Origin of the sequence: Polynucleobacter sp. IMCC 30228, assembly GCF_021395205.1 — a bacterium.
GTDB lineage: Bacteria > Pseudomonadota > Gammaproteobacteria > Burkholderiales > Burkholderiaceae > Polynucleobacter.
In genome coordinates, this window is the sequence record NZ_JAJVCS010000002.1 from 1 (window position 1) to 57,671 (window position 57,671).

At 45.1% G+C, this 57,671-nt stretch carries 57 protein-coding genes (1 of these 57 running past the window's edge); 37 read left to right on the plus strand and 20 right to left on the minus strand.

Going from position 1 to position 57,671, the window contains the following annotated elements; genetic code table 11:
* Positions 1-374, plus strand: a 374-nt coding sequence (locus LZT21_RS03855; protein WP_233989265.1) for a hypothetical protein, incomplete at its 5' end; no start/stop codon positions are given.
* A 112-nt stretch (positions 375-486) separates the two neighbouring features.
* Here the strand turns inward: LZT21_RS03855 and LZT21_RS03860 are convergent.
* Entirely contained in the window at positions 487-1,263 is a 777-nt protein-coding gene (locus LZT21_RS03860; RefSeq protein WP_233989266.1) for an amidohydrolase, read from the minus strand.
* 58 nt (positions 1,264-1,321) lie between these two features.
* Here LZT21_RS03860 and LZT21_RS03865 point away from each other — a divergent pair, with 58 nt between their 5' ends.
* Positions 1,322-2,284 carry a tripartite tricarboxylate transporter substrate binding protein gene (locus LZT21_RS03865; RefSeq protein WP_233989267.1) on the plus strand — a complete coding sequence of 321 codons (963 nt, stop codon included), beginning with the start codon at positions 1,322-1,324 and terminating at the stop codon, positions 2,282-2,284.
* On the opposite strand, the gene LZT21_RS03870 is transcribed toward LZT21_RS03865, so the two are convergent.
* Positions 2,281-2,541, minus strand: coding sequence for a GIY-YIG nuclease family protein (locus LZT21_RS03870; RefSeq protein ID WP_233924323.1), 261 nt, complete (start codon positions 2,539-2,541; stop codon positions 2,281-2,283). The genes LZT21_RS03865 and LZT21_RS03870 overlap by 4 nt on opposite strands.
* 74 nt (positions 2,542-2,615) lie before the next feature.
* On the opposite strand from LZT21_RS03870, the gene clpB reads away from it, so the two are divergent.
* The 3 genes from clpB to LZT21_RS03885 all read left to right on the plus strand — a co-directional run bounded on the left by clpB (position 2,616) and on the right by LZT21_RS03885 (position 7,316).
* Positions 2,616-5,225: an ATP-dependent chaperone ClpB gene (gene clpB / locus LZT21_RS03875; RefSeq protein ID WP_233924324.1), complete on the plus strand. Its 2,610-nt coding sequence runs from the start codon at positions 2,616-2,618 to the stop codon at positions 5,223-5,225.
* 248 nt (positions 5,226-5,473) lie between these two features.
* The gene (aceA, locus tag LZT21_RS03880) at positions 5,474-6,772 is read left to right on the plus strand and encodes an isocitrate lyase (RefSeq protein ID WP_233924325.1); all 1,299 of its coding nucleotides are present in this window, start codon (positions 5,474-5,476) and stop codon (positions 6,770-6,772) included.
* Positions 6,773-6,887: 115 nt separating this feature from the next.
* Positions 6,888-7,316: an HIT family protein gene (locus LZT21_RS03885; RefSeq protein ID WP_233989268.1), complete on the plus strand. Its 429-nt coding sequence runs from the start codon at positions 6,888-6,890 to the stop codon at positions 7,314-7,316.
* 26 nt (positions 7,317-7,342) lie between these two features.
* Here LZT21_RS03885 and LZT21_RS03890 read toward each other — a convergent pair whose 3' ends face one another.
* From LZT21_RS03890 to LZT21_RS03935, 10 genes are all read right to left on the minus strand, one after another.
* Positions 7,343-8,077: a 5-oxoprolinase subunit PxpA gene (locus tag LZT21_RS03890; protein WP_233924327.1), complete on the minus strand. Its 735-nt coding sequence runs from the start codon at positions 8,075-8,077 to the stop codon at positions 7,343-7,345.
* Positions 8,074-9,864, minus strand: coding sequence for an urea amidolyase family protein (locus LZT21_RS03895; protein WP_233935785.1), 1,791 nt, complete (start codon positions 9,862-9,864; stop codon positions 8,074-8,076). The genes LZT21_RS03890 and LZT21_RS03895 overlap by 4 nt, the downstream gene beginning before the upstream one ends.
* A gap of 37 nt (positions 9,865-9,901) precedes the next feature.
* Positions 9,902-11,212: a TRAP transporter large permease subunit gene (locus LZT21_RS03900; RefSeq protein ID WP_233924329.1), complete on the minus strand. Its 1,311-nt coding sequence runs from the start codon at positions 11,210-11,212 to the stop codon at positions 9,902-9,904.
* Positions 11,209-11,766, minus strand: coding sequence for a TRAP transporter small permease subunit (locus tag LZT21_RS03905; RefSeq protein ID WP_233989269.1), 558 nt, complete (start codon positions 11,764-11,766; stop codon positions 11,209-11,211). The genes LZT21_RS03900 and LZT21_RS03905 overlap by 4 nt, the downstream gene beginning before the upstream one ends.
* Positions 11,767-11,790: 24 nt before the next feature.
* Positions 11,791-12,771 (minus strand): TRAP transporter substrate-binding protein, encoded by a 981-nt coding sequence (locus LZT21_RS03910; RefSeq protein WP_233989270.1) that lies wholly within the window; start codon positions 12,769-12,771, stop codon positions 11,791-11,793.
* A gap of 113 nt (positions 12,772-12,884) precedes the next feature.
* Positions 12,885-13,316: a DUF1841 family protein gene (locus LZT21_RS03915; RefSeq protein ID WP_233989271.1), complete on the minus strand. Its 432-nt coding sequence runs from the start codon at positions 13,314-13,316 to the stop codon at positions 12,885-12,887.
* Positions 13,303-13,959, minus strand: a complete 657-nt coding sequence (nth, locus tag LZT21_RS03920; RefSeq protein WP_233924333.1) for an endonuclease III — start codon at positions 13,957-13,959, stop codon at positions 13,303-13,305. The genes LZT21_RS03915 and nth overlap by 14 nt, the downstream gene beginning before the upstream one ends.
* Complete coding sequence (gene rsxB, locus LZT21_RS03925) at positions 13,959-14,657, minus strand: electron transport complex subunit RsxB (protein ID WP_233935794.1); 699 nt, start codon at positions 14,655-14,657, stop codon at positions 13,959-13,961. Before rsxB ends, nth begins: the two co-directional genes overlap by 1 nt.
* A gap of 21 nt (positions 14,658-14,678) precedes the next feature.
* The gene (locus LZT21_RS03930; RefSeq protein ID WP_233989272.1) at positions 14,679-15,974 is read right to left on the minus strand and encodes a polyhydroxyalkanoate depolymerase; all 1,296 of its coding nucleotides are present in this window, start codon (positions 15,972-15,974) and stop codon (positions 14,679-14,681) included.
* 28 nt (positions 15,975-16,002) lie between these two features.
* Positions 16,003-17,205, minus strand: coding sequence for an amino acid aminotransferase (locus LZT21_RS03935; RefSeq protein WP_233989273.1), 1,203 nt, complete (start codon positions 17,203-17,205; stop codon positions 16,003-16,005).
* A gap of 233 nt (positions 17,206-17,438) precedes the next feature.
* On the opposite strand from LZT21_RS03935, the gene uvrB reads away from it, so the two are divergent.
* The 8 genes from uvrB to fdx all read left to right on the plus strand — a co-directional run bounded on the left by uvrB (position 17,439) and on the right by fdx (position 25,060).
* The gene (uvrB, locus tag LZT21_RS03940) at positions 17,439-19,511 is read left to right on the plus strand and encodes an excinuclease ABC subunit UvrB (protein WP_233924384.1); all 2,073 of its coding nucleotides are present in this window, start codon (positions 17,439-17,441) and stop codon (positions 19,509-19,511) included.
* Between the two features lie 165 nt (positions 19,512-19,676).
* On the plus strand, positions 19,677-20,246 hold the full coding sequence (iscR, locus tag LZT21_RS03945; protein ID WP_233924337.1) for a Fe-S cluster assembly transcriptional regulator IscR: 570 nt from the start codon (positions 19,677-19,679) through the stop codon (positions 20,244-20,246).
* A gap of 61 nt (positions 20,247-20,307) precedes the next feature.
* Positions 20,308-21,567 (plus strand): IscS subfamily cysteine desulfurase, encoded by a 1,260-nt coding sequence (locus tag LZT21_RS03950; protein WP_233924338.1) that lies wholly within the window; start codon positions 20,308-20,310, stop codon positions 21,565-21,567.
* A gap of 13 nt (positions 21,568-21,580) precedes the next feature.
* On the plus strand, positions 21,581-21,964 hold the full coding sequence (iscU, locus tag LZT21_RS03955) for a Fe-S cluster assembly scaffold IscU (protein ID WP_233924339.1): 384 nt from the start codon (positions 21,581-21,583) through the stop codon (positions 21,962-21,964).
* 15 nt (positions 21,965-21,979) lie between these two features.
* Complete coding sequence (iscA, locus tag LZT21_RS03960; RefSeq protein WP_233924340.1) at positions 21,980-22,303, plus strand: iron-sulfur cluster assembly protein IscA; 324 nt, start codon at positions 21,980-21,982, stop codon at positions 22,301-22,303.
* Positions 22,281-22,808: a Fe-S protein assembly co-chaperone HscB gene (gene hscB / locus LZT21_RS03965; protein ID WP_233924341.1), complete on the plus strand. Its 528-nt coding sequence runs from the start codon at positions 22,281-22,283 to the stop codon at positions 22,806-22,808. Before iscA ends, hscB begins: the two co-directional genes overlap by 23 nt.
* Before the next feature lie 38 nt (positions 22,809-22,846).
* A complete protein-coding gene (hscA, locus tag LZT21_RS03970; RefSeq protein WP_233989279.1) occupies positions 22,847-24,712 on the plus strand; it encodes a Fe-S protein assembly chaperone HscA in 1,866 nt (621 codons plus the stop codon).
* 9 nt (positions 24,713-24,721) lie between these two features.
* Positions 24,722-25,060, plus strand: a complete 339-nt coding sequence (gene fdx / locus LZT21_RS03975; protein ID WP_233924343.1) for an ISC system 2Fe-2S type ferredoxin — start codon at positions 24,722-24,724, stop codon at positions 25,058-25,060.
* On the opposite strand, the gene LZT21_RS03980 is transcribed toward fdx, so the two are convergent.
* Positions 25,057-26,094, minus strand: a complete 1,038-nt coding sequence (locus LZT21_RS03980; protein ID WP_233989280.1) for a LacI family DNA-binding transcriptional regulator — start codon at positions 26,092-26,094, stop codon at positions 25,057-25,059. The two genes, fdx and LZT21_RS03980, sit on opposite strands and share 4 nt — an antisense overlap.
* A 205-nt stretch (positions 26,095-26,299) precedes the next feature.
* Between LZT21_RS03980 and LZT21_RS03985 the strand changes: the two genes are divergently transcribed.
* The 13 genes from LZT21_RS03985 to LZT21_RS04045 all read left to right on the plus strand — a co-directional run bounded on the left by LZT21_RS03985 (position 26,300) and on the right by LZT21_RS04045 (position 37,643).
* Positions 26,300-27,016 (plus strand): ABC transporter permease, encoded by a 717-nt coding sequence (locus LZT21_RS03985; RefSeq protein ID WP_233924345.1) that lies wholly within the window; start codon positions 26,300-26,302, stop codon positions 27,014-27,016.
* Positions 27,013-27,798: an ABC transporter permease gene (locus tag LZT21_RS03990; RefSeq protein WP_233924346.1), complete on the plus strand. Its 786-nt coding sequence runs from the start codon at positions 27,013-27,015 to the stop codon at positions 27,796-27,798. Before LZT21_RS03985 ends, LZT21_RS03990 begins: the two co-directional genes overlap by 4 nt.
* Before the next feature lie 3 nt (positions 27,799-27,801).
* Positions 27,802-28,599 (plus strand): ABC transporter ATP-binding protein, encoded by a 798-nt coding sequence (locus LZT21_RS03995; RefSeq protein WP_233924347.1) that lies wholly within the window; start codon positions 27,802-27,804, stop codon positions 28,597-28,599.
* Positions 28,600-28,626: 27 nt separating this feature from the next.
* Complete coding sequence (locus LZT21_RS04000) at positions 28,627-29,697, plus strand: ABC transporter substrate-binding protein (RefSeq protein ID WP_233924348.1); 1,071 nt, start codon at positions 28,627-28,629, stop codon at positions 29,695-29,697.
* Between the two features lie 120 nt (positions 29,698-29,817).
* The gene (hisD, locus tag LZT21_RS04005; RefSeq protein ID WP_233989282.1) at positions 29,818-31,131 is read left to right on the plus strand and encodes a histidinol dehydrogenase; all 1,314 of its coding nucleotides are present in this window, start codon (positions 29,818-29,820) and stop codon (positions 31,129-31,131) included.
* On the plus strand, positions 31,128-31,895 hold the full coding sequence (locus LZT21_RS04010) for an SDR family NAD(P)-dependent oxidoreductase (protein WP_233924350.1): 768 nt from the start codon (positions 31,128-31,130) through the stop codon (positions 31,893-31,895). Before hisD ends, LZT21_RS04010 begins: the two co-directional genes overlap by 4 nt.
* 8 nt (positions 31,896-31,903) lie before the next feature.
* Positions 31,904-32,911, plus strand: coding sequence for a galactitol-1-phosphate 5-dehydrogenase (locus LZT21_RS04015; protein ID WP_233989284.1), 1,008 nt, complete (start codon positions 31,904-31,906; stop codon positions 32,909-32,911).
* 22 nt (positions 32,912-32,933) lie between these two features.
* The gene (locus LZT21_RS04020; RefSeq protein ID WP_233935808.1) at positions 32,934-33,665 is read left to right on the plus strand and encodes a succinate dehydrogenase/fumarate reductase iron-sulfur subunit; all 732 of its coding nucleotides are present in this window, start codon (positions 32,934-32,936) and stop codon (positions 33,663-33,665) included.
* Positions 33,650-34,036, plus strand: a complete 387-nt coding sequence (locus LZT21_RS04025) for a succinate dehydrogenase (protein WP_233924353.1) — start codon at positions 33,650-33,652, stop codon at positions 34,034-34,036. Before LZT21_RS04020 ends, LZT21_RS04025 begins: the two co-directional genes overlap by 16 nt.
* Complete coding sequence (gene sdhC / locus LZT21_RS04030; RefSeq protein ID WP_233924354.1) at positions 34,036-34,398, plus strand: succinate dehydrogenase, cytochrome b556 subunit; 363 nt, start codon at positions 34,036-34,038, stop codon at positions 34,396-34,398. Before LZT21_RS04025 ends, sdhC begins: the two co-directional genes overlap by 1 nt.
* Positions 34,399-34,404: 6 nt before the next feature.
* On the plus strand, positions 34,405-35,280 hold the full coding sequence (locus LZT21_RS04035; protein ID WP_233989286.1) for a fumarate hydratase: 876 nt from the start codon (positions 34,405-34,407) through the stop codon (positions 35,278-35,280).
* A 21-nt stretch (positions 35,281-35,301) separates the two neighbouring features.
* Positions 35,302-35,913: a fumarate hydratase C-terminal domain-containing protein gene (locus tag LZT21_RS04040; protein ID WP_233935810.1), complete on the plus strand. Its 612-nt coding sequence runs from the start codon at positions 35,302-35,304 to the stop codon at positions 35,911-35,913.
* Positions 35,913-37,643 (plus strand): L-aspartate oxidase, encoded by a 1,731-nt coding sequence (locus LZT21_RS04045; protein WP_233989301.1) that lies wholly within the window; start codon positions 35,913-35,915, stop codon positions 37,641-37,643. Before LZT21_RS04040 ends, LZT21_RS04045 begins: the two co-directional genes overlap by 1 nt.
* Before the next feature lie 70 nt (positions 37,644-37,713).
* On the opposite strand, the gene LZT21_RS04050 is transcribed toward LZT21_RS04045, so the two are convergent.
* On the minus strand, positions 37,714-38,715 hold the full coding sequence (locus tag LZT21_RS04050) for a tripartite tricarboxylate transporter substrate binding protein (RefSeq protein ID WP_233989303.1): 1,002 nt from the start codon (positions 38,713-38,715) through the stop codon (positions 37,714-37,716).
* Between the two features lie 127 nt (positions 38,716-38,842).
* On the opposite strand from LZT21_RS04050, the gene LZT21_RS04055 reads away from it, so the two are divergent.
* Genes LZT21_RS04055 through LZT21_RS04075 form a run of 5 tightly spaced genes read left to right on the plus strand, consistent with a single transcriptional unit; the run spans position 38,843 to position 43,043 of the window.
* Positions 38,843-39,781, plus strand: a complete 939-nt coding sequence (locus LZT21_RS04055) for a hydroxyacid dehydrogenase (protein ID WP_233935812.1) — start codon at positions 38,843-38,845, stop codon at positions 39,779-39,781.
* Positions 39,778-40,788 carry an Ldh family oxidoreductase gene (locus LZT21_RS04060; protein WP_233989305.1) on the plus strand — a complete coding sequence of 337 codons (1,011 nt, stop codon included), beginning with the start codon at positions 39,778-39,780 and terminating at the stop codon, positions 40,786-40,788. The genes LZT21_RS04055 and LZT21_RS04060 overlap by 4 nt, the downstream gene beginning before the upstream one ends.
* A gap of 29 nt (positions 40,789-40,817) precedes the next feature.
* Positions 40,818-41,099 (plus strand): UxaA family hydrolase, encoded by a 282-nt coding sequence (locus LZT21_RS04065; RefSeq protein WP_304610428.1) that lies wholly within the window; start codon positions 40,818-40,820, stop codon positions 41,097-41,099.
* A gap of 43 nt (positions 41,100-41,142) precedes the next feature.
* Positions 41,143-42,312 carry a UxaA family hydrolase gene (locus tag LZT21_RS04070; RefSeq protein WP_233924385.1) on the plus strand — a complete coding sequence of 390 codons (1,170 nt, stop codon included), beginning with the start codon at positions 41,143-41,145 and terminating at the stop codon, positions 42,310-42,312.
* Positions 42,313-42,323: 11 nt separating this feature from the next.
* Positions 42,324-43,043 carry a GntR family transcriptional regulator gene (locus LZT21_RS04075; RefSeq protein ID WP_233935819.1) on the plus strand — a complete coding sequence of 240 codons (720 nt, stop codon included), beginning with the start codon at positions 42,324-42,326 and terminating at the stop codon, positions 43,041-43,043.
* Between the two features lie 3 nt (positions 43,044-43,046).
* On the opposite strand, the gene LZT21_RS04080 is transcribed toward LZT21_RS04075, so the two are convergent.
* Together LZT21_RS04080 and LZT21_RS04085 are read right to left on the minus strand one after the other, a co-directional pair.
* Positions 43,047-44,804, minus strand: a complete 1,758-nt coding sequence (locus tag LZT21_RS04080) for a hypothetical protein (protein ID WP_233989308.1) — start codon at positions 44,802-44,804, stop codon at positions 43,047-43,049.
* Positions 44,805-44,817: 13 nt separating this feature from the next.
* Entirely contained in the window at positions 44,818-45,798 is a 981-nt protein-coding gene (locus tag LZT21_RS04085) for an AAA family ATPase (protein WP_233989316.1), read from the minus strand.
* A gap of 157 nt (positions 45,799-45,955) precedes the next feature.
* Here LZT21_RS04085 and xsc point away from each other — a divergent pair, with 157 nt between their 5' ends.
* Both xsc and LZT21_RS04095 read left to right on the plus strand, forming a co-directional pair.
* Positions 45,956-47,764, plus strand: a complete 1,809-nt coding sequence (gene xsc, locus LZT21_RS04090) for a sulfoacetaldehyde acetyltransferase (protein ID WP_233989318.1) — start codon at positions 45,956-45,958, stop codon at positions 47,762-47,764.
* A gap of 149 nt (positions 47,765-47,913) precedes the next feature.
* Positions 47,914-48,195 (plus strand): HU family DNA-binding protein, encoded by a 282-nt coding sequence (locus LZT21_RS04095; protein ID WP_233924366.1) that lies wholly within the window; start codon positions 47,914-47,916, stop codon positions 48,193-48,195.
* A gap of 79 nt (positions 48,196-48,274) precedes the next feature.
* Here LZT21_RS04095 and LZT21_RS04100 read toward each other — a convergent pair whose 3' ends face one another.
* The 4 genes from LZT21_RS04100 to LZT21_RS04115 form a co-directional block, all read right to left on the minus strand.
* On the minus strand, positions 48,275-49,210 hold the full coding sequence (locus LZT21_RS04100; protein WP_233924367.1) for a DmsC/YnfH family molybdoenzyme membrane anchor subunit: 936 nt from the start codon (positions 49,208-49,210) through the stop codon (positions 48,275-48,277).
* A complete protein-coding gene (locus LZT21_RS04105; protein WP_233989320.1) occupies positions 49,210-49,866 on the minus strand; it encodes a 4Fe-4S dicluster domain-containing protein in 657 nt (218 codons plus the stop codon). The genes LZT21_RS04100 and LZT21_RS04105 overlap by 1 nt, the downstream gene beginning before the upstream one ends.
* The gene (locus tag LZT21_RS04110) at positions 49,863-52,763 is read right to left on the minus strand and encodes a molybdopterin oxidoreductase family protein (RefSeq protein WP_255696393.1); all 2,901 of its coding nucleotides are present in this window, start codon (positions 52,761-52,763) and stop codon (positions 49,863-49,865) included. The genes LZT21_RS04105 and LZT21_RS04110 overlap by 4 nt, the downstream gene beginning before the upstream one ends.
* A 102-nt stretch (positions 52,764-52,865) precedes the next feature.
* Complete coding sequence (locus LZT21_RS04115; protein ID WP_233935832.1) at positions 52,866-53,555, minus strand: TetR/AcrR family transcriptional regulator; 690 nt, start codon at positions 53,553-53,555, stop codon at positions 52,866-52,868.
* 243 nt (positions 53,556-53,798) lie between these two features.
* Here LZT21_RS04115 and LZT21_RS04120 point away from each other — a divergent pair, with 243 nt between their 5' ends.
* The 4 genes in view from LZT21_RS04120 to LZT21_RS04135 are tightly spaced (at most 57 nt apart) and all read left to right on the plus strand, a layout consistent with a single transcriptional unit that may run on beyond the window.
* Complete coding sequence (locus LZT21_RS04120) at positions 53,799-55,469, plus strand: formate--tetrahydrofolate ligase (RefSeq protein ID WP_233923747.1); 1,671 nt, start codon at positions 53,799-53,801, stop codon at positions 55,467-55,469.
* Positions 55,470-55,526: 57 nt separating this feature from the next.
* Complete coding sequence (locus LZT21_RS04125) at positions 55,527-56,747, plus strand: aromatic ring-hydroxylating dioxygenase subunit alpha (RefSeq protein WP_233923748.1); 1,221 nt, start codon at positions 55,527-55,529, stop codon at positions 56,745-56,747.
* Positions 56,748-56,780: 33 nt separating this feature from the next.
* Positions 56,781-57,239, plus strand: a complete 459-nt coding sequence (locus LZT21_RS04130; protein WP_233923749.1) for a methanesulfonate monooxygenase — start codon at positions 56,781-56,783, stop codon at positions 57,237-57,239.
* 18 nt (positions 57,240-57,257) lie between these two features.
* Positions 57,258-57,671, plus strand: the 5' portion of a protein-coding gene (locus LZT21_RS04135; protein ID WP_233935835.1) for a 2Fe-2S iron-sulfur cluster binding domain-containing protein. The gene runs 636 nt beyond the window's last position; the window shows 414 of its 1,050 coding nt (coding positions 1-414); it begins with the start codon at positions 57,258-57,260; the stop codon falls past the right edge of the window.

Genomic DNA, 57,671 nt, shown 5'->3' on the forward strand with positions numbered 1-57,671 from the left:
TTGCTGCTGCTAATCAGAATGACCCGACCCGCAAGATCAGTGCAGCAGGATCTATTTCAGCACGTCAGGCAACCTATCGTATTGTGTCGGCCAGTAGTGGTGGCGGTGGCTATGTCATCGATGATCGGGGTCAAGTTGGCAAATGCGATGGAGTAGTGCTTATTTCAGGTATTGCTACTGATCTAGCCAAGAAAGCTTTCGATCCGTATCAAGCTTCGATTGTTTCAGTCAAGGTTTATGACAACTTAAAGATTGTCTCAGCCACATTTTCTAATTTAGCTGAAGCTGCAAATGCGAGAAACGAATTAGCAACTAAGCTTACAGGTGCTACAGTAAGCTTGCCAGTTATTTTTGACGTGCCTCAATTACATTAGATAATATTATCAACATTCCACCTGTAGGATTTATAGTAGGCTTGCCTAGGCTATATTTTTCCGTGGTAGCTCTCTCCGCCACAAAATAATAAAAAAGCTAATTAGTGGGATATTAAAAATTCCAATACAGTGCTTTTGGATTGTCGCTCAAAATTTGCTGCAATAAGCCACCATCAGATGTTAATTGGCGAAGCATTGCCAATTGTTTTTCATAATGCTCTTGTTCTTCAAATTGGGTATGTGGCCAGTCGCTACCCCATAACAAATGAGTTGCCCCAATTGTATTAAGCCAATAATCAAATAATGCTTGATGATCGATGGCTGGTGATCTATAGGTTGCACTTAACTTAACCCACAGTCGCCCGGTGTGGTTTTTTATTCCACTATTGTTTATTGTAAATTCTTGATTTTTTTGGGGTCTGCCAAAGTGGTTAATCACAATATCAACCCCACTTGGAATCGCCAACAAAATTTCATTTAAACGGCCGTTATCATGATTTAATTCTAAATGCATGGCTAAACCTTGAAGTAAGGCAATGAGATCTTGGTTGTCCTCAATCACTTTTAGGGGATATTGCTCGCCAGCAAGGTTTAGGCGCACGCCAGTAATGCCTTCATCTTTTAGCTTGCGTAAATGAGCAGAAGAGGTATTGGGTCTGACGACTGCTACCCCTTTTAATATTTTAGGGTTTTGTTTTATTGTTGTTAGTAAATAATCGTTATTAAAGCCAAGAAAACTGGGTTGAATTAAGATGCCTGCTTCAATGGCATTAGGCTTGGTAACTTTGCGCCAATCCTCAAATGCAGCATCGTATTTAACGGTATAGCGCGCAGTCGTACTTTGACTATCATTTTTACGAAAAATATGGAAATGAGTATCAATATTCATATTGGATATGGTAACTTAACCATCTTAAGATATAGGTTTACTCGATGAAGGGATTGCAATGAAGCTGCTATTGAGGCTAATTTTATTAGCGTTATTAACAACAGTAAGTATGACGCAAGCGCAAGAGTGGCCAGCGCGGCCCATTAATTTAATTGTTAGTTATCCTCCTGGAGGTACTGCAGATTTAATGGCGCGAACAATTGCTACCCCATTGGGCAAGATCTTGGGTACCTCAATTGTGGTTGAAAATAAGCCAGGCGCAAGTGGTCAAATTGCCGCTAGTTATGTTGCCAAGGCTAATCCAGATGGCTATATCTTGATGTTGGATGCTTCTTCTTACTCTGTTAACCCCTCTTTATTTCCCAAGTTGCCATATGATCCCAATAAAGAATTTAAGACTTTAGGTATTTTGGCCCAGTATCCGAACGTGCTGTTAGTTAACCCCAGTTTTCCGGCGAAGTCTGTTAAAGAGTTAGTGACGATGGCTAAAGCCAAGCCAAATAGTATTGCGTACGCATCCTCCGGTAATGGCTCGGCGCAACATTTAGCGGGCGCCTTGTTTGAAATTCAGGCCGGGGTAGAGATGCAGCATATTCCCTATAAAGGCGGTGGACCAGCATTAAATGATGTGCTTGGCGGTCAGGTGCCAGTATTTTTTGGCAGTGTGGCCTCGACTAAGCAGTATGTAGACGCGGGTAAATTAAACGCTTTGGCGGTTACAGGCAAAAAACGCGCCACATCAATGCCGACGGTGCCCACCATGGCCGAAGCTGGTGTTGCAGGGTATGAAGTCTATGAGTGGAATGGTATTTTTGCGCCTGCTGCAACCCCCGCACCAATTCTATTGAAATTATCTGAAGCAATAACTAAGGTGATGCAAACGCCTGAAGTAAGAGACAAAGTAATCAGTCTGGGGGGCGAGATTTTTCAAGGCAATGCAAATGAGGCGGATAAATTTATTAAGGCCCAGATGGCAGAATGGGCAAGGCTCGTGAAGAGCGGCAAGATAAGCGTCGATTAAAGCTTAAAAAACGCTATTTTTTTTGACCGAGGTAAGCGCTTGAGGGCTATTTCTGCTTTTGAGGCGCTGGAGCGGTCAGGATGGGGTTGACTGGCGAGCAAAATCACTGGTCTGCGGGAGCGGGTATACCGAGCACCAAGTCCTAAATTATGGGCCTCTAAGCGATGCTCAAGGCGATTGGTGATGCCGGCATAGTAGGTTTCATCGCTACACTCTAAGAGGTAGACATACCAAGAAAAATGGGTAGTTTTAGGCATATTTCAGCTTGCAATTAGGGGATTTGCCCTTATATTCTCATATGATATTAATTTTTGTCGCTTTAAGGTAAATCATGAGAATCGATAAATTAACTAGTAAATTTCAGGAGGCGCTCAACGAGGCGCAAAGCATTGCTTTATCGAAAGATAATCAATACATTGAGCCAGCGCATTTGCTCATGGCCATGTTACGCGAGCGAGATGGCGCAGCAAGAAGCTTATTAACCCGCGCTGGAGTCAATGTTGCCGGATTAGAAAAAGCGACTCAAAAAATCATTGATGGTTTTCCGGAAGTGCAGGGGACTAATGGAGAAGTGCAGGTTGGCCGTGATTTATCGGGCTGGCTCAATCTCACTGAAAAAGAAGCGAATAAGCGCGGCGATCAATTTATTGCTGGCGAACTTTTTTTATTGGTGATTGCTGATGATAAGGGTCCGTTAGGCAAAGCTGCTCGCGAAAATGGTTTAACCCGTAAAGCCTTAGAAGCCGCAATTGATGTAGTCCGAGGAGGAGAGTCTGTGAATAGTGCCGATGCTGAAGGTCAACGTGAAGCCTTAAAAAAATATACCTTAGATTTAACTGAGCGAGCTCGTCTTGGCAAACTTGACCCAGTAATTGGGCGCGATGATGAGATTCGTCGCACGATTCAAATTTTGCAACGCCGCGGCAAAAATAATCCCGTCTTAATAGGCGAGCCAGGCGTAGGTAAGACTGCCATTGTTGAGGGCTTGGCACAGCGTATTGTCAATGGTGAAGTTCCAGAAACTTTAAAAAATAAACGCGTATTAGTGTTAGATATGGCTTTGTTATTAGCTGGCGCTAAATATCGTGGTGAATTTGAAGAACGTTTGAAGGCTGTGCTAAATGATGTTGCCAAGGATGAAGGTAATACCATTATCTTCATCGACGAAATTCATACGATGGTAGGAGCAGGCAAGGCCGATGGGGCAATGGACGCAGGCAATATGCTTAAACCGGCTTTAGCGCGCGGTGAATTGCATTGCATTGGCGCAACTACCCTCGATGAATACCGTAAATACATTGAGAAAGATGCTGCATTAGAGCGTCGCTTCCAAAAAGTGATGGTGGATGAGCCAAGTGTTGAGGCAACGATTGCAATTTTGCGCGGCTTACAAGAGCGTTATGAATTGCATCATGGTATTGAAATTACCGATCCCGCCATTGTTGCTGCGGCTGAGTTGTCACATCGGTATATTACCGACCGTTTCTTGCCAGACAAGGCCATCGATTTAATCGATGAGGCAGGCTCACGCATTCGTATGGAAATCGACTCTAAGCCTGAGGTGATGGATAAATTAGAGCGCCGCCTGATTCAGCTCAAAATTGAACGCGAAGCGGTGAAGAAGGAAAAAGATGAGGCATCCAAAAAGCGCCTAGATTTGATTGAAGAAGAAATCAAACGTTTGGGCGCTGAATATGCCGATTTAGAAGAGATTTGGAAGGCCGAAAAGGGAGCAGTTTTGGGCGCCGCTACCCTGAAAGAGGAAATTGAAAAGATTAAAGCGGAAATTACGAAACTGCAGCGTGAAGGTAAATTAGAGCAAGTGGCCGAGCTGCAGTATGGCAAATTGCCCGAGTTAGAGCTAAAGCTAAAGTCCGCCGCAGCAGCAGAGGCAAAGGGCGATAAAGACGGCGTAGTTAAAAATAAACTCCTACGTACACAGGTTGGCGCTGAAGAAATTGCTGAAGTTGTCTCGCGCGCTACTGGCATTCCCGTATCGAAGATGATGCAAGGTGAGCGCGATAAATTATTAAAAATGGAAGAGTTATTACACAATCGCGTCGTGGGCCAGGAAGAAGCGATTCGAGCTGTCTCTGATGCCATTCGTCGTTCACGTGCAGGTTTATCAGAAGAGAATAGGCCCTATGGGTCATTCTTATTTTTAGGCCCCACCGGCGTAGGCAAAACCGAGCTCTGTAAAGCACTAGCGGGTTTCTTGTTTGATAGTGAAGATCATTTAATTCGGATTGATATGAGTGAGTTCATGGAAAAACACAGTGTGGCCCGCTTAATTGGTGCGCCCCCTGGCTATGTGGGTTACGAAGAGGGCGGCTACCTTACCGAGCAAGTAAGACGCAAGCCCTATAGCGTGATTTTGTTTGATGAAATTGAGAAAGCCCACCCTGATGTATTCAATGTACTGTTACAGGTATTGGATGATGGTCGCTTAACTGATGGGCAAGGCAGAACGGTTGACTTTAAAAATACCGTGATTGTGATGACAAGTAATATTGGCTCGCATTTAATTCAATCGATGTCCAGCGAAGGTAAAAAACAAGCAGCCATTAAAGAAGCTGTCTTTGGCGAATTGAAAAATCATTTCCGCCCTGAGTTTCTGAATCGCATCGATGAAATTGTGGTGTTCCATGGACTTGATAAAAAGAACATTGCTTCCATTGCCAAGATTCTCTTGAAAAACTTAGCTGATCGCTTGGCAAAGGTTGATATGCAACTAGAGGTGAGTGACGCCGCCTTAGATAAGATTGCTGAAGTAGGTTTTGACCCAGTCTATGGTGCGCGACCATTAAAGCGGGCCATTCAACAATACATTGAGAACCCAGTTTCAAAAATGATTTTGGAAGGCACCTTTGGACCGAAGGACGTAGTGCCAGTGGATGTCGATAAAAAAGGTGAATTTAGCTTTAAGCGGCAAGTGCATTAAGCTTGATGGTGCCATTTCATCATATGGAATGGCATTTCCCTGGCTAAAATGCAGCGCAACAAACTTGCTCGAATTTATTTCAAGCACTGAATTATCATTTCATATAGTGAATTAATAACTGTAAGTTATTGATAATGTTGGCTTAAATATTTTTATATTCTGTTGTTATAAGGCTTGCAACTTGGCTTGTAATCTCTACACTCTTATATAAGACATAAGACTGATTTTATTTATCCAAGGAGAGCATGATGAGTACACGCAAAGCAGAGGCAGCAGCAATTCAAAAGGATTGGGATACCAACCCTCGTTGGCAGGGTATTAAGCGTGGCTATACCGCTGATGATGTCGTGCGTTTACGTGGCTCACTCAAAATTGAACACACCCTCGCGAAGACTGGTGCTGAGAAATTATGGAATCTAGTTAATAACGAAGCCTATGTCAGTACTTTGGGGGCATTAACTGGCGGCCAGGCCATGCAACAAGTGAAGGCAGGCATTAAAGCCATTTACCTATCAGGTTGGCAAGTAGCTGCCGATAATAATTCGTATGCAGCGATGTATCCAGACCAGTCTTTATACCCAGTTGATTCGGTACCCAAAGTCGTAGAACGCATTAATAACACCTTTGAGCGGGCTGATCAGATTCAGTGGTCAAAGGGAATTAATCCTGGCGATCCGGGTTATATCGATTACTATGCGCCGATTGTTGCCGACGCTGAAGCTGGTTTTGGTGGCGTGTTAAATGCTTATGAATTAAGTAAGGCCTTAATTAAAAGTGGTGCAGCCGCTGTCCATTTTGAAGATCAATTATCGTCAGTGAAGAAGTGCGGACACTTAGGTGGCAAAGTTTTATTGCCCACTCAAGAATCAGTTCAAAAACTGATTTCAGCGCGCTTGGCAGCCGATGTGATGGGTACGCCAACAATTATTTTGGCGCGTACTGATGCTGAAGCAGCCGATTTAATTACTTCTGACTACGATGAAAATGATCAACCCTTCCTAACTGGTGAACGTACGCCTGAAGGCTTTTATAAAACCCGCAAAGGCTTAGATCAAGCAATATCCCGAGGTTTAGCTTACGCTGCCTATGCCGATATGGTGTGGTGTGAAACAGGTACGCCCGATTTGGATTTTGCCCGTAAGTTTGCTGAAGCGGTGCGGGCTAAATTCCCCGGAAAAATGTTGGCCTACAACTGTTCACCTTCATTTAACTGGAAAAAGAATTTAGATGACGCGACAATTGCCAAGTTCCAACGCGAGTTGGGTGCAATGGGTTATAAGTACCAATTTATAACCTTAGCTGGCATTCATTCGATGTGGTACAACATGTTTGATTTAGCACAAGACTACGCAACCCGCGGCATGACAGCGTATGTAGAAAAAGTACAAGAACCAGAATTTGCTGCGCGTGAGCGGGGTTATACCTTCGTCTCACATCAGCAAGAAGTGGGTACAGGCTATTTCGATGATGTAACAACGGTCATTCAGGGTGGAAAGTCTTCGGTAACCGCTTTAACAGGCTCAACCGAAGAAGAGCAATTTCACTAAATTTAGCTTCCTAAAGTAAGCGCAAATACCGTAAAAGCGCCTAAAGTTGTTGTGATGGCGCTCAAGAAACCTTACAAGGGTGACTTGAGCGCCTTTTTCTATTACATTCTTAGTTATGGCTAATTGCAACTTATGTGAACAAGACGGCGGTATCGTCATCTGGAGTGGTGATGATTGCCGCGTAGTGCAGGTGGCAGACCCTGATTTGCCCGGTTTATGCCGTGTGATTTGGAATCGCCACGTCGCTGAAATGACCGACTTAAGTTATTCCGAACGGGAAATTTTGATGACCATTGTATTTGCCGTTGAAGAAGCAATGCGTCAGGTGATGCAACCAAACAAAGTTAATTTAGCATCATTAGGCAATCAAGTGCCTCATTTGCACTGGCATATTATTCCGCGTTATGAGGATGATCCATTTTTCCCTGACTCTGTTTGGTCGCAACGTAAGCGGGGTGAAAAAATTAATCCGCTTTTAGTTAGACAGCAATTGGCTTTACAACTACCTAAAATGATTCGCGAAACGATCGCTACTTTGCACTAGTTAAGCAATCCCGATACTACCCCTCTCTATGCGAGTAATTGTTTAGCGATGGCCTTGGCAAATACCAATGCATGCGGGTTATCGCCATGAATACACAGCGTATCTGCCTGCAATTGAATAGTAGTACCATCGATCGTTTGCACGGTTCCTTGGTGGGCCATCGCGATAGCCTGTGCTAGCGCTTCAGCTTCATCCGATAGTACCGCGCGAGGATTACTACGAGGAACTAATAAGCCGCTAGCTAAGTAACGTCGATCGGCAAAGACTTCTTGCCACAAGGGCACTTTAAATTCTGCGGCTGCTTGTACAAAACAACTTGATGCTAGGCCATACAAGATGATGTCGTCACCAAGATCATGGACAGCTCTAGCAATACCACGCGCTAGTTCGAGATCTTTAGCTGCTTGAGTATACAAAGCACCATGCGGCTTAACATGATGCAACTTAGCCCCAGCAGCGAGCACAAATGCCTGCAACGCCCCGGTTTGGTACATCACAAAATCGTAGGCATCTTCAGCTGTAATGGCCATTTCGCGTCGCCCAAAACCATTTAAATCTGGTAGACCAGGATGAGCGCCAATGCGCACATTTTTTTCGACTGCTGCCGTCACTAAATTACGCATTCGCCGCGCATCACCAGCATGCCAGCCACAGGCAATGTTGGTCGAGCTAATATAGTTCAGCAATTCTAGGTCATGGCCCATATTCCATACGCCATAGCCTTCGCCCATGTCACTATTCAGATCAATTTTTTTATTCATGGTTTGCCTCCAAGAGCTATTTTAATTGCTGCAAGCGTCGTTTGTAGCTCTTCATCAGCATGTAAGTTTATTGCATCTGCTTCATTTAAGGTAACTGGGTTCAAGCGAATCTGCTGCCCAGGCTTTAACTGAGCTAATTTAGTTTGGGCACTACGAATAACTTCAGCAAGACGGGGATAACCCCCAGTCGTTTGGTGCTCAGCCATCATGATAATGGGCTCACCAGATGCAGGTAGTTGCACGGTGCCTAGCATCATGCCTTGCGAAGCAATTTCAGGAAAAGGTATTTTCAAAGCAAAGTCACCTTGTAGGCGCATCCCCATTCGGTTACTTTGGGGGGAAATAGTCCAGACTGTCTGCCAGAATAGCGCTTGCTCCTTTTTACTCAGTTGTTGCAAATGTAGCCCTGGTAAAGCATCAATTACAGCAATTTTTTGATTAGCGATATAGGGTGATTGGATCGACCATTTGGGATAGTGCTGCGGCTTGGATTGATCAACTAAGGCCTGCAGCGCAGGCTCCATATCAACTTGAGAAGACTGTATTAAGCTCAGAACGTCGCCTTTCTGCAGTCTTTTAGGGCCAATATTGGCACTTAAGTAGGAGCCCTTACGACCGAGAATTGTTGGCGTATCGATGCCGCCACGAATAGCCAAGATCAGCCGGTAGCCCGATGCAATTTCAGCAAATTCGACTCTTGAGCCCGCCTTGATCGAAATGGGACGGTTACCGGGAGTGAGTTGTCCATTAATTTTTACCTCACAGATACCACCAATCCAAGCGATGATGGCTGCGTTGTGAAAAATAAGGCGGGGTCCAATGGAAGTAATTTCCAGTGCAGCAGTATCGGGAGCATTGCCAACCAAAGCATTCGCCAACTGCAGGGCGGCTTGATCTACAGAACCACCAGGACTTACAGCCCAATGCATCAAACCATATCGAGGAGCATCTTGAATCGTGGTGAGCGTGCCGGAATTCATGATTTCAAGATCAATTGGCTTGGGTTCATGACTTTGCACAAGGGCAATGTTGTGTTTGTTAGCAGTCGCCTCTACCGCCTCAATTTCTAGCAGTTCAGCAAAGGTAATTTCTTCAATCTGGATCTGATCGCCAGGCATAAAGAGCCCGGGAGGATTACGATTGACATCAAATAAGGTCTCGGGGCACTTACCAATTAAATTCCAACCACCTGGTGTAGCTTGGGGATAAATTGCTGTTTGCAAGCCGGCAATAGCGATTGAACCAGCAGGAACTGCAGCACGAGGCGACTTCAGCCGTGGTAATTTAAGTTGCGGATTTAAGCCACTGCAATATGCAAAGCCAGGCATAAAACCAACAATATCGACCGTAAAATTAGACTGCTGATGTAATTCAATGAACTCACGCGTAGTTAATTTGCATTGCGCTGCACTGGTTACTAAATCAGGCGCTACGCGCTCGTCATAACAAATTCGAATGGTATGTACTTGATTGTTTGTTGGTGGTTTATTTTCCAGTGTGGGCAAAAAATTTTGCAATAAAAGATCCATTTCGAGTTTGGCAAGGGCTCGCACCTCCTCGGGAGCGCGCTGCTTAAAGTGATAGCGAATGAGTAGAGTTTCGATACCTGGAATAATATCAAGTGCCCACTCAGGATGATTTTTAAAGAGCGTCTGGGTGAGTGCATGCACCGCTTTAATGGGTGAGCTGGTCTGTGAACAATCCAGCAAAAGACAGCTATCTCCCAGATTAAAATAGGGAATCGATGCAGCAGTATGATTGACTTGGTTTTTATTTACCGAGACCATTATCTAAACTCAGGAAAAAAATTAGTGGCTAATTGCGCTACTTTATTTCTTTTTGCATCACTTGATCTGGCAACCAAGTAACCAATTCAGGCCAAATCGTAATTAAGCCCACTGCAATGACCATCATCATGAAAAAAGGAAAGGATACCTTAGCAATATAGTTACTATCTTTGCCTGTCATACTTTGCAGCACAAAAAGATTAAAACCGACTGGTGGGGTTACTTCGGCAATTTCCACTAAGAGCACAATAAAAATCCCAAACCAGACTAAATCAAAGCCAGCAAGTTGCACCATTGGTAATACCGTTACTGTAGTCAGTGCAATCATTGAAATGCCATCTAGCGCAGTGCCCAATAAAATATAAATCACAGTTAATACTGCAATCAGCGCCCAAGGACTTAAATGTAAGCTCGCCACCCATTCAGCTAGGCCGCGTGGGATGCCGGTATAACTCATGACGATCGATAAAAATGAGGTTGCACCCAACACAAACATAATCATTGCGGTTAAGCGGGTTGCCGACAAAAGGCTCTCCCAAAAGTTTTTCCAGGTGAGGCTTTTACCCAGCGCAGCTAAAATTAGCGAGCCAACGACTCCGTAGGCTGCAGCTTCTGTGGCTGTTGCGTAGCCCTTTAACATGACCCAAGTAATGAAAACAATTAGTGCTGTACACGGCAACAGCTGACCAATTGAATGGATGCGTTGGCGCAGAGAATATTTTTCAGCCTTTGGTGTTTTAGTCGGGTTGAGCAGTGCCCAAACGACAATGTAGCCAGAGAACAAAAGCATCAAAATCGCCGCAGGAATAAAGCCCGCTAAAAAAATTCGGATGATGGATTGATCGGCTGCGACAGCATAGACCACCATGATGATTGAGGGTGGAATCAAAATACCGAGTGTGCCCGCACAGGATAATGAGCCCAAAGTAATTTTTGGGTCATATCCGCGCTTGGTTAATTCAGGTAAGGCCGATTTAGCAATCGTGGCGCATGTTGCTGCAGATGAGCCTGAGACTGAGCCAAAAATACCGCAGCCTAAAATATTCACATGCATAAGTCTGCCAGGTAGCCAATTAAGCCAAGGCGCCAAACCAGTGAACATTTGCTCTGAGAGCTTGGTGCGAAATAAAATTTCGCCCATCCATACAAATAAGGGTAAAGCGGCCAGAGTATAGGAGGAGCTCGAATTCCACCAAGCATTGGCTAAATTAATCATGGTGTCTTTGTTGGAAAAAAGCCCCAAACCAATCCAGGCGGTAATGGCTACGCCAGCCGGAATCCAAATACCCATCATCAATAACACGGTCATCAGCACCAACAGCAAAAGCGCGATAGTGACAATGCTCACAAGGTTTCTCCAAAATCACCAGCTGCTAAACGCTCTTCTTGGAGCGCTTGATAACGTGGTTTCTGATGTCGGAGAACGCGGATTAGCTCATCTATTACGGCAAGTGTAAAAATAAGACTACCGATTGCGACAAAAATTTGCGGGATCCACAAAGGCACCACAATTTGACCTGGTGATACATCACCAAAGTCCCAGCTTTGATAAGTAAATAAAGTAAATGCACTAAGTGCAAAGAGACAAAATCCTAATAAGAAGAGTAGAGAGATCCACTCCATGCGCCAACGCCAAAGAGGGTTAAGGCGATTAAGGACAATTTCGACGCGCACAATGCCGCCATGCTGAAAGGTTTGCGCTAGAATGAGAAAGGCAGAGGCGGCGCAGAGCCAAGCAATGAGATCGTCGGCGCCACGCAAATTAAGGCCGAATTCGCGTGACAGTGACATCGCCATCATTAATGCGCCAACAGTCAAAATACACAAAGCCGCCAAGATGGCGGCTCCGTTAATAATGACATCAAGTAAGCGACCCAATTGAGTTCGTCTAGACTCCGTCATACTAAATCGGGCTCGCTAAGTAAATTATTTTTTAAAGGTGGTAATAATTTTTTGCCCTTCTTCACCTGCTGACCTAATCCATTCGGCCACCATAATGCGTCCGACACGATCTAAATCATTTTTAAGTGCAGGAGATGGTGGTCCAACCGTCATGCCATTTTTAGCCAAGATTTCTTTGTCGCTCTTGTTCTTCTTTTCTGAAACTTCCCAGCCCCGTTTTTGTGCCTCCGCACTTAATTTAACCAGAATCGCTTGAGTGGGTTTATCTAAAGAATCAAAATCTTTTTGATTAACCATAAGGATATTGTTTGGCAGCCATGCATCTACTTCATAGTAATACTTTAAGCTTTCCCAAACCTTAATATCCACGCCCGTTGCGCCAGAAGTCATCATGGCATTGACGGTACCCGTTGCTAATGCTTGGGCTAAGTCTGCAACTTGCACAGTAATGGGTTGTGCGCCTACTAATTCAGCAATCTTAGATGTAGCTGGATTATAAGCGCGCCATTTTAGGCCTTTAAGATCAGCCCCAGAAGTGATGGGGTTTTTAGAGTAAAGACCTTGAGGTGGCCAAGGTACAGCATATAAAACCTTGATGCCTTGTTTTTGTAGAGCCTTTTCAATGGGTTCTTTTGATAGGGCCCAAAGTTTGGCAGCTTCTTTATAGCTAGTTGCTAAAAATGGAATTGAGTCAACGCCAAAAATTGGATTTTCATTGGCCAAAGAGGAAACTAGTAATTCGCCCATTTGGGCTTGACCAGTCTGTACTGCACGTTTGATGCCATTAGCAGGAAAGAGGGAGCCGTTAGGATGAACCACAATTTTTAGTTTGCCATTAGTCGCTTTTTCAATATCAGCTGCTAAAGTTTGTAAATTTTGGGTATGAAAATTACTCACAGGATAGGCGCTAGCTAAATCCCATTTAGTTTGCGCTTGGATTAAGCCCAACGGCGCAATAAGTAATGCTGCTAAGCTAATTTTAAAAAACCATTGCAACGATTTCATGATTAAAGTCTCCTCTAGGGCGCCTATATTAAGCCGCGATTCAAAATAGTAACATTTTCACTCAGCCATTTGGCTAAATGGAGTGCACCAAATTAGGGTTTGCGAGAAATTGTTTAAAGTAAGCGCTGCAAGGCTAATGAATATGCTTGCGCATCAGGGTTTCCACCAAGGCGCTGGGCCTCCCACATCACTTGACCAAGGCATTCCATGATTTGGTGTTGGGCTTCATGTTCTGAGCCCAATTTTTGCACTAAGCGTTGTTGAATGTCGCGAATCCCTGGCGGCTGATCGATGGAAATTTGCTCGCTAATCGATAAATGCATGGAAAGATGCAAAAAAGGATTAGTAACCCCACCTTCAGGTGTGTAGTCTTTCTGGAGTGCTGCTTCTGTATTACTCAAGAGGGGGTGGTACTCAGGATGTTGTGCAATCCATTGAGTAGCCAGCGTCTCCAAGGGCGTCAAGATTTGGCTTTGAGTTTGTTTTTGCCACGTTTCGCAAAAGAAGCGCCGTACTTCTTCTCGGCTTGGATTAAAGAGCGCCACGGATTTTTCCTTGACTCGTTTTATGGGGATATTGGCAGAGTGGCTCTACCAGACAATGCGCGCAATCGGGATTACGGGCTTTACAAATATAACGACCATGCAGAATGAGCCAGTGATGCGCATCGAGTAAAAATTCTTTTGGTACACGCTTGAGTAATTGTTGTTCAACGGCTTGCACATCTTTGCCAGGAGCTAAGCCAGTACGATTCGAGACTCGAAAAATATGGGTATCAACTGCAATAGTGGGTTCGCCAAACGCCGTATTGAGAATGACATTAGCCGTTTTTCTACCCACCCCAGGTAAAGCTTCAAGATCTGCGCGAACACGTGGCACTTCCCCAGCATGCCGATCAAGCAGTAGTTGGCAGGTCGCTTGCAAGTGTTTTCCTTTAGTGCGAAATAAGCCGATATGTTGTATGTAGGGCTGAACGCCGGCCTCACCCAAGGCTAGTATGGCTTGGGGTGTATTAGCGACCTTAAAGAGTTGGCGTGTACCTTTATTAACGGAAATATCAGTAGCCTGTGCTGACAACAATACGGCTACAAGCAGTTCAAAAGGCGAGCTATATTCAAGCTCAGTTTCTGGATGTGGATTGTTGTTTTTTAATTGCTGAAAAAATGTTTCGCGTTGCGTTCGATTCATCATGGGTTGCCAGCGGCCTTCGTTTGTTCTTGGGCACGTGCAATAGCAGCAGCAATGATGGCGCGTTTACGTTCAATTTCAGTGAGCTCAGCGCTAGACTGTGCCTTAGTTAAATCTAATTCAGCCAACTTTGCTTGCGCCTTTAAGCTGAGGCGCACTTGATTATCTTTTTGCTCGCGGTCTAAGCGTGTTTCCCTTTGGTAATAGCGGCTGTGGGCTAAATCAGCGAGGGGTTGTGACCAGGCGTCCCAACCTGTCCTTTCGCCAGTCACGTCTACCATGCTGATGCAATCGACTGGGCACGGTGGAATGCATAAGTCACAGCCAGTACACCATTCAGTAAGTACCACGTGCATTTGTTTTGATGCGCCAACAATCGCATCGACAGGACAGGCTTGAATGCATAAGGTGCAGCCAATACATTGTTCGGGATGAATGTATGCCACGGCACGCGGACGTTCTTTGCCATTGACTGGATTTAGTTCGAGCTGCGGAAAGTGGGCTTGAGGAAGATTGATTTCTAAAATACGAGTTAAGCGAGTAATACCTTCAGCACCCCCTGGCGGGCATTGATTGGGGGGAGCAGCCCCTGTAGACATCGCTTCTGCATAGCCACGACAATTTGGATAACTGCATTTAGTGCATTGGGTTTGTGGCAAGGCGTTTTCTAAAAGCGCTGCCAACTCCACTGCATTCATAGTGAGACAAGGGAGGGCAAGTTAAGCCAATTTAGCAGGCGCTTTGCTAGCACGTGGAGGTGTCGTACGACGGGTATCTTCATGTGCTCGAATAAAGGCTTGGATGCGTGGATAGACTTTTTCGCGCCAACGGCGGCCAGAAAAAATACCATAATGACCCGCCCCCGATACTTCATAGTGATCTTTTTGCTCCAGTGGAATGCCTTTACATAATTTATGTGCTGCTCGAGTTTGGCCGCTTCCAGATATGTCATCTAACTCGCCCTCAATCGTGAGAAGGGCTGTAGTTTTAATGTCTTCTGGCTTAACGCGTTTTCCGGCCACTTCCCACGTCCCATTAGGTAAAGCAAAGTCTTGAAAAACTGTCTTAATTGTGTCGAGGTAATACTTGGCATCCATATCTAAGACCGCGTTATATTCATCATAGAAATGAATGTGTTGCTTAGCATCTAATTCGTCACCACGCACCAAATTTTGGAAGTAATCCCAATGGGATTGCAGATGATTCTGTGGATTCATCGCAATAAAGCCAGAGTGCTGTAGGAAACCAGGATAGACACTACGTCCAACCCCCGGATTGGGTGGGGGTACTTTATATATGACATGACTCTTAAACCATTCATACGATTTTTTATCAGCCAATGAGTTCACCGCGGTAGGCGATTTACGTGCATCAATTGGTCCGCCCATCATAATCATTGACAGCGGCAATGGCTCACCTTGAGAAGCCATTAAAGCAACTGCTGCTAAGGTGGGTACGGTTGGTTGGCAAACTGAAATGACGTGTAGGTTTGCAACGCCAATATCACGCATAAAGTCTTGGATGTAATGAACATAGTCATCTAAACCAAACTCCCCTTCAGTCAAGGGAACTTGGCGAGCATCGACCCAGTCGGTGATAAAGACCTGGTGATCTTGCAATAAAGTACGCACGGTGTCACGTAAAAGGGTGGAGTGATGGCCCGATAGCGGTGCAACCAATAAAATCGTCGGATCATGCTTCATCTGATTAATTACTTGCGCATCATCTGAATAGCGTTTGAATTGAATTAATTTGCAAAATGGTTTAGCAACTTTAGTGACTTCATGAATGACCACTTCGCTACCATAAGCATGCACGGAGCGGATACCAAATTCGGGCTTTTTATATTCTTTACCAAGTCGATAAAGCAATTCATAGCTGGCTGCTAAACGTTCAGATCCAGGGATTTTTGATAAGGGGTTCGATACATTCATGAAAGTATCGGCGGCCGCTTTGGCCCAAGAGCTCATCGGTAGTAAAAGCGCTTTTTGAAATTCGTACATTTGATAGAGCATAGGGCCTCCTGGCGACTAATATTAAGGCTTAGGCTGCTAAAACTTTAGCAATGGCTTGCGCTACTTTGTCAATATTTTTTGTATTGAGGGCGGCGACGCAAATACGGCCAGTGGATAAAGCATAAATACTATCTTCTACTTGCAGGCGATGAACTTGTTCAGGGGTAAGCCCTGAGTACGAGAACATACCCCGTTGCGTTTGAATGAAATCAAAGTTTTGTTTTACTCCGGCTGCCTTGAGTTTGGTAACAAGTTGAGTACGCATGGCCTTGATGCGCAGACGCATTTCCGCCAGCTCATCTTCCCACATTTTTCTTAACTCTGGTGAGCTTAAAATGGTCGCAACGACTGCGCCACCATGGGTTGGCGGGTTTGAATAATTCGTCCGAATGACCCGTTTTAGTTGGGAGAGTACGCGTGCCGCTTCATCGCGACTTTGGGTGACGATTGAGATTGCTCCAACTCGTTCGCCATACAAGGAAAATGATTTTGAAAAGGAACTCGATACAAAAAATGACATGCCTGAATCAGCAAATAATCGTACCGCCAGCCCATCTTCTTCGATGCCGGCTGCAAAACCCTGATAGGCAATATCTAAAAATGGAATTAAGTCTCGTGTTTTAAAAATGGTGACCAGTTGTTGCCACTGCTCAAGCGTCAGATCGGCACCAGTAGGGTTATGACAGCAGGCATGCAAGACGACTGCAGTGCGTGGTGGGAAAGATTCAAGGGATTGCACCATGCCGGCAAAATCAACACCACGGGTTTTGCTATCGAAGTAGGTGTACTCCAGCACTTTAAAGTTAGCCGACTCAAAAATACCGCGATGATTTTCCCAAGTCGGGGCACTAATTGCCGCTGGTACGTTGGGTTCTAAACGCTTAATAAATTCAGCTCCCACTCGGAGGGCGCCCGTACCGCCTAAACATGCTGCGGTGACCACTCGACCTTCTTTAAGGAGAGGGGAATCTGCGCCAAAGAGTAATTTTTGCACTTCGGAGTTGTAAGCTAGCGGACCCTCGATAGGAACATAACTCCGGGGGGTGCGTTTGGCTACGTGAGTGGCTTCTGCCTCAACGACTGCTTTAAGGACAGGTACTTTCCCCTCATCAGTGTAGTAAACACCGACGCCTAAATTGACTTTAGTGGGATTTTTATCGGCCGTATAGGCTTCGGTTGTGCCAAAAACAGGGTCTTTTGGGGCTAACTCAACAGAGGAAAACAGGGTCATTGGATCGCTATAGTTCGGGTTAAGGGCTCTGGGTAAGGGGGCAACAAAAACAAGTTTTCAAAGCATTTCGCCCAAATTGAAATAAAAACGGCAAAATCACCGTTTGTGCAAAATTTGTGTTGAAACGCTTCACAAATGAAATGATAGCTGAGATGCCCCCCAAGTTACCTAAACCGCCTAAATTAGCCAAGCCAGAGCCTGAGAGCGCCTTGTTGCTGGAAAAAGGCAAAAGTATGGCATTCGTCGATGCCAGCCATGAGCTAGATCCCGCCAAGTTTGTGACTTTCCCCAATTCTCCCTATCAGTTGTATCAACCTTTTCCTCCTGCCGGCGATCAGCCTCAAGCAATTGAGGCGCTCGTGAGTGGTATCGAGGATGGCTTGTCATTTCAAACCTTATTGGGCGTTACTGGTTCGGGTAAAACTTTTACGATGGCCAATGTCATTGCCAGAATGGGGCGCCCAGCCATTGTGTTTGCACCCAATAAAACCTTAGCGGCGCAACTGTATAGTGAATTCCGCGAATTTTTCCCCCGCAACGCGGTGGAATACTTTGTTAGTTATTACGATTACTACCAGCCTGAAGCCTATGTTCCCCAGCGTGATTTATTTATTGAAAAAGATTCTTCAATAAATGAACATATTGAGCAGATGCGTTTGTCGGCAACTAAGAGTTTATTAGAGCGACGTGATGTCATCATTGTGGCAACAGTCTCGGCAATTTATGGCATTGGTAACCCAGGCGATTATCACAGCATGGTCATGACTTTGCGGCCTGGCGACAAAATGAGTCAACGCGATATCGTCACCCGCTTAATTGCGATGCAGTATGAGCGTAATGAGGTGGATTTTCAGCGGGGCGTATTTCGGGTCCGTGGCGACACGATTGATATCTTCCCGGCCGAACATAATGAACTAGCCGTGCGCATTGAGCTCTTTGATGATGTGGTTGAAAGCTTGCAGTTTTTTGACCCTTTAACCGGGCGCATAAAGCAAAAAATTCCGCGCTTTACGGTTTATCCAAGTTCTCATTATGTGACGCCGCGAGCGACTATTTTGAAAGCCATTGAGACAATTAAAGTCGAGCTACGTGAGCGTCTTGAAGAATTTGTGCAGGCAGGTAAGTTGGTTGAGACCCAAAGACTTGAGCAGCGCACGCGTTTTGACTTAGAAATGCTAAGCGAGTTGGGATTTTGCAAAGGTATTGAAAACTATTCGCGCCATCTATCTGGCGCTGCCCCGGGCGAAGCCCCACCTACCTTGGTAGATTATTTGCCGCCTGATGCACTCATGTTTTTAGATGAGAGCCATGTACTTATTGGCCAATTTAATGGTATGTACAACGGTGATCGCTCACGCAAACAAACTTTAGTGGAGTTTGGCTTTCGTTTGCCTTCAGCGCTAGATAACCGACCGTTGAAATTTCCTGAGTTTGAAACCAAGATGCGGCAAGCCATTTTTGTTTCGGCAACCCCAGCTGATTACGAAAAAGGCAAAACTGGACAAGTGGTTGAGCAGGTTGCTAGACCAACAGGATTGGTTGATCCCGAGATAGAAGTTTTACCAGCTAGCACACAAGTAGATGATTTATTAATGCAAATTTCGGCGCGCGTTAAAGTCGGCGAGCGAGTTTTAGTTACGGTATTAACGAAGCGCATGGCTGAGCAGTTAACCGATTATTTGGGGGATAACGGGGTCAAGGTGCGGTATGTGCATTCGGATATTGATACGGTAGAGCGGGTAGAAATTATTCGTGATTTGCGCTTAGGCGCTTTTGATGTGTTGGTGGGGATTAATTTATTACGCGAAGGCTTAGACATTCCTGAGGTGTCATTGGTAGCCATTTTGGATGCCGATAAAGAAGGTTTTTTGCGTTCTGAGCGTAGCTTGATACAAACAATTGGCCGAGCAGCCCGCAATATTCGGGGAAAGGCCATTTTGTACGCCGACAAAATGACCGATTCGATGCGTCGAGCTATTGGCGAAACCAATCGTCGCCGTGAAAAGCAGGTGGCCTTTAATGCCCTTCATGGGATTGAACCCAAGGGCGTGAGCAAGCGCATTAAAGATATTATTGATGGGGTTTATGACGTGAGTGAAAAGCGTAGTGAATATTTGGTCGCGGAAGAGCGAGCCCGCTATGAAAGCTTGAGTGAAAAGCAATTATCCTTAGAAATCAAGAGCTTAGAGAAGCAAATGAATGCAGAAGCCAAAAATCTAGAGTTTGAAAAGGCCGCCGCCACCCGCGATCGCTTAACTAAAGTGAAAGAAATGGCCTTTGGCGCCTTTTCTCATGATAGGCTTTAACTCTCTAGCCCTGTCTTAGTAAGAACGCCCTAGTAAAATAACCCTTTCAGTGAGAAGGCAAAGCTTGAGCAAATTAGTCGGGTATCTGCTAAACTTGAGTGGATTAGTCGGATATTATCCGTCCGGCTATGAGCTGTCCATAGCAACCCACAACATAGGTGATTTATGAGACTTACAACTAAAGGTCGTTTTGCAGTAACCGCGATGATTGATTTGGCTTTGCGTGAAGCGCACGGCCCTGTGACTTTGGCTGGCATCAGTCAACGACAGAAAATTTCGCTTTCTTATTTAGAGCAACTATTTGGTAAGTTGCGTCGCTTCAACATTGTTGAAAGTACGCGTGGACCCGGTGGCGGCTATACCTTGGCGCTGAAGGCCGAACAAATTAGTGTCGCCGATATTATTGTTGCAGTTGATGAGCCTCTAGATGCAACGCAATGCGGTGGCAAGGGCAATTGCCATAATGAAGAGGACCATCTGGGCCGTTGCATGACGCACGATCTATGGACTAACCTGAATGCCAAAATGGTTGAGTACCTGAATTCGGTTAGCTTGCGTGATCTGATGCAGCAACAAGAAGGTCGCGGAGTTGTCTTGCACGATTTGCGTGATAAGAAAATCAAGCTTAACGTGACTAAGCCCACCAAGCTAGCTCCTGCGCAAGCACTTAAAACCGAGGTTGCCCCCAAGCGACATATTGTGAATTCCGTTTTTAATTTAGCAGGACAAAATTAATAAACCCATAACTCACATTCAATTTATCTAACGCATACTATTTTTAGAACATATAAACGCCATGAATGCCCCAGAAAGTCGAGTTTTACAACCCGTTTCTTTGTTTAGTCCAAAGCACTTCCCAGTCTATATGGATTACTCAGCAACTACGCCGATTGATCCCCGTGTGGTTGACAAGATGCTGCCCTATTTGCGGGAGCAATTTGGGAATGCCGCGTCGCGTAGCCATGCATTTGGATGGGCTGCTGAAGAGGCGGTTGAAGAGGCGCGTGCTGAGGTAGCTAAGTTGGTTCATGCCGATCCGCGTGAAATTGTCTGGACTAGTGGCGCAACCGAAAGTATTAACTTAGCCCTAAAAGGTGCAGCCCATTTCTATCAAGAAAAAGGCAAGCACATCATTACGGTGAAAACGGAGCATAAGGCCACTTTAGATACCTGCCGTGAGCTTGAGCGCGAAGGCTTTGATGTTACCTATTTAGATGTTCTGCCCAGCGGGTTAATTGATTTTGCCCAATTAGAAGCAGCCATGCGTCCTGATACGATTTTGGTTTCGGTGATGTTTGTTAATAATGAAATTGGGGTGGTGCAAGACATTCCCCGCATTGGCGACTTAACGCGTTCACGCGGCATTATTTTGCATGTCGATGCGGCACAGGCAACTGGTAAGGTTGAAATTGATCTAGAGAAATTAAAGGTTGATTTAATGAGTTTCTCAGCCCATAAAACCTATGGACCTAAAGGAATGGGAGCCTTATTTGTGCGGCGTAAGCCCCGCGTGCGAATCGAGGCACAAATTCATGGCGGTGGACACGAGCGTGGCATGCGCTCTGGCACTTTACCCGTGCATCAAATTGTAGGCATGGGCGAGGCCTTTCGAATTGCGCGTATTGAAATGGTGGCAGAAAATAAACGTATTCGGGCTTTACGCGATCGTTTATTAGCAGGGCTGAAAGATATTGAGGAAGTGTATGTGAATGGCGATATGGATCAACGAGTTGCCCATAATTTAAATATTAGTTTTAATTATGTTGAAGGGGAATCGATGTTGATGGCCTTAAAAGATATTGCCATTTCTTCGGGTTCAGCTTGTACTTCAGCTTCGCTTGAGCCTTCCTATGTCTTACGAGCTCTTGGTCGTAATGATGAATTAGCCCATAGCTCAATACGTTTTACGATTGGTCGTTTTACCACTGCAGAAGAAGTTGATTTCACGATTCAATTAGTGAAAGAAAAAATTGCCCGTTTACGCGAGCTTTCGCCCTTATGGGAAATGTTTAAAGACGGTATTGATATCAGCACCATTCAATGGGCTGCTCACTAATAAAGGAAATATCATGGCATATAGCGATAAAGTAATTGATCATTATGAAAATCCACGCAATGTGGGCTCGTTTACCAAGGGCGATGATCAAGTGGGCACAGGGATGGTTGGCGCGCCAGCATGCGGCGATGTGATGAAGCTACAAATTCGTGTAAATAAGCAGGGCATCATCGAAGATGCGAAGTTTAAGACTTATGGCTGTGGCTCGGCTATCGCCTCTTCATCTTTGGTAACCGAATGGGTTAAGGGAAAGACTTTAGACCAAGCGCTTGAAATTAAAAATTCCTTGATTGCTGAAGAATTGGCTTTACCTCCCGTTAAAATTCATTGCTCGATCTTAGCTGAAGATGCGATTAAAGCGGCTGTTAAAGATTACAAAGATAAACATCCCGCATAAGCAAGGTAAAAGTAAATGGCAATCACTCTCACTGAAAAAGCAGCAGCTCACGTCGCTCATAATATTGAAAAGCGCGGTAAAGGCTGCGGCTTGCGTTTAGGTGTGCGTACTACGGGTTGTTCGGGTTTGGCTTATGAGTTGGAGTACGTAGACGAAGCAGCGCCAGAAGATCAGATGTTTGAATCGAATGGCGTGAAGGTATTTGTAGATCCGAAGAGTTTGGCTTATATCGATGGTACCCAGCTTGATTTTGTGCGTGAGGGTTTGAACGAGGGGTTTAAGTTCCAAAATCCAAACGTAAAAGACGAGTGTGGTTGTGGCGAATCTTTCCGCGTCTGAAGATTACTTCCAGTTTTTTGGGCTAAATCCGCAATTCCAAGTGAATGTGGCTGAGCTTGATCGCGCCTATTTAGCTGTGCAAAAAGAGGTTCACCCTGATCGGCATGCCCGCGGTACCGAAAGTGAGCAACGGCTTGCCATGCAGTTAGCCACCTTAGCTAATACGGCATATCAAACTTTAAAAAATCCAATTCAGCGGGGACTTTACTTATGCGAATTACATGGAGTAAATGCTCAGCTTGAAACCAATACCGCAATGCCAGCAGCTTTTTTATTACAACAAATTGCTTGGCGAGAAAATTTAGAAGAGCACGAAGACAATTTAGCTGCATTAGCTATTTTGAGTCAAGAAGTGCGTTTATCGTATCAAGACACGATGGCTGAGCTTACTGAGGCAATTGATCGGGCAGGTAATTTTGTACGCGCAGCTGAGCTATTGCGTGGATTATTATTTATCGATAAATTTGCCACCGAGCTCGATGATGCAACTGCTGATTTAGCATAAGCGAGCATATTTTTAATTCAGTCTATTGACAATCAATTATGGCACTTTTACAAATCGCTGAACCTGGGATGTCGCTTGCACCGCATCAGCGGCGCATTGCCATTGGCATCGATTTGGGTACTACTAATTCCTTAGTGGCTTTGGTGCGAAATGCTTTGCCACAAATTTTAGTCGATGCACAAGGGCGTGAATTATTGCCATCAGTCGTGCGTTATTTGCCGAATGGGCAAACTCAAGCGGGTTTCGAGGCCCTAGAGCACTTGATTACAGATCCTAAAAATACCATCGTGTCGGTTAAGCGCTATATGGGGCGAGGTTTGACTGATATAGCTCATTTAGAAAATGCTCCTTACGACTTTGTCGATCAACCTGGCATGCTCAAGTTGAGAACCATTGCAGGTGATAAAAGCCCGATTGAAGTATCGGCAGAAATTTTGGCAAGGTTACGGCAATTAGCAGAAGATTCTGTTGCTGAGCCCATTGTGGGTGCTGTCATTACGGTACCCGCCTATTTTGACGAGGCACAACGCCAAGCTACCAAGGATGCCGCTAAATTGGCTGGGCTTGAGGTGTTGCGCTTACTGAATGAGCCTACTGCAGCAGCGATTGCTTATGGTTTAGATAATGGTGCGGAAGGTGTTTATGCGGTCTACGATTTAGGTGGTGGTACTTTTGACATCTCGATTTTGCGCATGAGTAAAGGAGTCTTTGAGGTGCTTTCGACTGGTGGTGATACCGCCTTGGGTGGAGATGATTTTGATCAGCGCTTATTTTGTTGGGTTATTGAACAGGCTAAATTGCCACCATTATCTTTGCATGATCAACGGGCACTCTTATTGGCTTGTAAAGCAGCAAAAGAGCATTTGAGTCATGCGGCTCTAACCAGAGTACATCTGAGCTTAAGTGATGGCGCGGTGGTAAATGTGGGTGTGAGCCAAGCCCAATTTTTTGAAATGACCCAAAATTTAGTGAGTAAAACCTTAGTTGCTGTACGCAAAGCATTGCGTGACGCTGGCTTAAAAGCAGATGAAGTTAAAGGCGTGGTCATGGTAGGTGGAGCCACTAGGATGCCCAATGTGCAACGCGCCGTGGGCGAGCTATTTGGTACCGCGCCATTAAATAATTTAAATCCAGATCAAGTCGTAGCGCTAGGTGCTGCGATGCAAGCGGATTTATTAGCAGGCAATCAAACGAAAAATAACGAATGGTTATTGTTGGATGTCATTCCCTTATCTTTAGGGATTGAAACCATGGGGGGCTTAGTAGAGAAAATTATTCCCCGTAATACGCCAATACCCGTTGCGCGCGCCCAAGACTTTACAACTTTTAAAGATGGTCAAACTGCCCTATCTTTACATATCGTCCAGGGTGAGCGTGATTTGGTGCAAGATTGCCGCTCCTTAGGTCGCTTTGAATTGCGTGGCATTCCGCCGATGGTCGCGGGGGCAGCACGTATTCGGGTAACCTTTCAGGTTGATGCCGACGGTCTTTTAGCTGTGAGGGCGGTTGAGCAGGGCTCAGGCGCTCATGCGGCGATTGATATCAAACCCTCATATGGCCTAACAGACAGTGAAATTACGCGGATGCTACAAGATGGCTTTTCTTCAGCCAAAATTGACGTTCAAGCCCGCGCTTTACGTGAAGAGCAGGTTAGTGCGCAACGCCTGTTTGAGGCAATTGAAGCTGCGCTGATAAGCGATGGCGATTTATTATCTTCGACTGAGCGAGCTGCTCTGGAAGTGGAATTGCAACTCTTAAAAATAACAGCAAGCCAAGAGCTGAATAGCGATATTTTGCGTAAAGCCATTGATCGAGCAGCAAAGGCTAGTGATGGCTTCGCAGAAAAGCGAATGAATGCGAGCATTCAAAAAGCCCTTAAAGGCAAAAATGTTACTGAAATTTAAAAGGTCGCGATGACGCAAATTGTGGTTTTACCGCATAGTGAATATTGCCCAGCTGGTACAGTGATCGAAACTGTTCCTGGTACGAGTATTTGTGAAGCGCTATTGGAAAACGGCGTAGAAATTGAGCATGCTTGTGACATGGTTTGTGCTTGTACTACATGCCATGTGATCGTACGTGAAGGTCTTGATAGCTTGAATCCACCTGATGATAATGAAGACGATATGTTAGATCGGGCGTGGGGTTTAAGTAGTCAGTCCCGTTTATCGTGTCAGGCCATTGTGGGGCAAAAAGATTTAGTGATTGAGATACCTAAATACTCTATTAATCACGCTAAAGAAAACCACTAATTTTTATAGCTTTTTGGGCTTTTGCCAGTCGATTCACGAATGACTAAGTTAACTGGCGTTTTAATTTCTTTTGGTAGGCCATGAACGCCATTAATTTGTGCAACTAAATGCTTTGCTGCTTCTCGCCACATTGAATTTGCATTTACATGCATAGTGGTTAGGCTGGGCATGAGGTGACGCGAAAGCTCGAGATCATCAAAGCCCATGATAGATAATTTTTTAGGGACAGCGATCCCTTGTTTACTTGCCTCTAGTAAGGCGCCGAGGGCTAAAACGTCGTTACCACAAATAATGGCAGTCAATTTTGGCTCAATCCGTAGCAATTGCTTTAATGCATCGCGTGCTGCTTCAATGGTGTACGGGCATTCAATAATTAAGCTAGGCAATAAATCAATTTTATTTTTCTTTAAAAGACTGACGCTCCCTTTTACGCGATCGCGGGCGCGATCATTATTTGCGGTAATTCCCGCTATCATGCCAAATTTGATATGTCCTAAGTCCAATAAATGCTGGATACCGAGTTGAATCGCTTGCTGATTATCAAAGCCCGAACAAAATCCTGAAATTGGCGCCTTTAAAGCGCCAATATGAATATAGGGCACCCCCCGATTTTGTAATAGCCGCAGTGTTTCGAGTTGCTGACTAATGCCAAAAAAAGCCATGCCTTCAACACCACGTAGCAATAAATTATTAATTTGATTGGCTTCAATATAAGGGTCGTAGTTGCTGCTCGCCACTAGTAACTGGTAGTGCGACTCTAGCAGTTGTTCTTGGAAGGCAGCTAGACCTTGGGCAAAAATTGCATTATCTAAAGTTGGAACGATCATGCCAATCGTGCCTGAGCGGCGCAACATTAAAGAGCGGGCGCTTGCATTGGGTATATAGCCTAGTTTTTTAATTGTTTTTTCTATATGTTCTTTCAGCGCTGGACGTACAGCTTCGGGCTGATTTAAGGCACGCGAAATAGTTGCGGTAGAGACCCCCGCAGCTTTAGCCACATGGTTTATGGTGATCGACTTAGCCAGTTTTTTCATGCCAGACGTACGCTATTAGAAAGTACAAGTGAAGACGAGTATTAGGGAAAATACTAAGTAATTTATTAAGGAATAGAGCTAATTTATAGCATTTTTATGCTTAAAATGAAAGCGCTTACATTTATTTTCTATTTTTCTGTTTTTGGGGGTTGGCAAAATTTATAAAAAGTTGCTTAGGCCTATTTTATTTATAGCGGGTGTCTTAGTGGCTTGGTTCGCTTTGACTGAATGGTCTGGCTTGATCGCGCCGTTTCGTTTTCCATCGCCCACTGAAACTTGGAACTCTTTAAATATTATTACCTTTAAGGGGTATGGCGATGGCTTGCTTTATCAGCATATATTGCAGAGTGTCCTCTTGGTAACCTTAGGTTTTTTAGTGTCATCATCTTTAGGTGTTTTGTTGGGGATTTTGATGGGAGCTAATAAGCGTATTGAAGCTTTCGTCAATCCGATTTTTTTAACTCTACGACCCGTCCCGCCATTGGCTTGGATTCCTTTGGCAATTGTTTGGTTAGGCTTAGGCGATGCGGCCAAAATAATGGTGATTTTTATTGCCGCTTTTATTCCTGCAGTGATTAATACCTATACTGGGGTTCGCTCAATTGAGGTGCCGCAGCGTGAAGCAGCCGCAATGTTAGGCATCAAGCAATTAACCTATTACCGCGAAGTGATATTACCAGGGGCGCTCCCCATGATTTTTACAGGACTGCGCTTATCGTTGCAAGCCTCCTGGACAACCTTAGTAGCTGCTGAATTAATTGGCGCCACTTTTGGTCTGGGTTCGATTTTGCACCAAGCTGCGCAAGATATTTATCCAGGCATGATCTTAGTAGGCATGTTTACTGTGGCACTATGCGGCTGGTTAATGACCCTGATCTTAGCTAAAGCAGAGCGGTGGGCGATGCCTTGGAAGCCCGTATGAAAATGACTCAGTACCTAGGGCGAGGCGAGTGGTGGTTTTATACCATTGTCGGCCTGCTCTGTTTTTTTGGTTTTTGGTATGGAGTAGTGGCAGCCAATGTAACTCCTCGGCAATTTTTGCCTGCCCCTCATGAGGTTTTACTGACTTTTATTAAGCTACTTCATGAGCCCTTTTCTGGCTACACACTTTTAACCCATATTGTTTCTAGTTTTAAGCGGTTTTTGTATGGTTTTTTATTAGCGGTGGCGATTGGCATTCCACTGGGTTTATTAATGGCGCTGTCTAAATGGGCTGATCGCATCATTACGCCATTTTTTGAAAGCATCCGCTTCGTTGCACCGATTGCCTGGATCCCATTTGCTGCTTTATGGTTTGGAACTGGTATAGGTGGACCGATCCTAATTATTTTTATGGGCGCATTCCCACCGGTCTTAATTAATACATATCGCGGCGCCCTCTATGTTGAGCCAAAATATATTGAAGCAGCCCGAATGTTGGGCTCGGGCAAAATTAGACTGATGACGCAGGTCCTTTTTCCTGCAGCCATTCCAGCGATTGTGGCTGGTTTACGTATTTCGACGGGAACGGGCTGGCAGGCAATGGTAGGCGCTGAGTTAATTGTCGCCTCTAGTGGCGTAGGCTACATGATGGTCAATGGCCAATCGAATATTCGTACCGATATTGTGATGAGTGGCATGATTGCGATTGGTTTAGTAGGTCTGGTGATTGATATTTTGTTACGTCAGGCTGAAAAATTTTCGACCCGCTACCAAGAGATTTGAGTTATGGCAAATATTGTTTTTGAAGACACCCAACGCAGTTTCAAGCAAAGCGGTAAAGAAGTATTAGCCGTTGGTGGAATTAATTTAACCGTAGCCGATAAAGAGTTTGTTGCCATAGTGGGACCGTCTGGTTGCGGTAAGACCACCTGTTTGCGCATGGTAGCGGGACTGGATATGCCTACTAAAGGCAAAGTCTTGGTAGGAGGCAAGGAAGTAAAAGGCCCTGGACCAGATCGCGCTGTGGTGTTTCAGCAATTTGCATTGTTTCCTTGGAAAACGGTAGCAGAAAATATTCAATTTGGCCTTAGAGCAAATGGCGTTGATTCAGCCGAAAGAGCCATCAGAACTGCTGATGCAATTAAATTAATGGGCCTAGATGGCTATGAGCTCGCTTATCCACATCAATTATCTGGTGGCATGCAACAGCGAGTCGCCATTGCCCGAGCCTATGTTTTAAATCCTGAGGTATTGTTGATGGATGAGCCTTTCGGGGCGTTAGATGCACAGACCCGGGTAGTGATGCAAGAAGAATTAATTCGGCTGGCCCGTAAAAATCCCAAAACGGTTTTATTTATTACTCATGCGGTTGAGGAAGCAGTATATTTGGCTGACCGGGTCGTTGTTATGTCAAGGCATCCAGGATTAATTCGAGAGATTATCGACATTAAATCGATACGTGATGCTGAAAATTGGGATAGTCATTCACGGATTGAAGATGTGATGGATTTACCCTCTTTTGTGAAATTACGTAGTTCGATTTGGAGGTTGTTGCGGGAACATAATTTAGGCAGTGATCATTAATTTAAAAAGTAAACGGAGGAAGACAAAATGAAGTTGAAGAAAATTGCATTAGGCTTTACAGTGAGCATTATTGGTAGCACCTTGCTGACGGTGAGTACCTTATCGCAAGCGCAGACACCAAAACTAACTGAAATTAAAGTGAGTTATCAGCCTGCGGTTTATTGGGCCTTACCTTTTTATATTGCCAGCGAAAAAAATTGGTGGGCAGAAATGGGCCTTAAGCCCGAATTTAGTACCTTTCCAGCTGGTGTTCCGCAAATTGCTGCTTCGGCATCGAAATCGTGGGATGTTGGCGCTACAGGATCCGTTCCAGCTGTCCTTGGCTTTGTTCGCTTCGGCATTAAAACCATTGGTATCTCGAATGATGAATCTGCGGGTAATGCATTAGTAGCAACCGCTAAAGGGGCTGAGGCTTTTGCAAAAAATCCCCAGCAAGCACTTAAGGGCCAAGCAATTGTCTTAACTGGTAACTCCACCGGTGACTATGCGGTGCAATCTTGCTTAAAGAAATACGGCTTAAGTAAAACTGATGTCACTATTAAGAATATGGGTCAGGCGGAAATTATTTCTGCCATGTCTTCTGGAAATGCTGAATTTGGCGGCTTATGGGCACCAAATATTTATACCCTAGAAGAAAAGGCTGGCGGTAAAGTTCTTTGTAGCGGTAAAGAGGGGGGCGTAGTGGTTCCCGGGGCTTTAATTGCACGCGGCGATTACGCTAAAGAAAATCCCCAAATGGTTGCAAAATTTTTAGCAGTATATTTGCACACCTGGAAATGGATGAATGCCAATAAACCTCAAGCCATTGCTTTGATGAAGAAATTTTATGAGCAGGGCGGTGTAACAATTTCGGAAGCCTCGATGCGTAAAGAATTTGATACACGTCCGACTTTTGATCTGGCTGGTGAGCTTAAGGTGATGGATCGTGCTAAAGGGCCTTCATTAATGGATGATTGGTTCACAGCAATTGGCGCTTTCATGCTTGCCACTGGTGCAATTCAAGCAGTTCCGCCTGCTAGTGAATACATAACCGATGAGTATATGAAGATGGTTAATGCAGATAAAAAATTACGTGAGTTTGCCAATAACGCGAAATAATTTATCTTTTATCTTCACCAGATCAATATGGTGAAACGCTGAATTTGCTAATTTTGAAGCTAGGGTGTTGTTTGCCCTAGTTTTGAGATTAGTCTTATATTGATTTTTAAGGGTTTAGAAATGGCAATCCAGTTTTTAAAAAAAGCGAGCAAAACTCCAGAGACTGAAACATCCACAGCTCAAGAAGTGGCTCATGCCATGCTGACGCGCATTGAGCGGGAGGGCGAAGCGGCGGTAAGAGAGTATGCAGAGAAGCTAGATCATTGGACTGGTGAGATTGTAATGAGTGAAGCGGCCATTGCGGCCATTATTCAGACTGTGCCTGCTGAGGTTAAGCGCGACATCGACTTTGCGGTGAAGCAGGTGCATGATTTTGCCGTGGCCCAAAGAAAAAGTATTCAAGATTTTTCAACCCAATTACATCCAGGTGTTACTGCCGGCCAAAAGGTAATGCCAGTAAATGTAGTTGGTTGCTATGCGCCTGCTGGACGTTACGCTCATATTGCCTCAGCTTATATGACTGTAGCGACTGCAAAGGCGGCGGGAGTTAAAAATATTATTGCGTGTTCGAGTCCATTTCGTGGCGGCGGAATTCATCCCTATGTCTTGTATGCATTTAAAGCCGCTGGTGCTGATGTCATCATGACTTTGGGCGGTGTGCAGGCCATTGCCTCATTAGCCTTTGGACTTTTTACTGGAAAGCCGGCAGATGTAGTGGTGGGACCTGGCAATAAATTTGTGGCGGAAGCCAAACGCGCTTTGTTTGGCAAAGTCGGAATTGACGTGTTTGCAGGGCCATCGGAGATCGCCATCATTGCCGACGAAACTGCGGATCCAAACATTGTTGCGAGTGATCTGGTTGGTCAAGCAGAACATGGACATGAGTCACCCGCTTGGCTTTTTACCACTTCAGCGGTCTTAGCCAAGCAGGTCATGGAGTTGGTACCACAAATGATTAATACCTTGCCTCCCATTGCTAAAGATGCGGCATCTTGCGCATGGCGCGATTACGGTGAAGTCATTTTGTGTGACTCTAAAGATGAGATGGTTTCCATCTCTGATCGCTATGCGAGTGAACACCTTGAGGTGCACGCTCAAGAGCTTGATTGGTGGCTAGAGCATTTAACTTGCTATGGATCACTTTTTCTTGGTGAAGAAACGACGGTTGCCTTCGGCGATAAAACGAGCGGCCCCAATCATGTTTTACCGACGAAAGGAGCGGCACGATATTCGGGTGGCTTGTCGGTACATAAGTTTATGAAAACCTTGACTTGGCAAACAATGACACGTGCCGCAAGTAAAGAGATGGCCTTAGTAACTGCACGTATTAGTCGCTTAGAAGGCATGGAAGCCCATGCCAGAACAGCCGATGACCGCTTGGCGAAATATTTTCCGGGCGAACAATATGATTTAGGGGTGCCTGTCGAATTATGAATCCCCTCGATCTCTTTTCTTTAAAAAATCGTACTGCGCTGATTACTGGTGGTAGCAGTGGAATTGGTGAGGCAATGGCGCAAGCATTTGGCCTAGCGGGCGCAGAAGTGATCTTGGTAGCGCGGCGCGAGTCTTTATTAGTTGAGGCGGTCGCTAAATTAACTCAAGCGGGTATTAAGGCCTCATATTATGTGGCCGATTTAGAAACCATTGCTGCTGCTGAAAAATTAGGTCGTACAGTTTTGGCTCAACATCCAACAGTTGATATTGTGGTGAATGCAGCTGGCATTAATTTACGGGAATCTTTTGAGCAGGTTTCAGCATCTACCTGGGAAAGGCAAATTCATCTCCAGCTATCGGCACCATTTTTTCTCACTCAAGCTTTTGCTCCAAGTATGAAAGCGCAACATTGGGGCCGTATTATTAATATTGCTTCCTTGCAAAGCTATCGGGCATTTCCAAATAGCGCTCCCTATGGCGCTGCTAAGGGTGGTATTTTGCAATTAACGCGTGCCATTGCGCAAGAATGGTCTAAGCATGGCATTACTTGCAATGCCATAGGCCCAGGATTCTTTCCGACAGCCTTAACCGCACCTGTATTTGCTAATCCTGAATTAGTCCAATTACACGCTAGCCGCACTGCAGTCGGTAGAAATGGCAAATTAGAAGATTTATATGGCCTAGCCATTTTTCTTGCTAGCGATGCTTCTGCCTATTTAACTGGTCAAACCATCATGCTCGATGGTGGCTATACCTCAAGTTAGGATTTCCCATGAAAGCCTTGGTTTATACCCAGCCAAATGAAATTCAATTTCTAGAGCGCCCTTATCCAGAATTAGTTCCGCATGAAGTGGTATTAAAAATTGAATCTGTTGGGATTTGTGGCAGTGATATGCACGCCTTTCATGGCCACGACCCGCGGCGAAATCCTGGATTAGTGATGGGCCATGAATTTGCTGGAACGGTAGTCGAGAGTCTAGCTCCCGCTTTTCCTGTGGGAAAACGCGTAACAGGAAATCCCCTGATTACCTGTGGCACTTGTGAATATTGCTTGCAGGGCAGAAATAATTTATGCGCCAATCGTACGATGGTGGGTATGACCAGACCGGGCGCGTTTGCTGAATTTATGAGTATTCCCGCAAGCTCTTTAATTTCTTTGCCGGTGGATATGAATATTGATGCGGCAGCGTTAACTGAACCAGCTGCAACGGCAGTACATGCTATCAATTTATCGGTGAAGGCCTTACAGCGACCGATTCAAGAGGGGCGCGTACTGATTATCGGTGGTGGTGCTATTGGGATGTTAGCAGCACTGCTTCTAAAACATGATGGTGTGTTGCATTTAGATTTAGCTGAAGTGAATGCTTTGCGCAGAGCCTCAATTACTAAACAAGTGGCATGCAATACTTTTAATCCACTTGAAGTACCAGCGCAAGAAAATTATTATCATTTTGTGATGGACTGTGTTGGTAGTGCAGCAACACGCAAGTTGGCTCTTGCCAGTGTGAAGCCAGGTGGAGTGGTCATGCATGTCGGTCTACAAGATTGGGCTAGTGAAATCGATATGCGTAAACTGACGCTCGCAGAAATTACTTTACTGGGAACCTATACCTATTCCACCGTTGATTTACAGGCCACGGTGCAATTCCTCCATGATGGGGTGTTTGGCGACCTTAGTTGGCTAGAAAAACGGGGTTTACAAGAGGGCCCCCAAGCCTTTGCTGACCTTCATGCCGGTAAAACTGCCGCTGCAAAGGTATTGCTTAAACCATTTTTGTAATTAATTTGCGATAATCTGTTTTATGTCTGAGCAAGCCTTGAAAGTTAAAGTTTGGCGTGGTGCTGAAACTGGCGAATTTGTCGAGTATTTAGTGCCGCGTAACCCCAATCAAACCGTTTTGGATGTGGTTACCTATATTCAGCGTAAACTCGATCCTACATTGAGCTATCGCTTTGCTTGTCGAGTAGGAATGTGTGGTTCGTGTGCTATGACAGTTAACGGTAAAGCGCGTTGGACCTGCCGTACCCATGTCTCGCATATCGTCGATGGCGATAGCCTAGAAATTGCCCCCCTCAATAACTTGCCAGTGATTAAAGACCTTGCTACCGATATGCGCGAGTTTTTTACTAAATGGACTGATGCGCGCGGATTTTTTAAAGGTAATAAAACCCGTTTTGATGATTTTGCGACTGTGGTACCTGATTCCCCTGAGCGCCAGTTAGCGAATGCCGGTATTGAATGTATTGGCTGTGGAGTATGTTACGCCTCTTGCGATGTGGTTGCCTTGCGTCCAGCCTATTTAGGGCCTGCAGCATTGAATCGGGCTTGGACATTAGTCAATGATGTGCGTGATACTTCGCAGCTCGAGCGCTTAAGAGCGGTAGCTGGGGATGCGGGTTGTCATGTCTGCCATACCCAAGGAGAATGTTCAGAGCGCTGCCCGAAGGCCCTAGAGCCTACTGCTGGCATTGCTGGCTTAAAGAAATTAGTTGGCCGTGCGGCGATGAAGGGAAGCCAGTGGGGCAAGCTCTAAACTTAAGTAAGGAGTTATCGATAGCTGGCGGGGTAAGGCAAGCTAAGCTCTGGTACCTGCAACGTATTAGCGCGATGGTTTTAGGTATCTGCGTTGCAATTCACCTAGCGATTATTTTTTATGCTATTCGAGGCGGTCTTACGGCAGGTGAAATTTTAGGGCGCACTCAAGGGAACTGGTTGTTCGCCATCTTTTATGAAATTTTCGTTTTAGCATGCTTTATTCATGCGCCCATTGGTCTAGCTAATATTCTGCAAGAACATTTTCCGCAGTCGAAATGGAGTATTTTTTTTGCTTGGTTATTAGCCGGATTAATTCTTGTTTTAGGTAGCGCAGCAGTATGGGGTTTGGCAGTAGGAGGCGCAAGCTAATGCAAAGTCGGCCAGTTGTTTCCTTCCGCTCTAAAACGCATCTTTCATATTGGGCGTATTTATTACATCGCTTATCTGGCTTAGCTTTAGCTTTGTTTATTCCTCTCCATTTTTTTGTTTTATCTCAGTCCTTGCGAGGCCAGGCTGGTCTTGAGCAATATTTACGTTTGACAGAGATGCCTATCTTTAAAATTGGCGAATGGATTTTAGTGATGTTTTTAACTTTACATTTAACTGGCGGTATTCGTTTATTAATGATTGAGTTTGGTCCTTGGCGGGGCTTACGTAAAGGCTCTATTCAGTTGGGCATTATTTTGGCGATCGCCTGTGGCTTATTATTTTTATATCTTGGAAGCGAATAGTCTTTTATGCAAGTTGATCTTAAGGAAGTTGAAGAAGCCTGTAAGCAGTTATATATTCGCGCGCTCAAGATGCTGCCCGATGATATTAAGCAGGGCATAGCACAACTAAAAGCGATCGAGACCGATGCCCGCGCACAAGTCGTTTTACAAACGATGGTTACCAATATTCAAATTGCCGAGCGCGACGATAATTTGCTCTGTCAAGATACCGGTTTACCAATCTATAATGTGAAGATTGGCAGTAACGTACAGGTTGATGGCATGGCTTTAAAAGCGGCAATTCGACAAGGTTGTGAACGTGCCACCCGTGAATATCCACTGCGCTCTTCAGTGGTTCATCCAATCACTCGTAAAAACAACCATACCTCTTGCGGTATTGAAATGCCAGCAATTCATCTTGATTTTATGGCGGATGCGGAAACATTGGTGATTGAAATGATTCCCAAGGGAAGCGGGTCAGAAAATAATTCCTTCTTGAAAATGGCGATTCCAGCTGAGGGCATGAAAGGTGTTAAAGCGTTTGTGATCGAGTGTGTGGTAGCCGCTGGTGGTAAAACTTGCCCACCAACCATTGTGGGTGTAGGGGTTGGTGGAACTTCAGACCAATGTGTAGCATTGGCAAAAAAAGCTGCGACTCGGCCATTGGGAACAGCCTGTAGTGATACTGACGGCGCTTTATTGGAAACTGAATTAAGCGCTGCGGTGAATCATTTGGGAGTTGGACCGCAAGGCTTAGGGGGGGATGCGACGGCATTTGCAGTGCAGGTTGAAGTAGCTGCAACCCATATTACGATGAATCCTGTAGCTGTAAATATGCAATGTCATTCAGCCCGTCGTGCGCGGGCTACTTTTACGCCAGCTGGTCTTGTATATGGGTATTAAACACTCGCAGGTTAGTTAATAATGGCCCATTACGAACTAGCTACTCCCGTTAGTGAAACCGCGATTCGTCAGCTACGAATTAATGATACGGTGACGCTGCAAAATACGCTCTTCGGTATTCGCGATGCTACGCAAATTCATTTATTTGATCGGGGCCGAAAAACCCGTTTTGATTTACATGGTCATGCAGTTATTCATACTGCACCCAATGTTCGTAAGGTAGCAGTTAGCACAGAGTTTCCCGTAGGCTATGAACCTGTTTGCATTGGCACCACAACTTCAGATCGGATGGAGCGCTTCACCCAACCATTAATGGCAGAAAATGGCGTGCGCATCATCATTGGGAAAGGCGGTTTGCGTGAAAGCTCAGCAAAAGCCTTTATTGAATTTGGCGGCGTTTATCTTGCCATTATTGGGGGCACCGCTGCGCTAGAAACGACCTGGATTGAGCAAATTGAAGATGTCGATCTTGATGACTTAAATCCTGAGTCCTTATGGCGCTTTAAGATTCGTGATTTTGGCCCTTTATTAGTAGCGATGGATAGTTATGGTGGCAGCATCTATCAAAATGTTCAAAGCGAAGTAAATATTAATAAGCTAGCAGTATTGAAAAGTTTGGGAATTGATTCTTGATGAATGCCACTCTTCCATTGAAAATAATTGAAACCGATATTCTCATCTTAGGGTCAGGTGGTGCTGGTTTATTTGCCGCTTTGCATGCCCATCAAGCAAATCCGAATTTACATATTACGATTGCCGTGAAGGGCTTATTGGGAAAATCCGGCTGTACCCGCATGGTTCAAGGCGGCTATAACGTTGCGCTAGCCGAAGGTGATTCGGTAGAGCGGCATTTTATGGATACGATCGAGGGTGGTAAATGGCTCTCAGACCAAGATTTAGCGTGGACTTTAGTCAGTACTGCGGTTGAACGTATTCATGAGTTAGAAAATGAGCTGGGATGTTTCTTTGATCGCAACCCCGACGGGACGATTCATCAAAAAGCCTTTGCTGGCCAAACTTTTGATCGTACGGTACATAAAGGTGACTTAACGGGTATTGAAATTATTAATCGTTTAGCTGAGCAGGTGTGGCAGCGCGGCATTCACCGCCTCGAAGAATATCGGGCTATCGAGTTAATTCGTAGTGCCGATGGGACATCGTTAGCGGGTGTATTGATGCTCGATATGCGTACTGGTGAATTTATCTTGGTGCGCGCGAAGGCAGTTTTGTTAGCCACTGGTGGCGGTCCTACTATGTATAAATACCACACACCTTCTGGTGACAAGAGTTGCGATGGTTTAGCTATGGCATTACGTGCTGGCCTTGAATTGCGCGATATGGAAATGGTGCAATTTCATCCTACCGGCTTGTTAGCTGGCCCAGGAACACGAATGACGGGGACGGTCTTAGAAGAAGGTTTAAGAGGCGCAGGCGGATATTTGTTAAATGGCAAGCAAGAGCGCTTTATGAGTAATTACGATTCTCGCAATGAACGGGCCACGCGGGATATTGTGTCACGGGCCATTAATACTGAAATTCGTTCAGGGCGCGCCACTCCGCACGGCGGGGTCTATATACAAATGAGCCACTTAGGGCCGGAGAATGTACGCAAACTATTTAAAGGCATGGTAGAGCGTTGCGCTGATAGTGGTTTTGATTTGGCGGGTGACTTAGTTGAGGTCGTACCAACTGCACATTACATGATGGGCGGTTTAGTCTTTAACGCCGATTGCAGCACTGCGTTGCCAGGCTTATTTGCGGCAGGTGAAGATACTGGCGGTGTTCACGGTGCCAATCGCTTGGGCGGCAATGGGGTGGCTAATTCCACTGTCTTTGGCGGTATTGCTGGCGAGACGATGGCGCAATATGTACTGGGTAAATCATTATTACCTTGCGATATGAATGCGGTAATCACCAGTATGAAAGAACACGAAGCCCCTTTAAGGCCAGTGCAGGGCAATATTGAATCGGTGCGCGATGCCTTGGCAGATTGTATGTGGAACGATGTGGGTATTTCGCGCAGCAAAGAAAGTCTATTGCAGGCGCGTACGCGATTAGATCAATTAGCTGCAGAATTAAATGACATTGGGGTAGGTAACGATTCTCGCGAGTTCAATTTGACTTGGCAAGATTGGCTAAATTTACGCAATTTAATTTTAGTGAGTCGCACTATTAATGAAGCTGCGATCGCTCGTGAAAATTCCCGAGGCTCGCATTATCGTGAAGACTTCCCAGAAGCGGGTGATTTAGCAGGCTCTTATTACACTGTAGTTAATCTACGCCAGGGCCAACTCAATATTGAAAATCGCCAGGTGATGTTTACGCGTGTTCAACCTGGCGAAACTATCTTATTAGAAGCTTAAATTAGAGGCGTAATTCAGCTAAGCTTTATACAAATAAATGAATCAGCTTAGCTGAAAGGGTTAATCAAAATTATTGCGCCTGAATATTGCGGGCTTTAATTACCTTATCCCAAGTAGCCGACTCGGCCTTAATTAGCGCCTCAAGTTCTTTTGGCTTAGTTAGAAAACCAACATAACCATTTTGCTCTAGGCTAGCCTGCATTGTTTCAGACTCTAGGGCCTTGCCGGTGGCATTGTAAATCTTTTCAAGAATTACATTCGGTGTGCCCATGGGTGCAGCTAAGGCAAACCAACCATTATTTTCAAATCCAGGTACACCAGCCTCTGCAACGGTAGGCACATTAGGCAATTGTTTCATGCGCGCTTTGCTAGTGACACCAAATGCTTTAACTTGTCCGGATTTAACAAAACCATTGGTTGCTGGAAAATTTCCCAGCATAAAATCAATTTGCCCAGCAATGAGGTCGTTCATTGCTAACGCTTCACCCTTGTAAGGAATATGCGTAGCAGGAATGCCGGCAGCATAAATAAAATTTTCACCTGCCATATGTACTTGGCTGCCAATTCCTGCTGAACCAAAATTTAAGTTCTTCGTTTTAGCTAGCGCAATTAATTCTTTGACATTATTGACTGGTAATTTGGGATTGACGGCCAAGACCATGGGGCCGCCAGCAACCGTCGTGATGTAAGTTAAGTCTTTCGCATAGTCAACTGGCATTTTTTTATATAAAAATGGATTAACAGTCATCATGCTGCCTGAAGCCAAAATCAGGGTATAGCCATCGGCTGGAGCTTTTGCTGCTGCTTCAGCGCCAATATTACCGCCCGCGCCAGCCCGATTCTCAATAATGACATTTTGTTTCAGGACGATGGAGAGTTGTTGTGCCAAAGCCCTACCCAAAATATCTGTCGTTCCCCCTGGGGCGAATGGAATAATTAACTTGATCGGCTTATCGGGCCAACTTTGCGCTTGGCCTAAAGGCCCATAGCTAAGTAAAAAAATTCCGCCAAACAGCGTAAAGATAAAAGCAAGCTGTGTACGTAGTTTGCTAAGTAGTTGATTTAACAGCATTTTGATGTCTCCAAGAGGATAAATTATATTGATACTTTTTAATTTTCTTACTTTTTAGCACTTGCAGTAACTATGAACTATATCCTTAGGTATTGCAAGTGATCTAAATCATCTATATGATTTAGATATGTCAATTATTTTTATCTCCGAGTTTATTTCTAGCCAAGCCTTGGCAGCCCTGAAAACCCACCATCAAGTCCATTACGAGCCGGAGAGCTATCAACAGCCCGCTACTTTAATTGCTTCACTGCAGCATGTTGAGGGATTAATTGTGCGTAATCTGACTCAAGTGAATGCTGAATTATTAGCTGCTGCACCAAACTTAAAGGTGGTAGGGCGCTTAGGGGTGGGTCTAGAAAACATTGATTTACCTGCTTGCGCTGCGCGCAATATCAAGGTCATACCTGCAACTGGAGCAAATGCTGAATCGGTTGCTGAATACGTGCTGGGGGCAGCTATTGCTTTGGGTCGTGGTTTTTTACCAGCTACCGAGCAAACCCTTGCAGGGAAGTGGCCGCGGCCACGTTTTTCTATTTGCCACGAATTGGCAGGCAAAACGCTAGGTATTGTGGGATTTGGCAGTATTGGTAGGGTGGTATTTCATAAGGCGCATGCCTTTGGCTTGCAATGTGTGGCGTACGATCCGATGTTAACGGGGGCTGCGGTTGAAATTGGGCAGCAGGCTATCCCTTTGTTGCCCCTGAATGATTTGCTTGCTAGTAGTGATGTCATTAGTTTGCATTTACCACTTTTGCCCGCTACCAAAAATTTGTTTTCTCATGCAACCTTGGGCTTGATGAAGCAAGGCGCTTTACTCATTAATACTGCGCGCGGCGGTATTGTCGATGAACTCGCTTTGGCCGAACATTTGCGCTCAGGAAAATTAGGCGGCGCTGCGCTCGATGTCTTTGAGGGCGAGCCTGCCAAAAATTTAAGCCATTTTTCCGGCCTAGAAAATCTCATTTTAAGCCCGCATATTGCTGGAGTGACAGTGGAAAGTAATGAGCGGGTGAGCCAATTGATTGCTACAGAAGTTAACCAATTTTTTCGGTCTTCGGCGATATGAAACTTACTTTTCAGCAAATCGTTGATTTAGCCTCTTCAGGTTTGCAAGCGGCGGGGATTGATGCTAAATCAGCATATGAAACTGCGCAATTTTTAGCTCTAGCTGAAGCCGATGGTCTAGCGTCCCATGGCCTAGCGCGCGTAGCGCAATATGCGGGGCATGCGAAGAGTGGGCGGATTGCACTCAAGGCAAGTCCCCGAGTACAAATGTTCAAATCGGCGGCAGCTTTAGTTGATGCACGCGATGGCTTAGCTTTTCCTGCCTTACGCTTTGCCACTGACCTATCGGTTAACTTAGCTGCAAACTTTGGTATTGGTATAGTTGCTGTAACAAATAGCCATCATTTTGGCGTGGCAGGGCATTACACCGAGGCTGCGGCACGAGCTGGTTATATTTCATTATTATTTGGCAACACCCCTGCAGCGATGCCGATGGCTGGTGGAAGTAAGGCCATTTTTGGTACTAATCCCTTGGCCGCTGCTTTTCCTGTACTCAACAGCAATCCATTGGTCATCGATATGTCGCTCTCAGCAGTGGCGCGGGGTAAATTGTTGCTTGCAGCCAAAAAAGGCGAAGCGATACCCGCAGGTTGGGCGCTCACTGCTGATGGCAAGCCAACGACGGATCCGCAGGCCGGTTTACAAGGTGTAATGGTGCCTTTAGGTGGAGACAAAGGCGCTTTATTAGCACTTGTCATTGAGTTACTGGTAGTTGGCTTATCTGGCAGTCAATTTTCATACGAGGCTGATTCCTTTTTTAACGCTAAAGGCAATCGTCCGCGCCTTGGTCAGTTACTGATTACGATTGATCCCGGCCTTTCTGGCAAAGGTATTTTTCAAAGCCGCATGAACAATTTTCTTGCGCAAGTAGCACAAGATCGTGCCGTGCGCTTGCCAGGGCAGCGCCGTTTTAATTTACGTGCAGCAGCATTTTTAGTTGGAACCGAAGTACCCGATGCTTTACTGGAGGAAATTCAGGCTGGCATTCAGCAGTCGTGGAAGACTTAATAATTAAATGATTTTTAAAGGAGAAGTTGATGATACATTTCGTCGTGCATGAGCCAGGAGACGTCGTTGGCGTAGTGGTGGTTGAGGGTGTTAAAGCAGGTACCGACTTAACTGGTTGGGTGATGGATGGGGACAGCACTGTCACAATTAAATCTGAGAGCGATATTCCTATTGGGCACAAAATTGCCCTCCAAGATTTAAAGACCGGTGACACCATTATTAAATATGGGGTTGATATTGGCAAGGTGGTTGCGCCGATTAAAAAAGGCGAGCATACCCATGTTCAAAATGTAAAGACCAAGCGCTGGTAATTGATAAACGCCTGATCAGAGTAAAAGAAAGAGATAAAAAATGATGAATTTAAAAGACGCAAGTTTCATGGGTTATCGTCGTGAAAATGGCCGCATGGGTATTCGTAATCATGTCATCATCCTGCCTTTGGATGATTTGTCGAATGCTGCCTGCGAAGCGGTGGCTAACAATATTAAAGGGACGATTGCCATTCCCCATCCTTATGGTCGCTTGCAGTTTGGTGCCGATTTGGAATTGCATTTCCGTACCCTAATTGGCGCAGGCTGTAATCCGAATGTAGCAGGCGTGGTGGTAATTGGTATCGAGCCCCAATGGACTGGCAAAGTAGTTGAGGGTATTAAAAAATCGGGCAAACCAGTTGAAGGGTTTTGGATCGAGCGTAATGGCGATACGGCTACCATTGCTAGTGCGAGTAAAGCCGCCTATGCGATGATGAAGCATGCTTCTAAGCAACAGCGTGTCTCAGCGCCATTATCGGAGTTATGGGTTTCAACCAAATGCGGCGAATCGGATACCACTTCAGGTTGCGCTTCAAACCCAGCAGTAGGCAATGCTTTCGATAAATTATATGAAATTGGCTCAACGCTTGTGTTTGGTGAAACTACTGAATTAACTGGTGGTGAGCACTTGGTTGAGGCACGTTGCCGCACACCAGAAGTTAAAAAACAATTTCGCGCTATGTTCGATCGCTATCAAGATGTGATTGAGCGGAATAAAACCAGCGATTTATCGGATTCACAACCAACCAAAGGCAATATTGCTGGCGGCTTAACCACGATTGAAGAAAAAGCCTTAGGCAATATTCAGAAAATCGGTAAGAAATGTATTGTAGATGGCGTATTGGATAAAGCTGAAGTTCCAGCAATGAAGGGCTTGCATTTTATGGACTCTTCTTCAGCCGCTGCCGAAATGGTCACTTTATGTGCCGCTTCTGGTTTTGCAGCCCACTTGTTTCCTACTGGCCAAGGTAATGTAATTGGTAATCCAATTCTACCGGTGATTAAACTTTGCGCTAATCCAATGACAGTACGTACCATGTCAGAGCATATTGATGTTGATGTGTCGGGAATATTGCGGCGTGAAGAAACCTTAGATTCTGCGGGTGATAAATTATTAGATGCTTTAATGCGTACAGCTAATGGCGAATTAACGGCAGCAGAAATTTTAGGTCACCGTGAATTTGTGATGACGCGTTTATATGAATCTGCTTAAGCTATAACGGTATGAAGTCCCTGACCGCCTATCAAGAGGTGAAGCAAAAAATCACCGCTGATTTGGTCAGGGGCCGTTTTCCCATTGGGCAGGCCTTGCCGGCAGAAAAAGATTTGTCTCAAGAGTTTGATGTTTCGATTGGAACATTACGCAAGGCAGTCGATGAGTTAGTAGCCGAAGGAATTGTTATTCGGCGGCAAGGGAAGGGTACTTTTCAGGCCGAGCATGACTCGAAGCGTCAGCTGTATTACTTCTTTCATGTTGTGCGGCATGATGCCGATAAAAAAATTACTCCGCGCGTTGAGCTGGCCTCATTAAATAGCGCCTTAGCAAGTCGTGAGGAGGCAATGAAGCTGGACATTAAAGAGGGATCGCCCGTTTGGCGTATTGTCAATCGACTTTACCTAGAAGAGCAGTGCGTGATGATTGATCAAATTACGCTTGATAAAAAACGCTTTAAAAATTTAACCCGAACGATCTTTGAAAATCGCCAAGGCAGTATTTATCAGTTATACCAAGTGAAGTATGGCCAGTCGGTAGCGCGCACGCGTGAACGCTTAAGGGCTGGGTTAGCAGGCAAGCAATTTGCAAGTTGGCTAGAGTTAAAACCCCAATCGCCTGTAATTACGATTCGTCGAGTCGCTTTTAATTTACAAGATGAGCCGATTGAGTGGCGTATTTCAACCGTAAATACCACGCAGCATGAATACTTTAATGAGCTAGTAGTTTAGGGTCTACCGTTTAGTTTGATCTGCTAACTCTTGAGCCCAATTACTAATTGCAGTAACGACTAGCGCAGCTGCAGGGAGCTGACTGTCTTTGCTTGTATGAAGTTCCCAACTTAAGCGTTGTTTAAATGCGCTACGCATTTCTTCACCGATACCACAGCCCCAGACTTGAATTTTTGTTTGCTGGGTCCACGCCAAGACATGAAGTAAGTGGTCGAGCAAAAATGCTTCACCGTTAGCCTGCTGGGTTGCGCGATCCATTGGACAACCATCTGATAGCAGAATTATTTTTTTATCGTGAATAGCTGAGCCGCTCTTAGCTATGCGATTTGTAGCCCAGAGCAAAGCTTCGCCATCTAAGCTCTCGCGATAGAGGTCGGGCTTTAATAGGGCGGCCATGCCTAAACGGGCCTTACGCCAACTGGTTTGATGATCTTTAAAAATCCAATGCGCACGTTCATTGAGGCGCCCTGGGTTTGCGCCAGAGCCTGCTTTTTGCCATTCTTTAAAAGGCCTGCCACCTTGCCAGGCCAGTGTGCTGTAGCCTAAGACTTCTGTAGCTACACCGGCAGACTCTAGTATTCGCACCATGACATCGATAAAACTAGCCAGTGCGAGACGCTGTGCTTTCATTGAGCCTGAGCAATCCAATAGAAAGGTAATTTGAGTGCGCGCCAGCGGTTTTGTAATCTGTTGCTTTTGGACGGGCGCTTGCAAAGGTGAAGAAATGACGCGAATGAGATGGCGACGATCGAGCAGTCCTTCATTGGCTGTATTTTGCCACTGACTCAATTGGGGCTGAGCTAGGAGGGCAGTGTAGATCCGCATAAATTTCCCCCAAGGAATTTGCCAAGCCTGAATACACTGATCTATTTCAGTGCGATAACTGTGTAATTGCGCCATCCGCACCGCAGTTTCTGCCTTTATTTCAAGATCATAAGCAGAGTTATAAATGGGATACTGATTGAGTATTGCCTGAGTTTCTCTGAATTGGGCTTGTTTACTACTGCTAGTATGCGGTTTTTCGGTGATGCTAGTGTTAGTTTCCTGCGGTGGTAGCCAATCAATTAATAAAGCAGTCGTATTGGCCTGTTTGCGTTTTGACCGCAAGCTAGGTTGACTTTGATATTCGTTACGTACGAGCGTGCAGACCATAGCTACTAATAAGAGGGCCTGCTCTGCATAAGCTTCCTGTTGGGTTTGACAGGCTTTAAGTTGTTTAAGAATGGGGCCAGTATCTGTAGATAAGCCGGCACGGGTTGCCTCTACCGTATCTTGCATCAGTTGCGGTAACTCTTGATTATTCAGCCGCATCCAGACCATACTAAAAATAGCTAGTAAGAGTAAGCCAATGCTGCCTTCAGCTTGGCCCGATGTCATCCATTGGGTAAGCCAAGCAATAAATTGTTGACGTAAATTTTTTTTACTGCCAACTAAGTAATTAGGACAAATACTTTCTACCCGTATTTGTTCTAAAACTTCGAAAATAAAAGATCCAAATTGATCTTCTGGGCTCAGGGACCGATGTAAAGCATGATCGGAATACCGTAAACGCAAGGCAATTCCATCGAGTATGCCGCGCGCCTGAAACCACGATGGCTGCTGATGCTCTAAGAGCAGATGGGGCGCTAACTGGCCAAAAGGTTTGGCGGCTTGATACAGCTGCCAATTACGTATTTCTGTACTTAAATCGCCAGATAAGGAGCGGATAACTGCCGCGAATTGGTCTTGGCGCTGAAAATCATGATGCGATTGATTTTGCACAATTTAAATTTATTTAACTGTGTAACTCAGCATCAAAACAACGTTGATAGTACTCGGCTACTAGAGATTGTTCTTCAGCAGCGCATTTATTCAAAAATGCTAAACGAAAAGCCATCGATAAATCGTTAAAAATGCGCCAATTTTCAGCCCACGTAATTAATGTACGGGTAGAAATGAGGGTTGATAAATCGCCTGCCGCAAAACCGTTACGCGTGAGACTTGCTAGGTGCACCATTGAGTCGACTACATTTTGCATGGGGTGAGAAGCCATTTCTGGTACGCGAGCTAAGACAATTTTAGCCTCTTGATCAGGCGAAAGATAATTGAGTGCAGCAACAATATCCCAGCGGTCCATTTGGCCATGGTTGAGCAATTGCGTGCCATGATATAAGCCATTCCAATTACCTAAGCCAACAGTATTGCTCGTCGCAAAAATACGAAACGCGGGGTGGGGTGCAATGACCCGATTTTGATCTAATAAAGTCAGCCGCCCTTCGCGCTCTAACATGCGCTGAATTACAAACATAACCTCGGGCTGCCCCGCATCGTATTCATCTAGCACCAACGCCATAGGGCGCTGTAAGGACCAAGGGATTAAGCCCTCCTGAAACTCGGTTACTTGTTTACCCTCACGGAGAGCAATCACATCTTTGCCAATTAAATCCATGCGGCTAATTTGGCCATCGAGATTAATTCGTAAACAAGGCCAATTGAGTCGCGCAGCAATTTGTTCAATATGGGTTGATTTCCCTGTGCCATGCATCCCCTGCAATAAAACCCGCCGATTAAAAGCAAATCCCGCCAGCACCGCCAGTGTGACGTCTGCATTCAGGCAGTAGGCTGGATCAATTGGGGGCACGAATTCATTCGGCTGACTGAAAGCGGGGACGACAAAATTAGCCCTCAATGCGCATTCAGGAAAGGCCTCTTTTGCTTCCACTTGCCGATCGGGTTGCAGTAGACTTAAATCTGCTAAAACACTGGGGCTGGACATGCTTCCTTCTCCAAAAGACCATCATCGAATCGATCCAAATTTCTACTCCAATATATTCCATATAATGGTTTAATCGCTTGACTTAAGCTAAAATCCCTGATTATTATGCAAATTATAGAACAAATTGTTCCATTTAATCGAATAGGAAATCATCCCCATGTCTAAAAATATGCCCAATTTAAGTAGTGGCCCCCACAAAATGACGCCCTCAGAGGCCTTTGTCGAGACGCTGGCTGCCAATGATGTCAAGGATATTTTTGGCATTATGGGCTCGGCATTTATGGATGCGATGGATATCTTTGCGCCTGCAGGTATTCGTTTAATTCCGGTAGTGCATGAGCAGGGTGCTGCGCATATGGCAGATGGCTATGCGCGAGTCAGCGGCAGGCATGGGGTAGTCATTGGTCAAAATGGCCCAGGCATTAGTAATTGCGTTACTGCAATTGCAGCAGCTTATTGGGCACACAGCCCCGTGGTGATTATTACCCCTGAGACCGGCACGATGGGAATGGGCTTAGGTGGCTTTCAGGAAGCGAACCAATTACCGATGTTTGAAGAGTTCACCAAATATCAAGGGCATGTGAATAATCCCAAGCGGATGGCTGAATTTACTGGGCGCTGTTTTGATCGGGCCATGTCGGAAATGGGGCCAACTCAACTCAACATTCCCCGTGATTATTTTTATGGTGAAATTGAAGTCGAGATTCCTCAGCCCAATCGCTTAGATCGTGGGCCCGGTGGAGAGACTAGCTTAGATGCTGCCGCCGAGCTTTTAGCAAATGCCAAGTTTCCCGTGATTATTTCGGGTGGTGGTGTGGTTATGGCCGATGGCGTTGAAGAATGTAAAGCCTTAGCTGAGCGCCTTGGTGCGCCGGTGGTGAATAGCTATTTACACAATGACTCCTTTCCTGCTAGTCATCCGCTGTGGTGTGGTCCTTTGGGATATCAAGGTTCTAAGGCGGCGATGAAATTAATTTCTCAGGCTGATGTGGTGGTGGCTTTAGGTTCACGCTTGGGCCCCTTTGGCACTTTGCCCCAGCATGGCATGGATTACTGGCCCAAGCATGCCAAGATTATTCAGATCGATGCAGACAATAAGATGCTGGGTTTAGTGAAGAAAATTTCCGTAGGTATTTGTGGCGATGCCAAAGCGGCAGCGATTGCCTTAAGTAAGCGTTTAGAAAAGAAAACCTTAGTAGCTGATGCCAATAAAGCAGAGCGGGCGAAAATCATTGCGGCCGAAAAGGCTGCGTGGGAAAAAGAATTAGACGCATGGACTCATGAAAAAGATGCCTTTAGCCTTGACATGATTGAAGAGCAGAAAAAAGAAAAGACACCGCTGGGCGGGGAATATTTACATCCACGTGAGGTACTGCGTGAATTAGAGAAAGCAATGCCCTCAGATGTGATGGTTTCAACCGATATTGGTAATATTAATTCGGTTGCCAACAGCTATTTACGCTTTGAAAAGCCACGCAGTTTTTTCGCGCCAATGAGTTTTGGTAACTGCGGCTACGCTCTGCCAACTATTATGGGCGCCAAAACTGCTGCGCCCAATCGCCCCGCAATTGCCTATGCTGGCGATGGTGCCTGGGCGATGAGTATGGTCGAAATCTTAACAGCGGTTAGGCACAACATACCTGTAACAGCAATCGTCTTTCATAATCGCCAGTGGGGAGCTGAAAAGAAAAATCAAGTCGATTTCTATAATCGGCGTTTTGTTGCGGGTGAATTGGAGAGCCCCAGTTTTGCTGAAATTGCTAAGTCGATGGGCGCCGAAGGTATTGTGGTCGATCGCTTAGATCAAGTAGGGCCAGCCCTAAAGCAAGCAATTGAGATGCAAATGAAGGAAGGGAAAACCTGCGTAATAGAAATTATGTGCACCCGTGAATTAGGTGATCCATTCCGTCGCGATGCTTTATCAAAACCGGTCCGTTTATTGGAAAAATACCAAGATTACGTGTAAGTTTAGCGGTATCGATGCAGGCTTAGCCCCTAAAAGCTAAGCTTTCTAGGGAGTTATCGCTTAGGGATATTCCCTAGGGTTAATAACCCTAGCTAGTGATACGATATTTACTGTTTCAGCGCGCCAAAAATTAAATAAAGGAGTTTCAATTGAATAAATCAGAATTAGTGGAAAAAATTGCCGCAGATGCCGAATTATCTAAAGCATCTGCCGACCGTGTTCTAAGTTCGGTTATCGACAATATTATTAAAGCGGTTACTAAAGGTGGCGTAGTGCAACTGATTGGTTTTGGCACCTTTAAATCGGGTAAAAGAGCGGCTCGACTAGGGCGTAACCCTGCTACTGGTGCAGAAATTAAGATTCCCGCTGCGAAGACCGCCAAATTTTCAGCAGGTAAAGCTTTTAAAGATGCGGTTAATAAGCGTAAGTAAATTTAAATTCTTAATAAAAAAACCGCCATCTGCTGGCGGTTTTTTTTAAGCTTTGTTTTAATGACAGCGTTAATTATTTTTATGAAACCCGTTGATAATATAAATTTTGCGGATGGTTTGCTTCAGCAAAAAACATCCAACGCTCCGCAATTAAACCGCTACAGTGAATGATAAAAGCGACCATGATCCAGCTATAGCTTTGTGCGGAAATAGCATATGCTAAGGCGATCATCGGGACAAAGTAGGCATTAAAGAAAATAATTTTTCGTAAATTACTGATTACTAAATTACTTTGCTGATGAAAAAATTCGCGGGTATTAAAGCTGCCACCCATTAAGCCCATGGAAGTTTGCCGAAGTTGAGGATTTTTAATTCCTGTAGCAGAATTTAAATTCGAAATAGGCTTTAGGCGTTGATTCCGGCGCCAAATCCATAACTTAATGTTGAGACAGGCGAAAAGTAAAATGAAACCAAAGCCCGCTAGAAGTGATGGCTCGATTGCTGGAATGACAGAGGGCCAAATAGCAATTAAGCTGGCGAATAAGAGCCAGCCCGATGTGAGGCCTAGCGCCATGAAATTAACCAAGGTTAGGGGGCTGGCCCACTCTTGAATAAAGCGAATGCATTGATAAATTTGCGCAGTACAAACCCACAAAGCAATAGCCAGAATAATTAGAGCAAGCCATAACCAAGTTGGTTGTTGCTGGTTAATTGTAAAGAGCCAAGCTAAGCCGGTAACGGCAATGAATAGGGGTAAAACTAGCACCTCACGAGAAAGCCATGAAGTACGCCACATTAGCATAGCCCGCCAAGCGCGCTCGGGGTGACCCAAGTGAAAAAATGAGGCTAGTAAGCTAATCAATAGTAGTGCTAAGGCTACTGGCAAAGCAAGCCAAGCAAGAAATTCACTCGGCAATATTACAGTGCGCAAATTGATAAGGGCAATAGAAATAATTAAACCTTGAGCCATTCCCGCTAAGGTAGTAAAAAAAATGAGAGAAAAATTAGGTTGCATTAGTTTTCATCCATTACAGCTTGAATGGTGTCCATAATTGAGCGGGGTAAATATTGATTGGCTGGTTGTGTTTCCCATTCGGGCATTAGCGAATATCCACCGCGTTCTTTAATGGCGATACTGGCTTCTGATAGGGGATCATGCACGTCACCAAAAATACGCGCACCGGTGGGGCAGGCTAATACGCAGGCAGGTTTACGTTCACTTTCGGGCAAAGTTTTGCTATAGATGCGATCAACGCATAAAGTACATTTAGTCATTACCTGACGTTCTTCGTCGAGCTCGCGTGCGCCATATGGGCAGGCCCAAGCACAATATTTACAGCCAATGCATTTATCGTAATCAACTAAAACAATGCCATCTTCAGCCCGTTTATAACTTGCCCCAGTAGGGCATACAGGCACACAAGGGGGATCTTCACAATGCAAACACGACTTAGGAAAATGCACGGTTTCCATTTTTGGAAATGAACCCGCTTCATAGGTTTGTACGCGGTTAAAAAAAGTGCCAGTCGGATTTTCACCGTATGCATGCAAATCGGTTAACGGACCAGCTGAGCCTTGGGTATTCCACTCCTTGCAAGAGGTAACGCAAGCATGACAACCAACGCAAACATTTAAATCGATGACGAGGGCAAGTTGTTTATTGGTTTTCATTGAAACTCCCCAGCATTTTTTGCATTCTTACCTAAGGGCATACCAGGTACTGTGAAGGCTTTCACTTGTGGCCAAGTTTCTGCAGGTTCACTAGCATCGGCTAAAGCTAATTTGACCCGCACGTCATACCAACCTGCTTGACCTGTAATGGGATCGGAATTGCTGACAGTAAAGCCGCCTAAGGCCAATTCTTCGGTAATAAGATGGTTCAGTAGGAACCCTTTTTTTGACTCGTCGGCATTAGCAGCTAAGCTCCAAGCCGACTCTGCTTTGCCAATCGCATTCCAAGTCCAAACTGTGCCTGGGTCAACTGCTTCGGAATGGCGTGCCATGCATTTCACTTTGCCCCATTGCGATTCAATCCAAATCCAGGCGCCATCAGCAATGCCTTGATCGGTGGCCGTCTTGGTATTCACAAATAAATAATTATGGCTATGAATTTGCCTCAGCCATGCATTTTGGGAATCCCAAGAGTGATACATCGCCATGGGCCGTTGGGTAATTGCGTTTAAATTAAAAGTCGCTAAGTCCGTCACTTCTTCTTCGAGTGGGGGATACCAAAATGGTAAGGGATCAAAATATTTTTCAATCCGTTTTTTTAGATGCTCGGGGGGTTTGCGACCTGGGCGCTTACCTTGCGCTGCTAAACGAAATTTTTGCAAGATATCGGAATACACCGCAATCATAATCGGATCATTTTTTTGCCGGATCGCATTGGCTTTAGCAAAATCGAGGTAGCTACGATTCCAATTGCGCATGTAATGATGTTCTTCGGGCATGTGATATTGAAATACACAATTGTTATCGGCGTATTGTTGCCATTGATTTGCATTCGGCTCGCCGCGCAAACTTTTCTCTCCTTCTTTGCCGCGCCAGCCCGCTAAAAATCCAATGCCAGAATCAGGCGCGGTTTCAAAGCGGGTAATGAAATCGGTATAGCCAGTAAATTTACGTTGGCCATCTGCGGTTGTAAACGCAGGTAATTTCAGGCGGGAAGCCAATTCAACAAGCACCTCTTGAAAGGGCTTGCATTCTCCCATCGGCGCCAATACCGGAATACGGACTGAATCTACAGGCCCATCAAATTCCGAGATCGGACGATCGAGCATGCTCATCACGTCGTGACGCTCTAAATAAGTTGTATCGGGCAAAACTAGATCTGCAAAATCAACCATCTCCGACTGGAAGGCATCACACACCACTAAGAAAGGAATTTTAAATTCACCATCAGCATTTTTCGAATTTAATAACTCACGCACTTGCATGGTATTCATGGTGGAATTCCACGACATATTAGCCATGAAAATCATCAGCGTATCGATGGTGTAGGGATCACCTTTAACTGCATTGGTAATCACGTTGTGCATTAAGCCATGTGCTGCTAAGGGGTGCTCCCAAGAATAGGCCTTATCTATGCGTAGGGGTTGCTCATTATTATCCAGCGCGAGGTCTTCAGGTTGAGTGGGCCAACCAAGCGGCGCTTTACCAAGCGGGGTATTAGGTTTGACATCAGCCTCAGAAGAGGGTGGTTTGACATTGGGCGGTACCTGTCTTGGATAGGGCGCCTTATGGCGAAAGCCACCTGGGCGATCGATGGTGCCTAGCAATGACATTAAGACGGCTAGCCCCCGGGTCGTTTGAAAACCATTTGAATGAGCCGAAAGACCGCGCATTGCATGAAATGCAACAGGGCGGCCAATCACTTTATCGTGCTCAACACCCCATACGTCAGTCCACTGAATCGGTAACTCGAAGGCTTGTTCGAAAGCGGCATGCGCCATTTCTTTAGCGAGCTGCCGAATCCGCTCAGCCGCAATACCCGTAATCGAGGCAGCCCACTCTGGCGTGGTATCAGCAACTTGACGACGCAGTAACTCAAATGCAGGCGCAACTTTTTTACCGGCATGAGGGCCTGCGCCCATGATGTATTCACCGCTGAGGGCAGGCGATACTCCAGCCTCAAAGCAAGGACGAGCACTATTGGTTTTTTCATCCCACACATATTTATTGTGCGGTAGATCCAGGTTAATTTGCTCGCTATCGGGATCATACAAAAATAGCCCCTCTTCTGGGCCAGAATCTAAACAAACCAATTGCCCTGAATTACTATAGCGCTGCAAAAATGGGGCATCGAACTTCTCCTCACGAATGAGCTCATGCATCAACGCCATAAATAAGGCGCCATCCGTACCAGGTTTAATGGGTATCCATTCATCGGCAATTGCTGAGTAACCTGTGCGCACTGGATTAATAGAAATAAAGCGGCCGCCGGCACGCTTAAATTTGGATAAAGCAATTTTCATCGGGTTGCTGTGATGATCTTCAGCGGTACCAATCATAATAAATAATTTAGCTCGATCTAAATCAGGACCACCAAATTCCCAAAAGCTACCACCGATGGTGTAGATCATGCCTGCAGCCATATTGACAGAACAAAAGCCACCATGGGCGGCATAATTTGGCGTACCAAATTGACGCGCAAACAAACCGGTTAAGGCTTGCATCTGATCGCGGCCAGTAAACAGAGCAAATTTCTTTGGATCGGAAGCACGAATTTTTGCTAAGCGCTCGCTTAAGATTTCAAATACTTGCTCCCAACTAATCGGTTCAAAAGCACCTTCACCCCTAGCACTACCGGCTTTACGTAAGAGGGGCTGAGTAATGCGAGCAGGTGATTTTTGCTTCATGATTCCTGCTGAGCCCTTGGCGCAGATCACGCCCTTGTTTAAGGGGTGATCAGGATTACCATCGATGTAGACGAGTTCGCCCTCGCGCAGGTGGGCGCGAATGCCGCAACGGCAGGCGCACATATAGCAAGTGGTTTTCTTAATTTCATCGATTGGCTGTTGCTGACCAATGGGATCGTGAACGGGGGCACTGGAAAAGAGTTTGAACATATTGTTTAGCTTTTGATAAATTAAAATCTAAGAGGTAGGATACACAAAATTGGCGAAGAATGTGGCTTTAAAAAAAGTCGGGCAATAAATGCGTTAAAAAAGCTAGCTAGAGGCTTTAACTAAGCGTAACTTAGGATAATTCGCTTTAGCGCCATCAAGGAAATTTTCAATTGATCGGGTTAAGTAGCCTTCAAAATTAATTTTAGTCTCGTGGTTAAAAATATATTTACGGGTAGCATAAGCAAAGAAACTACCATGTAAGACCCAAACAAATTCTCGCTCATCATCGGAGATTGGCCCCCAGCTTTTATCATCACCGCAGAGGGCTCTTAAGGCCATGCAAACTGGATCAATCAGCCGTTGACGAATCATCTTGAGGTATTTCTGATTCATGCCAGTGCCCGCTAAACCTGAATATAAATACACCCGAATCCACCGGCGCGAGAAGCTATCCTCAAAATATTGTTGATAAAAGGTTACGAGGCGCTTTTTTAGGGGAATAGTTTGGTTTTCTAGTAACGCATCCCACTCTTTTTGCCAAGAGTCTAAGAAGATGATTTCGAACACTTCTTCCATCAAGACCTGTTTTGAAGGGAAGTAGCGGTAGAGTAGGGGCTGGGTAATGCCTAGGCGCTCAGACAGTTCCCTAGTTTTGCCAGTAAAGCCTAGTTCAGCAAAGTAATCGATAGCCCCCGCCAAAATGAGCTCGCGCCGCTGACTCGGCGCCATTCTGATGCGCGATTTTTGTGGCGCCTTTTTGGCTGGTTTGCGTTTAGCAACTTTAAGGGGCATATGGTGTTATAAAACCTAGTAAATGCTGCAATATTGAAATACCCAAAAATCGTAAAAAGCTTGATAAGCTATTGTATTTACTTGGATGCCCCTTAGCGTTGCAGGTCGTCTAAGTAGTTTCCCTAATTAATCGTTGATAAATACTGTGAAATTTTTGCATTAATGTTGTATAGTTCTAATTATCAATAGATTAATTAAGCTTTAGGCCGTCTTCAGATAACCGTTAATTTTACAGAGGTTCAAATGCCAAGTGATATCGAAATAGCTCAAAAAGCGACCATGAAAAAGATCGCCGGAATTGCCAAGGAGCGCTTAGGCATTCCTGAAGACTCGCTAGAGCCATTTGGGCATTACAAGGCCAAGGTCTCATTAGCTTATTTAGATACCTTAAAAAACAAAAAAGACGGCAAACTTATCTTAGTAACAGCAATTAGTCCAACCCCCGCAGGCGAAGGTAAAACCACCACTACGGTTGGCTTGGGCGATGCGCTGAACCATATCGGCAAAAAAGCCATGATTTGTTTGCGTGAACCCTCTCTTGGCCCAGTGTTTGGCGTAAAGGGCGGGGCAGCCGGGGGAGGCTACGCCCAAATCGTGCCCATGGAAGATATTAATTTGCATTTCACGGGCGATTTTTCGGCGATTGCCTTGGCTAATAACTTGCTAGCGGCTTTAATTGATAACCATATTTATCATGGCAATACCTTGGGTATTGATGTGCGTCGTATTCAATGGAAGCGGGTAGTGGATATGAATGACCGCGCTTTACGCTCCATTACTGCTGGCTTGGGAGGCCCTGGTAATGGCTACCCCCGTGAAGATGGCTTTGATATTGTGGTTGCCTCAGAGATCATGGCAATTTTCTGTTTGGCCACGTCAATCGAGGATTTAAAAGAGCGTTTGTCAAAAATTGTGGTTGGCTATACCCGCGATTTAAAGCCCGTTTTAGCAAAAGATCTGAATGCGCATGGTGCCATGACGGTATTGCTTAAAGATGCGCTGGCACCTAATTTGGTGCAAACCTTAGAAAATAATCCAGCCTTTGTTCATGGTGGCCCCTTTGCCAATATTGCCCATGGTTGTAATTCAGTTATTGCCACTCAAGCCGCATTGAAGTTAGCGGATTATGTAGTGACAGAGGCAGGGTTTGGTGCGGACTTGGGCGCTGAAAAGTTTATTGATATTAAATGCCGTAAGTCAGGTTTGCGTCCTGCGGCTGTCGTGATCGTAGTAACAGTGCGCGCGATGAAGTATCACGGTGGAGTTGATGTTGCCAATTTAACTAAAGAAGACTTAATTGCCTTAGATAAGGGTTTGGTCAATTTGGAGCGTCACGTTGAAAACATTACTCAGGTCTATAACTTACCCTGCGTTGTTTCGATCAATCAATTCTTGAGTGATACCGATGCAGAAATCGATTTGATTCGTAAGCGGATGGATCGTTTTGGAGCAAAAGTAGTAGTGGCTTCGCATTGGGCCCATGGCGGTAAAGGTGCGGCAGATCTAGCCAAGATTGTTGTTGACCTTTGCGAATCTGATAAAAAAATGCAGTTTGTTTACGAAGAAGAAGATACGCTTTGGGAAAAAATTAATAAAATCGCAAAACGGGTTTACCGTGCTGGGGAAGTAAATGCGGATTCAAAAGTCCGTGCGCAAATTGCCAGTCTGCAGGAGCAGGGTTATGGGCATTACCCAGTATGTGTAGCCAAAACTCAAAGTTCTTTTTCAACCGATGCAAAATTACGTGGCGCTCCAGAGGGACACACCATTACTGTGCGTGAAGTTCGCTTGGCTGCTGGCGCTGAATTTATCGTCATGGTTTGTGGTGACATCATGACCATGCCTGGTTTACCTAAGGTACCTTCGGCAGAAAAAATTGACTATATTGACGGCAAAGTAACAGGCCTTTTTTAATCAGCAATCTTTTATCAGCGTAACTTCAATCAATTTATCTTAATTAGGGAGCGAAATATGTCTCGTAATTCTGCCGAATGGCTGCAAACCCCAAGTTTTCCGAACTCACATTTTGTCGACAGCCGCATTTACACCGATGAAGGTTTATTTAAAGAAGAGCAAGAAAAAATCTTTAACAAAAGCTGGATTATTGCTTGCCATGAGAGCGAGTTAGTTAATGCTTTCGATTATCGTACCTTTAGCCATCCAGGCGGAGCGCCCTTAATTATTGTGCGCGGTGAAGATATGCAGGTCCGCTCTTTTTACAATATTTGCCCACACCGTGGCAACACGTTGTTGTACGATCCGGTGGGCAATGCGAAGCGCATCACTTGTATTTTCCATGCTTGGATGTTTGATACCAAAGGTAAGTGTATAGAAATTTCACGTGGCACACAGGGCTACCAAGATCGTTATACCTGTGAAAATGCTGGCTTGAGAGAAGTTAGAACTGAAATTGGTTACGGTGGCTTCGTTTGGGTTAACGTTGATGATCAAGCGCCAACACTAAAAGAATATATCGGCGATTCGATGAATATGCTGGATGATAATTTATCGATGCCATTAGAAGTATTCCACTACCACAAGGCTATCGTCGATACGAACTATAAATTGTGGCACGACACTAACAGTGAGTTTTATCACGATTACATGCACTACTTCAATAAAGCTACAGGCATGATGCAGCCTGGTTATTTTGATCGCAAATATACCGGTTATCCCAATGGTCACGCAACGGTAGGTTCAATGGAAGTAAAGTATGACGCCTATACCAAAGGTAGCAAAGAACGTGCTGTAGGTTGGCCTGGGCTTGCGCCAGGGGGCTGGATCTTGATTGATATCTTTCCTGGGATGACATTTAATTTACGCACGTCGGTTTTACGCATGGATACCGCTATTCCACTCGGCCCTAATAAATTGATTATTGAATTTAGGGGTCTTGCACCGAAAAGCGATACTCCAGAACAGCGTGCTGAACGTATTCATGATCACAATGTCATTTGGGGTCCATTTGGCCGTAATCTGCATGAAGATTTGCTTGGCGTTCATGGTCAAGGCAGAGCGATGCGCGATGGGACTGATAGCAAGTGGGTGATTCATGGTCGCGAGGAAAATTCGACGATTCATGATGAAGTTGGTATGCGTCATTTTTATGCAGAGTGGAGCAAAAAAATGCAACGGCCCGCTTTTAATCCGCTTGGCGATAACAAGTTAAATGCTGTGAAAGAAGTTGCTTAACTTACAGACTGCTTTATTTTTGAGAGAGTAATAATGGATGATCGTATACAAATTTCAGAGCTTATTTATAAAAGTTTTTTGACTTTAGACGATTTGAATTTTGCCGGTTTTATAGCCTTATGTGATCCTCAGTACCACTACAAAATTACGGCTTATAGCCCTGAAATACGTAAAGAGATGATTTGGCTAGAGGAGTCGCGTGATTCTCTCAAGTTGTTATTTGATAACTTACCAAAACATAATAGCGATCACTCACGCCTCTCTCGCTTAGGGAATGTGTACTTAGTCAGTAAAGCAGGCGCCCATGAGTGGGATGCAGTCACTTTTCTAGAAGTTTTTAGAACTACCCTAGATGGGGGTGCAACCGAATTATTTGCGGTGGCTAAGGTGTATGACAAGATTACTGAAGCCAACAAAGAATTTAAATTACTGAGTCGTGAAATTAAGATGGAGACCCGCATGTTTGGCTTTGGTCACCATATTCCTTTTTAAGGCTTGATAAGTACCACGATGAAAGTTGAATTAATCGGCGCGGGCGAAACTACCCAAGTTTATGAGTCTAAAGCGAGCAGCCGCCTTTTATATTCTGGGTTAAAAGAGGGTGCGGATGTGCCCTATGAGTGTGCGACAGGAACCTGTGGTACTTGTAAGGTCAAGCGCATTTCTGGAGAATTTAGTTGGTTATGGGCTGAAGCTCCGGCACGTGCTCTGCTGAAATCGACGGATGATTTTTTATTATGCCAGTGTGCGGCCTCAACTGATTTAAAAATCGAGGTTCGTTCAAAATTAAAGCCGCTTAAGGCAGTCGACCAAAGGCCACAATGGTTAACCGGTGAAATTTATGCTGCGGCTACGGTTGCCCCAGGCGTAATGACTTTTTCGGTAAAACTTTCACAGCCAATCTCTTTTATGCCAGGGCAATTT

Bases quoted from the DNA above. Each gene is read 5' to 3' on its own strand.
- LZT21_RS03860 (WP_233989266.1), bottom strand. From the start codon at position 1,263: ATGAATATTGATACTCATTTCCATATTTTTCGTAAAAATGATAGTCAA.
- LZT21_RS03865 (WP_233989267.1), top strand. From the start codon at position 1,322: ATGAAGCTGCTATTGAGGCTAATTTTATTAGCGTTATTAACAACAGTA.
- LZT21_RS03870 (WP_233924323.1), bottom strand. From the start codon at position 2,541: ATGCCTAAAACTACCCATTTTTCTTGGTATGTCTACCTCTTAGAGTGT.
- clpB (WP_233924324.1), top strand. From the start codon at position 2,616: ATGAGAATCGATAAATTAACTAGTAAATTTCAGGAGGCGCTCAACGAG.
- aceA (WP_233924325.1), top strand. From the start codon at position 5,474: ATGAGTACACGCAAAGCAGAGGCAGCAGCAATTCAAAAGGATTGGGAT.
- LZT21_RS03885 (WP_233989268.1), top strand. From the start codon at position 6,888: ATGGCTAATTGCAACTTATGTGAACAAGACGGCGGTATCGTCATCTGG.
- LZT21_RS03890 (WP_233924327.1), bottom strand. From the start codon at position 8,077: ATGAATAAAAAAATTGATCTGAATAGTGACATGGGCGAAGGCTATGGC.
- LZT21_RS03895 (WP_233935785.1), bottom strand. From the start codon at position 9,864: ATGGTCTCGGTAAATAAAAACCAAGTCAATCATACTGCTGCATCGATT.
- LZT21_RS03905 (WP_233989269.1), bottom strand. From the start codon at position 11,766: ATGACGGAGTCTAGACGAACTCAATTGGGTCGCTTACTTGATGTCATT.
- LZT21_RS03910 (WP_233989270.1), bottom strand. From the start codon at position 12,771: ATGAAATCGTTGCAATGGTTTTTTAAAATTAGCTTAGCAGCATTACTT.
- nth (WP_233924333.1), bottom strand. From the start codon at position 13,959: ATGAATCGAACGCAACGCGAAACATTTTTTCAGCAATTAAAAAACAAC.
- rsxB (WP_233935794.1), bottom strand. From the start codon at position 14,657: ATGAATGCAGTGGAGTTGGCAGCGCTTTTAGAAAACGCCTTGCCACAA.
- LZT21_RS03930 (WP_233989272.1), bottom strand. From the start codon at position 15,974: ATGCTCTATCAAATGTACGAATTTCAAAAAGCGCTTTTACTACCGATG.
- LZT21_RS03935 (WP_233989273.1), bottom strand. From the start codon at position 17,205: ATGACCCTGTTTTCCTCTGTTGAGTTAGCCCCAAAAGACCCTGTTTTT.
- uvrB (WP_233924384.1), top strand. From the start codon at position 17,439: ATGGCATTCGTCGATGCCAGCCATGAGCTAGATCCCGCCAAGTTTGTG.
- iscR (WP_233924337.1), top strand. From the start codon at position 19,677: ATGAGACTTACAACTAAAGGTCGTTTTGCAGTAACCGCGATGATTGAT.
- LZT21_RS03950 (WP_233924338.1), top strand. From the start codon at position 20,308: ATGAATGCCCCAGAAAGTCGAGTTTTACAACCCGTTTCTTTGTTTAGT.
- iscU (WP_233924339.1), top strand. From the start codon at position 21,581: ATGGCATATAGCGATAAAGTAATTGATCATTATGAAAATCCACGCAAT.
- iscA (WP_233924340.1), top strand. From the start codon at position 21,980: ATGGCAATCACTCTCACTGAAAAAGCAGCAGCTCACGTCGCTCATAAT.
- hscA (WP_233989279.1), top strand. From the start codon at position 22,847: ATGGCACTTTTACAAATCGCTGAACCTGGGATGTCGCTTGCACCGCAT.
- fdx (WP_233924343.1), top strand. From the start codon at position 24,722: ATGACGCAAATTGTGGTTTTACCGCATAGTGAATATTGCCCAGCTGGT.
- LZT21_RS03980 (WP_233989280.1), bottom strand. From the start codon at position 26,094: ATGAAAAAACTGGCTAAGTCGATCACCATAAACCATGTGGCTAAAGCT.
- LZT21_RS03990 (WP_233924346.1), top strand. From the start codon at position 27,013: ATGAAAATGACTCAGTACCTAGGGCGAGGCGAGTGGTGGTTTTATACC.
- LZT21_RS03995 (WP_233924347.1), top strand. From the start codon at position 27,802: ATGGCAAATATTGTTTTTGAAGACACCCAACGCAGTTTCAAGCAAAGC.
- LZT21_RS04000 (WP_233924348.1), top strand. From the start codon at position 28,627: ATGAAGTTGAAGAAAATTGCATTAGGCTTTACAGTGAGCATTATTGGT.
- hisD (WP_233989282.1), top strand. From the start codon at position 29,818: ATGGCAATCCAGTTTTTAAAAAAAGCGAGCAAAACTCCAGAGACTGAA.
- LZT21_RS04010 (WP_233924350.1), top strand. From the start codon at position 31,128: ATGAATCCCCTCGATCTCTTTTCTTTAAAAAATCGTACTGCGCTGATT.
- LZT21_RS04015 (WP_233989284.1), top strand. From the start codon at position 31,904: ATGAAAGCCTTGGTTTATACCCAGCCAAATGAAATTCAATTTCTAGAG.
- LZT21_RS04020 (WP_233935808.1), top strand. From the start codon at position 32,934: ATGTCTGAGCAAGCCTTGAAAGTTAAAGTTTGGCGTGGTGCTGAAACT.
- sdhC (WP_233924354.1), top strand. From the start codon at position 34,036: ATGCAAAGTCGGCCAGTTGTTTCCTTCCGCTCTAAAACGCATCTTTCA.
- LZT21_RS04035 (WP_233989286.1), top strand. From the start codon at position 34,405: ATGCAAGTTGATCTTAAGGAAGTTGAAGAAGCCTGTAAGCAGTTATAT.
- LZT21_RS04040 (WP_233935810.1), top strand. From the start codon at position 35,302: ATGGCCCATTACGAACTAGCTACTCCCGTTAGTGAAACCGCGATTCGT.
- LZT21_RS04045 (WP_233989301.1), top strand. From the start codon at position 35,913: ATGAATGCCACTCTTCCATTGAAAATAATTGAAACCGATATTCTCATC.
- LZT21_RS04050 (WP_233989303.1), bottom strand. From the start codon at position 38,715: ATGCTGTTAAATCAACTACTTAGCAAACTACGTACACAGCTTGCTTTT.
- LZT21_RS04055 (WP_233935812.1), top strand. From the start codon at position 38,843: ATGTCAATTATTTTTATCTCCGAGTTTATTTCTAGCCAAGCCTTGGCA.
- LZT21_RS04060 (WP_233989305.1), top strand. From the start codon at position 39,778: ATGAAACTTACTTTTCAGCAAATCGTTGATTTAGCCTCTTCAGGTTTG.
- LZT21_RS04065 (WP_304610428.1), top strand. From the start codon at position 40,818: ATGATACATTTCGTCGTGCATGAGCCAGGAGACGTCGTTGGCGTAGTG.
- LZT21_RS04070 (WP_233924385.1), top strand. From the start codon at position 41,143: ATGAATTTAAAAGACGCAAGTTTCATGGGTTATCGTCGTGAAAATGGC.
- LZT21_RS04075 (WP_233935819.1), top strand. From the start codon at position 42,324: ATGAAGTCCCTGACCGCCTATCAAGAGGTGAAGCAAAAAATCACCGCT.
- LZT21_RS04085 (WP_233989316.1), bottom strand. From the start codon at position 45,798: ATGTCCAGCCCCAGTGTTTTAGCAGATTTAAGTCTACTGCAACCCGAT.
- xsc (WP_233989318.1), top strand. From the start codon at position 45,956: ATGTCTAAAAATATGCCCAATTTAAGTAGTGGCCCCCACAAAATGACG.
- LZT21_RS04100 (WP_233924367.1), bottom strand. From the start codon at position 49,210: ATGCAACCTAATTTTTCTCTCATTTTTTTTACTACCTTAGCGGGAATG.
- LZT21_RS04105 (WP_233989320.1), bottom strand. From the start codon at position 49,866: ATGAAAACCAATAAACAACTTGCCCTCGTCATCGATTTAAATGTTTGC.
- LZT21_RS04110 (WP_255696393.1), bottom strand. From the start codon at position 52,763: ATGTTCAAACTCTTTTCCAGTGCCCCCGTTCACGATCCCATTGGTCAG.
- LZT21_RS04115 (WP_233935832.1), bottom strand. From the start codon at position 53,555: ATGCCCCTTAAAGTTGCTAAACGCAAACCAGCCAAAAAGGCGCCACAA.
- LZT21_RS04120 (WP_233923747.1), top strand. From the start codon at position 53,799: ATGCCAAGTGATATCGAAATAGCTCAAAAAGCGACCATGAAAAAGATC.
- LZT21_RS04125 (WP_233923748.1), top strand. From the start codon at position 55,527: ATGTCTCGTAATTCTGCCGAATGGCTGCAAACCCCAAGTTTTCCGAAC.
- LZT21_RS04130 (WP_233923749.1), top strand. From the start codon at position 56,781: ATGGATGATCGTATACAAATTTCAGAGCTTATTTATAAAAGTTTTTTG.